This is a genomic window from Pseudomonas sp. TE3786 (assembly GCF_054057335.1).
Genome location: NZ_JBSRZF010000024.1, coordinates 1 through 55639 on the forward strand (window position 1 = coordinate 1; position 55639 = coordinate 55639).

57 protein-coding genes (1 of these 57 cut by a window edge) are annotated in these 55639 nt (G+C 62.0%); 26 read left to right on the top strand and 31 right to left on the bottom strand.

Annotated elements, in window-relative coordinates:
* Positions 1–828: 828 nt before the first annotated feature.
* From ACVW0Y_RS20905 to ACVW0Y_RS20940, 8 genes are all read right to left on the bottom strand, one after another.
* Positions 829–1149, bottom strand: a complete 321-nt coding sequence (locus ACVW0Y_RS20905; protein ID WP_457441023.1) for a hypothetical protein — start codon at positions 1147–1149, stop codon at positions 829–831.
* 9 nt (positions 1150–1158) lie between these two features.
* Positions 1159–1821, bottom strand: coding sequence for a class I SAM-dependent methyltransferase (locus ACVW0Y_RS20910; protein WP_457441024.1), 663 nt, complete (start codon positions 1819–1821; stop codon positions 1159–1161).
* Between the two features lie 48 nt (positions 1822–1869).
* A complete protein-coding gene (locus tag ACVW0Y_RS20915) occupies positions 1870–2394 on the bottom strand; it encodes a C40 family peptidase (RefSeq protein WP_457441025.1) in 525 nt (174 codons plus the stop codon).
* Positions 2395–2620: 226 nt separating this feature from the next.
* Positions 2621–3244, bottom strand: a complete 624-nt coding sequence (locus tag ACVW0Y_RS20920) for a C40 family peptidase (protein ID WP_457441026.1) — start codon at positions 3242–3244, stop codon at positions 2621–2623.
* Positions 3245–3311: 67 nt separating this feature from the next.
* Positions 3312–4085: an NAD-dependent deacylase gene (locus ACVW0Y_RS20925; RefSeq protein ID WP_457441027.1), complete on the bottom strand. Its 774-nt coding sequence runs from the start codon at positions 4083–4085 to the stop codon at positions 3312–3314.
* Positions 4086–4171: 86 nt separating this feature from the next.
* Positions 4172–4843: a DNA-3-methyladenine glycosylase I gene (locus ACVW0Y_RS20930; RefSeq protein ID WP_457441028.1), complete on the bottom strand. Its 672-nt coding sequence runs from the start codon at positions 4841–4843 to the stop codon at positions 4172–4174.
* A gap of 70 nt (positions 4844–4913) precedes the next feature.
* The gene (ttcA, locus tag ACVW0Y_RS20935; protein ID WP_457441029.1) at positions 4914–5738 is read right to left on the bottom strand and encodes a tRNA 2-thiocytidine(32) synthetase TtcA; all 825 of its coding nucleotides are present in this window, start codon (positions 5736–5738) and stop codon (positions 4914–4916) included.
* Positions 5739–5937: 199 nt separating this feature from the next.
* Complete coding sequence (locus ACVW0Y_RS20940; protein ID WP_457441030.1) at positions 5938–6762, bottom strand: DUF547 domain-containing protein; 825 nt, start codon at positions 6760–6762, stop codon at positions 5938–5940.
* A gap of 112 nt (positions 6763–6874) precedes the next feature.
* Between ACVW0Y_RS20940 and ACVW0Y_RS20945 the strand changes: the two genes are divergently transcribed.
* The 3 genes from ACVW0Y_RS20945 (at position 6875) to ACVW0Y_RS20955 (ending at position 8880) form a co-directional block, all read left to right on the top strand.
* Positions 6875–7495, top strand: a complete 621-nt coding sequence (locus ACVW0Y_RS20945) for a DNA-J related domain-containing protein (RefSeq protein WP_457441031.1) — start codon at positions 6875–6877, stop codon at positions 7493–7495.
* 167 nt (positions 7496–7662) lie between these two features.
* Positions 7663–8262, top strand: coding sequence for a Yip1 family protein (locus tag ACVW0Y_RS20950; protein ID WP_457441032.1), 600 nt, complete (start codon positions 7663–7665; stop codon positions 8260–8262).
* 123 nt (positions 8263–8385) lie between these two features.
* Positions 8386–8880 carry a SprT family zinc-dependent metalloprotease gene (locus ACVW0Y_RS20955; protein WP_457441033.1) on the top strand — a complete coding sequence of 165 codons (495 nt, stop codon included), beginning with the start codon at positions 8386–8388 and terminating at the stop codon, positions 8878–8880.
* A gap of 146 nt (positions 8881–9026) precedes the next feature.
* Here the strand turns inward: ACVW0Y_RS20955 and ACVW0Y_RS20960 are convergent, their stop codons facing one another.
* From ACVW0Y_RS20960 to ACVW0Y_RS20975, 4 genes are all read right to left on the bottom strand, one after another.
* On the bottom strand, positions 9027–9332 hold the full coding sequence (locus ACVW0Y_RS20960; protein WP_457441034.1) for an NIPSNAP family protein: 306 nt from the start codon (positions 9330–9332) through the stop codon (positions 9027–9029).
* Positions 9333–9425: 93 nt separating this feature from the next.
* Positions 9426–10607 (bottom strand): CaiB/BaiF CoA transferase family protein, encoded by a 1182-nt coding sequence (locus tag ACVW0Y_RS20965; protein ID WP_457441035.1) that lies wholly within the window; start codon positions 10605–10607, stop codon positions 9426–9428.
* A 51-nt stretch (positions 10608–10658) separates the two neighbouring features.
* On the bottom strand, positions 10659–11798 hold the full coding sequence (locus tag ACVW0Y_RS20970; RefSeq protein WP_457441036.1) for an acyl-CoA dehydrogenase family protein: 1140 nt from the start codon (positions 11796–11798) through the stop codon (positions 10659–10661).
* A 167-nt stretch (positions 11799–11965) separates the two neighbouring features.
* Complete coding sequence (locus ACVW0Y_RS20975) at positions 11966–12340, bottom strand: class I SAM-dependent methyltransferase (protein WP_457441037.1); 375 nt, start codon at positions 12338–12340, stop codon at positions 11966–11968.
* A 537-nt stretch (positions 12341–12877) separates the two neighbouring features.
* On the opposite strand from ACVW0Y_RS20975, the gene ACVW0Y_RS20980 reads away from it, so the two are divergent.
* Together ACVW0Y_RS20980 and ACVW0Y_RS20985 are read left to right on the top strand one after the other, a co-directional pair.
* Entirely contained in the window at positions 12878–13822 is a 945-nt protein-coding gene (locus ACVW0Y_RS20980) for an alpha/beta fold hydrolase (protein ID WP_457441038.1), read from the top strand.
* Between the two features lie 68 nt (positions 13823–13890).
* Positions 13891–14913, top strand: a complete 1023-nt coding sequence (locus ACVW0Y_RS20985; protein ID WP_457441039.1) for a lipase secretion chaperone — start codon at positions 13891–13893, stop codon at positions 14911–14913.
* 64 nt (positions 14914–14977) lie between these two features.
* Here ACVW0Y_RS20985 and ACVW0Y_RS20990 read toward each other — a convergent pair whose 3' ends face one another.
* Both ACVW0Y_RS20990 and ACVW0Y_RS20995 read right to left on the bottom strand, forming a co-directional pair.
* Entirely contained in the window at positions 14978–15412 is a 435-nt protein-coding gene (locus ACVW0Y_RS20990) for a DoxX family protein (RefSeq protein WP_108097586.1), read from the bottom strand.
* A 122-nt stretch (positions 15413–15534) separates the two neighbouring features.
* Complete coding sequence (locus ACVW0Y_RS20995) at positions 15535–16953, bottom strand: transglycosylase SLT domain-containing protein (RefSeq protein WP_457441040.1); 1419 nt, start codon at positions 16951–16953, stop codon at positions 15535–15537.
* A gap of 245 nt (positions 16954–17198) precedes the next feature.
* Here ACVW0Y_RS20995 and ACVW0Y_RS21000 point away from each other — a divergent pair, with 245 nt between their 5' ends.
* A complete protein-coding gene (locus ACVW0Y_RS21000) occupies positions 17199–18014 on the top strand; it encodes a TatD family hydrolase (RefSeq protein WP_457441041.1) in 816 nt (271 codons plus the stop codon).
* On the opposite strand, the gene ACVW0Y_RS21005 is transcribed toward ACVW0Y_RS21000, so the two are convergent.
* Positions 18011–19111: a sigma-54 interaction domain-containing protein gene (locus ACVW0Y_RS21005; protein WP_457441042.1), complete on the bottom strand. Its 1101-nt coding sequence runs from the start codon at positions 19109–19111 to the stop codon at positions 18011–18013. The two genes, ACVW0Y_RS21000 and ACVW0Y_RS21005, sit on opposite strands and share 4 nt — an antisense overlap.
* 38 nt (positions 19112–19149) lie before the next feature.
* Between ACVW0Y_RS21005 and ACVW0Y_RS21010 the strand changes: the two genes are divergently transcribed.
* The 4 genes from ACVW0Y_RS21010 (at position 19150) to ACVW0Y_RS21025 (ending at position 22849) form a co-directional block, all read left to right on the top strand.
* Complete coding sequence (locus ACVW0Y_RS21010) at positions 19150–19428, top strand: hypothetical protein (RefSeq protein ID WP_457441043.1); 279 nt, start codon at positions 19150–19152, stop codon at positions 19426–19428.
* Positions 19409–20482 (top strand): ABC transporter substrate-binding protein, encoded by a 1074-nt coding sequence (locus tag ACVW0Y_RS21015; RefSeq protein WP_457441044.1) that lies wholly within the window; start codon positions 19409–19411, stop codon positions 20480–20482. Before ACVW0Y_RS21010 ends, ACVW0Y_RS21015 begins: the two co-directional genes overlap by 20 nt.
* Before the next feature lie 74 nt (positions 20483–20556).
* Positions 20557–21756 (top strand): LLM class flavin-dependent oxidoreductase, encoded by a 1200-nt coding sequence (locus tag ACVW0Y_RS21020; protein ID WP_457441045.1) that lies wholly within the window; start codon positions 20557–20559, stop codon positions 21754–21756.
* A 10-nt stretch (positions 21757–21766) separates the two neighbouring features.
* Positions 21767–22849 carry an LLM class flavin-dependent oxidoreductase gene (locus ACVW0Y_RS21025; protein ID WP_457441046.1) on the top strand — a complete coding sequence of 361 codons (1083 nt, stop codon included), beginning with the start codon at positions 21767–21769 and terminating at the stop codon, positions 22847–22849.
* Between the two features lie 159 nt (positions 22850–23008).
* Here the strand turns inward: ACVW0Y_RS21025 and ACVW0Y_RS21030 are convergent, their stop codons facing one another.
* Positions 23009–23530 (bottom strand): sigma-70 family RNA polymerase sigma factor, encoded by a 522-nt coding sequence (locus ACVW0Y_RS21030; RefSeq protein ID WP_457441047.1) that lies wholly within the window; start codon positions 23528–23530, stop codon positions 23009–23011.
* A gap of 131 nt (positions 23531–23661) precedes the next feature.
* Between ACVW0Y_RS21030 and ACVW0Y_RS21035 the strand changes: the two genes are divergently transcribed.
* The gene (locus ACVW0Y_RS21035; protein ID WP_457441048.1) at positions 23662–24675 is read left to right on the top strand and encodes a FecR family protein; all 1014 of its coding nucleotides are present in this window, start codon (positions 23662–23664) and stop codon (positions 24673–24675) included.
* Positions 24676–24850: 175 nt separating this feature from the next.
* On the opposite strand, the gene ACVW0Y_RS21040 is transcribed toward ACVW0Y_RS21035, so the two are convergent.
* From ACVW0Y_RS21040 to ACVW0Y_RS21080, 9 genes are all read right to left on the bottom strand, one after another.
* Positions 24851–25585: a peptidase gene (locus tag ACVW0Y_RS21040; protein WP_457441049.1), complete on the bottom strand. Its 735-nt coding sequence runs from the start codon at positions 25583–25585 to the stop codon at positions 24851–24853.
* Positions 25586–25677: 92 nt separating this feature from the next.
* Complete coding sequence (locus ACVW0Y_RS21045) at positions 25678–26478, bottom strand: transglutaminase family protein (protein WP_457441050.1); 801 nt, start codon at positions 26476–26478, stop codon at positions 25678–25680.
* Positions 26475–27425, bottom strand: a complete 951-nt coding sequence (locus ACVW0Y_RS21050; protein ID WP_457441051.1) for an alpha-E domain-containing protein — start codon at positions 27423–27425, stop codon at positions 26475–26477. The genes ACVW0Y_RS21045 and ACVW0Y_RS21050 overlap by 4 nt, the downstream gene beginning before the upstream one ends.
* 2 nt (positions 27426–27427) lie before the next feature.
* Positions 27428–28837, bottom strand: a complete 1410-nt coding sequence (locus tag ACVW0Y_RS21055; protein WP_457441052.1) for a circularly permuted type 2 ATP-grasp protein — start codon at positions 28835–28837, stop codon at positions 27428–27430.
* A 487-nt stretch (positions 28838–29324) separates the two neighbouring features.
* Positions 29325–30032, bottom strand: a complete 708-nt coding sequence (locus tag ACVW0Y_RS21060; RefSeq protein ID WP_457441053.1) for a type 1 glutamine amidotransferase — start codon at positions 30030–30032, stop codon at positions 29325–29327.
* 142 nt (positions 30033–30174) lie between these two features.
* On the bottom strand, positions 30175–30516 hold the full coding sequence (locus ACVW0Y_RS21065; RefSeq protein WP_457441054.1) for a ribonuclease E inhibitor RraB: 342 nt from the start codon (positions 30514–30516) through the stop codon (positions 30175–30177).
* A gap of 372 nt (positions 30517–30888) precedes the next feature.
* Entirely contained in the window at positions 30889–31650 is a 762-nt protein-coding gene (locus ACVW0Y_RS21070) for an SDR family oxidoreductase (RefSeq protein WP_457441055.1), read from the bottom strand.
* Between the two features lie 10 nt (positions 31651–31660).
* Positions 31661–32602: an alpha/beta hydrolase gene (locus tag ACVW0Y_RS21075; RefSeq protein ID WP_457441056.1), complete on the bottom strand. Its 942-nt coding sequence runs from the start codon at positions 32600–32602 to the stop codon at positions 31661–31663.
* Complete coding sequence (locus ACVW0Y_RS21080; protein WP_457441057.1) at positions 32586–34055, bottom strand: flavin-containing monooxygenase; 1470 nt, start codon at positions 34053–34055, stop codon at positions 32586–32588. The genes ACVW0Y_RS21075 and ACVW0Y_RS21080 overlap by 17 nt, the downstream gene beginning before the upstream one ends.
* 112 nt (positions 34056–34167) lie before the next feature.
* Between ACVW0Y_RS21080 and ACVW0Y_RS21085 the strand changes: the two genes are divergently transcribed.
* Together ACVW0Y_RS21085 and ACVW0Y_RS21090 are read left to right on the top strand one after the other, a co-directional pair.
* Positions 34168–35184 (top strand): AraC family transcriptional regulator, encoded by a 1017-nt coding sequence (locus ACVW0Y_RS21085; protein WP_457441058.1) that lies wholly within the window; start codon positions 34168–34170, stop codon positions 35182–35184.
* Positions 35185–35365: 181 nt separating this feature from the next.
* Positions 35366–35881, top strand: coding sequence for a DUF1993 domain-containing protein (locus tag ACVW0Y_RS21090; RefSeq protein ID WP_457441059.1), 516 nt, complete (start codon positions 35366–35368; stop codon positions 35879–35881).
* A gap of 72 nt (positions 35882–35953) precedes the next feature.
* Here ACVW0Y_RS21090 and ACVW0Y_RS21095 read toward each other — a convergent pair whose 3' ends face one another.
* The 6 genes from ACVW0Y_RS21095 to ACVW0Y_RS21120 form a co-directional block, all read right to left on the bottom strand.
* Positions 35954–36277: a helix-turn-helix domain-containing transcriptional regulator gene (locus ACVW0Y_RS21095; protein ID WP_457441060.1), complete on the bottom strand. Its 324-nt coding sequence runs from the start codon at positions 36275–36277 to the stop codon at positions 35954–35956.
* Positions 36268–36633 (bottom strand): type II toxin-antitoxin system RelE/ParE family toxin, encoded by a 366-nt coding sequence (locus ACVW0Y_RS21100; protein ID WP_457441061.1) that lies wholly within the window; start codon positions 36631–36633, stop codon positions 36268–36270. Before ACVW0Y_RS21100 ends, ACVW0Y_RS21095 begins: the two co-directional genes overlap by 10 nt.
* A 234-nt stretch (positions 36634–36867) precedes the next feature.
* The gene (locus ACVW0Y_RS21105) at positions 36868–37275 is read right to left on the bottom strand and encodes a hypothetical protein (protein ID WP_457441062.1); all 408 of its coding nucleotides are present in this window, start codon (positions 37273–37275) and stop codon (positions 36868–36870) included.
* 123 nt (positions 37276–37398) lie between these two features.
* The gene (locus ACVW0Y_RS21110; RefSeq protein WP_457441063.1) at positions 37399–37710 is read right to left on the bottom strand and encodes a YgaP family membrane protein; all 312 of its coding nucleotides are present in this window, start codon (positions 37708–37710) and stop codon (positions 37399–37401) included.
* Positions 37711–37804: 94 nt separating this feature from the next.
* Positions 37805–38005, bottom strand: coding sequence for a hypothetical protein (locus tag ACVW0Y_RS21115; RefSeq protein ID WP_457441064.1), 201 nt, complete (start codon positions 38003–38005; stop codon positions 37805–37807).
* A 20-nt stretch (positions 38006–38025) separates the two neighbouring features.
* Positions 38026–38352 (bottom strand): hypothetical protein, encoded by a 327-nt coding sequence (locus tag ACVW0Y_RS21120; protein WP_457441065.1) that lies wholly within the window; start codon positions 38350–38352, stop codon positions 38026–38028.
* 237 nt (positions 38353–38589) lie between these two features.
* Here ACVW0Y_RS21120 and ACVW0Y_RS21125 point away from each other — a divergent pair, with 237 nt between their 5' ends.
* From ACVW0Y_RS21125 to ACVW0Y_RS21185, 13 genes are all read left to right on the top strand, one after another.
* A complete protein-coding gene (locus ACVW0Y_RS21125) occupies positions 38590–39714 on the top strand; it encodes a mechanosensitive ion channel family protein (protein ID WP_457441066.1) in 1125 nt (374 codons plus the stop codon).
* Positions 39715–39962: 248 nt separating this feature from the next.
* Positions 39963–41516: a glycogen synthase GlgA gene (gene glgA / locus ACVW0Y_RS21130; protein WP_457441067.1), complete on the top strand. Its 1554-nt coding sequence runs from the start codon at positions 39963–39965 to the stop codon at positions 41514–41516.
* Positions 41516–43288: a malto-oligosyltrehalose trehalohydrolase gene (gene treZ, locus ACVW0Y_RS21135; protein WP_457441068.1), complete on the top strand. Its 1773-nt coding sequence runs from the start codon at positions 41516–41518 to the stop codon at positions 43286–43288. Before glgA ends, treZ begins: the two co-directional genes overlap by 1 nt.
* Entirely contained in the window at positions 43285–45381 is a 2097-nt protein-coding gene (gene malQ, locus ACVW0Y_RS21140; protein WP_457441069.1) for a 4-alpha-glucanotransferase, read from the top strand. Before treZ ends, malQ begins: the two co-directional genes overlap by 4 nt.
* A 4-nt stretch (positions 45382–45385) precedes the next feature.
* Complete coding sequence (locus ACVW0Y_RS21145; RefSeq protein WP_457441094.1) at positions 45386–48214, top strand: malto-oligosyltrehalose synthase; 2829 nt, start codon at positions 45386–45388, stop codon at positions 48212–48214.
* On the top strand, positions 48211–48699 hold the full coding sequence (locus ACVW0Y_RS21150; protein ID WP_457441070.1) for a DUF2934 domain-containing protein: 489 nt from the start codon (positions 48211–48213) through the stop codon (positions 48697–48699). Before ACVW0Y_RS21145 ends, ACVW0Y_RS21150 begins: the two co-directional genes overlap by 4 nt.
* Positions 48700–48722: 23 nt before the next feature.
* A complete protein-coding gene (glgX, locus tag ACVW0Y_RS21155) occupies positions 48723–50888 on the top strand; it encodes a glycogen debranching protein GlgX (protein WP_457441071.1) in 2166 nt (721 codons plus the stop codon).
* A 15-nt stretch (positions 50889–50903) separates the two neighbouring features.
* A complete protein-coding gene (locus tag ACVW0Y_RS21160; protein WP_457441072.1) occupies positions 50904–51926 on the top strand; it encodes an acyl-CoA dehydrogenase in 1023 nt (340 codons plus the stop codon).
* Positions 51923–52687 (top strand): PIG-L deacetylase family protein, encoded by a 765-nt coding sequence (locus ACVW0Y_RS21165; RefSeq protein WP_457441073.1) that lies wholly within the window; start codon positions 51923–51925, stop codon positions 52685–52687. Before ACVW0Y_RS21160 ends, ACVW0Y_RS21165 begins: the two co-directional genes overlap by 4 nt.
* Positions 52688–52697: 10 nt before the next feature.
* Positions 52698–53309 (top strand): class I SAM-dependent DNA methyltransferase, encoded by a 612-nt coding sequence (locus ACVW0Y_RS21170; protein ID WP_457441074.1) that lies wholly within the window; start codon positions 52698–52700, stop codon positions 53307–53309.
* Positions 53306–53974, top strand: coding sequence for a glycosyltransferase (locus ACVW0Y_RS21175; protein ID WP_457441075.1), 669 nt, complete (start codon positions 53306–53308; stop codon positions 53972–53974). The genes ACVW0Y_RS21170 and ACVW0Y_RS21175 overlap by 4 nt, the downstream gene beginning before the upstream one ends.
* Before the next feature lie 303 nt (positions 53975–54277).
* On the top strand, positions 54278–55198 hold the full coding sequence (locus ACVW0Y_RS21180) for a DUF72 domain-containing protein (RefSeq protein ID WP_457441076.1): 921 nt from the start codon (positions 54278–54280) through the stop codon (positions 55196–55198).
* Positions 55195–55639, top strand: partial view of an endonuclease/exonuclease/phosphatase family protein gene (locus tag ACVW0Y_RS21185; RefSeq protein WP_457441077.1) — the 5' portion only. The gene runs 344 nt beyond the window's last position; the window shows 445 of its 789 coding nt (coding positions 1–445); its start codon is at positions 55195–55197; its stop codon lies off the right edge, out of view. The genes ACVW0Y_RS21180 and ACVW0Y_RS21185 overlap by 4 nt, the downstream gene beginning before the upstream one ends.

The following is a 55639-nucleotide window of genomic DNA, read 5'->3' on the forward strand; positions in this document are numbered from 1 at the left end:
CAGGCTGGCTCAGGGAAATACGCATAACGCCGCATTCTGGGTCCCAGCCTTCGCTGGGACGACGGGTGATGGGGTTAATGACGGGGGTTAAAGCCTGGCGGTTTCATGGCCAACCACTGCGCAGACGCTAGCGCGCTCCACACCACCGTCCCCCTGCAAGCACCGTCATCCCAGCGCAGGCTGGGATCCAGGCTGGCTCAGGGAAATGCGCACGACGCAGCATTCTGGGTCCCAGCCTTCGCTGGGACGACGGATGATGGGGTTAATGACGGGGACTAAAGACTGGCGGCTTCATGGCCAACCACTCCTCAGACGCTGGCGCGCGCAACACCACCAGCATCCCAGCAAGCATCGTCATCCCAGCGCAGGCTGGGATCCAGGCTGGCTCAGGGAAATACGCACGACGCAGCATTCTGGGTCCCAGCCTTCGCTGGGACGACGGATGATGGGGTTAATGACGGGGACTAAAGCCCGACGGCTTCATGACCAACCACTCCTCAGACGCTGGCGCGCTCAACACCACCAGCATCCCAGCAAGCACCGTCATCCCAGCGCAGGCTGGGATCCAGGCTGGCTCAGGGAAATACGCATAACGCCGCATTCTGGGTCCCAGCCTTCGCTGGGACGACGGGTGATGGGGTTAATGACGGGGGTTAAAGCCCGACGGCTTCATGGCCAACCAATGCGCAGACGCTGGCGCGCGCAACACCACCAGCATCCCCGCAAGCACCGTCATCCCAGCGCAGGCTGGGATCCAGCTGGCTCAGGGAAATACGCATAACGCCGCATTCTGGGTCCCAGCCTTCGCTGGGACGACGGATGATGGGGTTAATGACGGGGGTTAAAGCCTGGCGGTTTCATGGCCAACCACTCCACAAACGTCTGCATCCGCTCATCCGCCAACAACACCTCGCGGCTGTTGTAGGTCAGCGCCAGTTCCTTCTCGCTGAACAAGCGATGAATCTGGTTATGGCAGGCCCGACACACCCACAGGGTGGCGGTGATGCGTGCGCTTTTGCCGAACCGTTTCTGCACATAGGGCTTGTTGTGCAGGGCCTTGGGGATCAGGTGATGGCGGGTCAGCGGCACAGGTCGCCGGCACAGTTCGCACTGGTCCGGTTGCGGCGGCAGGCGTATCGGCTCAGGCATGGTGGCCAGTTAGCGTTTGCGGCACAGCGTCAGGCCGTCACCGAGGGGCAGCAACGACAGGTCGACGCGCTGATCGGTTTTCAGCCGTCGGTTGAGGTTCTGGATGGCACGGGTATCGGCGCTGTCCGGTGCCTGTTCGAGCACGCGGCCGCTCCACAGGGTGTTATCGAACAAAATCACCCCGCCTTTGCGCACCAGAGCCAGGGCGTGCTCCAGATAAATCGGGTAGTTGGCTTTGTCGGCGTCGATAAAGATCAGGTCGAAGCTTTCGCCGCGCCCTTCCCGCTCCAGCTGCCCCAAGGTTTCCAGCGCCGGTGCCAGGCGCAGTTCGATGCGCTCTTGCACTGCGGCTTGGAACCAGTAGCGGCGCGCAATGTGGTTGTAGTCGCCGGGCAGATCGCAGCACAGCAGGTGACCGTCTTCAGGCAAGGCGCTAGCCATGCACAGGGCGCTGTAGCCGGTAAAGGTGCCGATTTCCAGCAGACGCTTGGCACCGGTCAATTTCACCAGCAAGGCAAGAAACTGGCCCTGCTCCGGTGCCACTTGCCAGCGCGCCATGGGCAAGGCCTGGGTTTCTTCGCGCAGGCATTTGAGCAAAGGGGTTTCACGCAGGGAAACATCGAGCAGATAGCTGTACAGCGCATCATCGAGCGCAAGGGTTCGAGCGGTCATGGGGTCCATCCTGGGCAGTGAAACGGCACAGCTGTTATTGCCGGTGGGTCACGGCGTCCGTGCCAACCGGTCTGGCCCCAGAACGCGCTTGGCGTCGAGGTAACTTTTCATCCAATAAGCGGTAGAGAGACTGTCCAGGCGCACGGTGCCGCCGCTGGACGGCGCGTGGACAAAACGCCCTTCACCGACATAGATGCCGGCATGGCTGACCTTGCCGCCACCGGCCGTGGCGAAGAACACCAGATCACCGGCCTGCAGCGCCTCACGTTTGATGCTCGGCGCGCGCAGGCTGATCAGCTCGGAGGTGGAGCGCGGCAGCGAGATGCCGGCCGCGTCGCGGTACACATAGCCGATCAGGCCGCTGCAGTCGAAGCCGCTGTCCGGAGTGTTGCCGCCGTAGCGGTATGGCGTGCCCACCAGACCGAGGGCGCGAAACAGCACATCGCCCGCCGCATCGCTTTGTTCAACGCTGGGCGGGGCATAGACGATGGGTTTTGAAGGGGTTGGCGAGCTGGCGCAGGCAGAAAGCAGCGCAGCGAGTAACGCAAGAATGACGCGGGCCGGAGCGGGCATAAGCGAGGCGGCTCAGAGGTGGTTCGGCGTACTCTGCCCTTGAGACGCGCGGGGTGCAAGAGCTGGTTGGGCAACCATCCACTTCGCCGGAGCGGTTTTAGCCGCGAATCCTGCCAACAAAGAAACCAAAATCATCGCGGCTGAAGCCGCTCCTACAAGCACATGGGGGAAGCCAAAAACACAAAACCCCCGATTAACGGGGGTTTTGTTGTCGGGCGAAACGCACTTACGGATGCAGTGGGTTACGGCTGACTTGAGCAGTGTTCACCGAGGCCAGTGCCAGTGCACGTTTGGCTTCGATAAAGGTACGGCTCCAGTATTTGTCGTCCAGGCTGTCTACCCGCACGCCGCCGCTCTTGCTGCTGCTGGAGTGGATGAACTGGTCATCGCCCAGGTAGATACCGGCGTGGCTGACGCGGCCACGGCCACGGGTGCTGAAGAACAACAGGTCGCCCGGTTGCAGATCATCACGCGCCACCAGCGGGGCATCGAGGTTGATCATTTCGCGGGTGGAACGCGGCAGGCTCATGCCCGCCTCTTCCTTGAACAGATAACCGATAAAGCCGCTGCAGTCGAAGCCGGTGTTGGCCGAGGTACCACCGAAGCGGTAACGGGTGCCCACCAGCGACAGGCCATGGGCCAGGATGCTGTCCGCGAAAGACGGGAGTTGGTACGGTTGGTCCTGAGCAAAATCCGGCAACGGGTCAAGGCCGTCGTCCTCTTCAGCCATCTGCTGGCTGACGTTTTGCTTTGGAGCTTCAGCTACTTGCGGGGCCGGCTGATAGCTGGCGCAGGCCACAAGAAACACTGAAAGTGCTAGGGGCACGAGGGGTGCAGAGCGTTTTAGCATGGGCACGACCGTGGACGAAAAGTTTATGAAGGCGCGAATATGCCTTCCATAACGGTTATATGCAAATTTAATTGGCCGGAGTGTGACTCAGTAGTATCGGCAAAACATCTAACGCTTTTCCGCGAATATGGACGTCCACAAATGGGCTCAAAGCCCCGTCCTGCGGGTTGATCTCCAGGGTAAAGCCCCCTGCCTGACGGGTGCGCAGCACCGGCTCGGCGATATACGGAAAGCTCGCGGTGGTACCCACGGCGATAACCAGGTCAAAACCCTTGCGAAGCTCGTGGTAGAGCGTTTCGATGGCTTTCTCGGGGAGCATTTCTTCGAACAGAACGACCGGCGGTCGGAGAATCCCCGCACATTGTTCGCACCTCGGTGGCAAGGGGCGGTCCAAGTGGCCCGCCAATTCCTCGCTCACCGCCCCACAGGATTGACAGTACAGCGGTGCCAGCTCGCCGTGGATCTCGATCAATCGCTCGGGGTCGCAACCCGCCTGACGGTGATAGCCGTCGATATTCTGCGTCAGCACCCAGCACCCGGGTTTGCGCCGCTGCATTTCGGCAATGGCGTAATGGCCAGCGTTGGGTTTGGCGTTCAGGCAGGCGCGACCAAGCTCGGCCAGGTACTTCCAGCACAGCGCCGGATCGCGCTGCAGCATCGGTCCGGACAGCGCCGCCTCGATGGGGATGCCTTCCGCCGTTTCGCCGTTATACAGGCCGCCAAGGCCGCGATAGGTCGGCAAGCCCGAGTCGGCAGACAACCCCGCGCCGGTGATGATCAACATGCGCTCGGCGCGCTGCAGGGCTTCAACTAGACGTGGGTCGGTCACCAAACACCTCATCTTGTGGGAGCGGCTTTAGCCGCGATGCTTGTGATGTTTGCGTTTGCAGGAGCCGCGGCTGACGCCCTGCCACAAAAACCGATGACTCAATGATTGACCGTATGCGCCAACATCCACGACAGCTGCGCCAAGCACCGGCCACTCTGCTCGTGCCAGGTATTGAACGCGGCCTGAACGGCGGCCAGGTCCTTGAGACTGGTGGGTGCCTTGTCGATGATGTCCTGGGCTTTGAGGGCGGCGACCATATCGTCGGTCGGGATAAAGGTGTCCTTGCCAGCCATACGCAGAAAGCGCGGTGCCGACAGCCCGCCCAGCTGACTGCCGTGTTTGGCCAGGTATTTCCACAGGCCGACGATATCGGTCACCGGCCAATCAGCGATCAGCGCGCCGAAACTGCCCTGTTCTTTTGCCACATCCAGCACGAACTGCGCATTACGCGGCACGCTCTTGAGCTTGCCCAGGTGGCGGATGATGCGGGTGTCCTGCATCAGCCGTTCAAGGTGGTCAGCGCCCATCAGCACGACCTTTTCCGGGTCGAAAGCGAAGAACACTTGCTCGAACGCCGGCCATTTGGCGTCGACCAGGCTGTGCTTGAGGCCGGCACGAAAAACCCTTAACGCAATCAAGGACAAATAACGGTCGTCGGTGATTTTGCGCAGCTGCGCTGGGGTTTTGACACTGGGCAGCTGGGCGTCGAGCTTGGCCTGTGAGCCAAAGCGGTTAAGGCAGTATTCGTTCAGCCATTTGTAGTCGCGCATGCCGCTTCCTTATATGGCCGTGGGACGCAGCTGCGTGCACATGGCCTTCTATATATAGGTGCCTGTCGGATTACAGGTTCATCACGTCGAGAAACCGCGACGGTGCGCTTTCGTCGATGCGCAGATTCTCGAAGTCGAACAGCTTGCGATCAGCCAGTTGCGAGGGCATTACGTTCTGCAGGGCGCGGAACATGATCTCGGTACGACCCGGGGTTTTGCGCTCCCACTCCAGGAGCATTTCCTTGACCACCTTGCGCTGCAGGTTTTCCTGCGAGCCACAGAGGTTGCACGGAATGATCGGGAAGCCTTGCAGGTCGGAGTAGGCCTCGATGTCCTTCTCGCTGCAGTAGGCCAGCGGACGGATCACCACGTTGCGGCCGTCATCGGCACGCAACTTGGGCGGCATGGCCTTGAGGGTGCCGCCGTAGAACATATTGAGGAAGAAGGTTTCCAGGATGTCGTCGCGGTGGTGCCCCAGGGCCATCTTGGTCGCGCCGATCTCGTCGGCGAAGGTGTACAGGGTGCCGCGGCGCAGGCGCGAGCACAGCGAACAGGTGGTCTTGCCTTCCGGCACCTTGTCCATGACCACCGAGTAGGTGTCCTTTTCCACGATGTGGTACGGCACACCAATGCTTTCCAGGTACTGCGGCAACACGTGTTCAGGGAAGCCGGGCTGCTTCTGGTCCATGTTCACAGCAACGATTTCGAACTGGATCGGTGCCACTTTCTGCAGGTGGAGCAACACGTCGAGCATGGTGTAACTGTCTTTCCCGCCCGACAGGCAGACCATCACCTTGTCGCCGTCTTCGATCATGTTGAAGTCGGTAACAGCCTCGCCAGCCTGACGGCGCAGGCGTTTCTGCAGTTTGCTTTGATTAACCGAAAGGGTGCCCATGGTGCGATGCGGTCCGGAAGGTACGAAAAGATGCGGCATTTTACGCAGAAAGGTAGAAATGCCCTACCCCACTGCGCGTTAAAAACGCTCGACCACCTCCGCCCCCCGTAGGAGCGGCTTCAGCCGCGATGCTGTTGATCTTCGATGGAGCGACCAACTCCGCTCCCAGCGGCTAAAGCCGCTCCTACGGGTCACACGCCTATTTGGCGGCGTTCAGATCCCAGTCAAAGCGATAGCGGATCTTGCCCTCGAAAGCCTTGAGCTTCAGCGCCAGGGCCGGCTCGGCGTATTTGAGCAGGTGCTCGCGCACACCGTTTTCGCCACCGAAGTCATCGGCGTACCAGTCATAAATCCGCGACAGCACCAGCTTCTTGTCCTCGAAGGCGACGCCACGCGGGTCATTGATATAGGCGCGGGCACCGTCATTCAGCTGCTGCTCGGTGTTTTTCGTGCTGAGGGTAAAGGCCGGCAGGTTTGGGCAACCCAGGCTGGCGCAGTTGAGGACGTAGAACACCCGGGGATCTTTCCACAACGGGCGCAGGATGCGGTGTTGGATATCGTTGAGGCTGAGCTTCTGGCCAGCCACTTCGGTGACCTTCTTGTCCCACGGGCCGAACTGGTACCAGGCACCCAGGCTGGTGATCGAGTCCACCGGGTATTTCTTCAGCACCAGCTGGGTGACCAGGGCGTTGTACAGGTTCACCCAGTAGGCGAACTGTTCGGCACGGGTGAACTGGCGTGGATCAAGGTCGCTGAGCTGCTCGATATAGACGTCCAGCAAACGCCGGTGCACCGAGTCGACATGGGCATAGTCGAAGCGCGCGATGCCGTCTTCGGGGCTGGTTTTCAGGTAACGGGTCAGCAGTTCCTGCCAGGCGCTATGGTCGATATGGGCGGCGCGACTTTCATCGCTGGCGTTCCAGATATCCCACGGATCGGCAGACGGAGCGGCCCACACAGCATTGGAAAGTAGGCCAGCAAACAGCAAAGAGGCGATAACGAACAGGGTGCGCAACCGGCGCATACGATGATTCTCCATGACGGCTACACGGGCCGTAGTCTGCTGGGTGGGACAGGTCTGAACCTTGCGAGTTCCACCACACAAGCCGTTGCGGTGGCTGTGCTAGGCTGCGGCCATGACTGCCAACCCCGCCTCCCCCCCCTCTGCCGACCTGGACAACAGCCTGGACTTGACCGAACAGGTGCTGCAATTGCTGCGTGAATCGCCCGACGGCTGCAGTGAATACCAGCTGATTCAGCAGCTGAAAAAACGCCACTCCACCCACATTCCGAACCTCGGGCTGGCCGACAAACTGGTGCTGTTCCGCACCCACTTCCTGTTGTTCAACGCCCTCTACCGGCTGCGCGACCGCCTCTGGCAGGAAGAAAGTGCGCACCTGGCGATCAATCCGTTAAGCCTGCAATTGCTGCCTTATGTCGCGGGCCAGGCGGCGCTTAGTGAAGCGGATCCGCTGCGCACCTACTACCTAGATACCAGCCATTTGCACGACACCAACGAAGGTGATGTGGAGAAACTTCTCACCAGCTTCTGGAAACGTATGCAAGGTGGTGACGAAAAGCGTGCAGCGCTGGAACTGTTCGAGCTCGACAACAGTACCCAGACGCTCAATCTCGCCACTATCAAACAGCGTTACCGGCAACTGGTCAGCCAGCACCATCCGGACCGCGGCGGTAGCACTTCCAGGTTGCAGTCGATCAATCTGGCGATGGAAATTCTTACCCGCTATTACCGCTGAACTTTAGAGACTGATTTGCTCTAAAACCACGTCCCACGCGGCCTCCAGCCCCTGCCTATACTGCGACATACGGTCGCATTGGTTCGGCCCTGCACCCAGTAACGCTAATCACGCGTGCCGGGCGCTACGCTGGGGGGCGACCGTTATAACAAGAGGAGGTGTCTCGTATGATCCATCACGTTTGGGGGCTCTTCGCGCATCCAGATCAAGAGTGGCAAGAGATCCGCGGCGAAGAAGAAAGCATCAGCCATATGTATCTCACCCATGTGCTGATCCTCGCTGCGATTCCCGCAGTTTCTGCCTATATAGGAACAACCCAGGTGGGCTGGACGGTGGGCAATGGCTCGCCGGTCATGCTCACCGAAGCCAGTGCCCTGTGGATGACGGTCATGACCTACCTGGCGATGCTCGGTGGGGTGGCGGTCATGGGGGCGTTTATCAACTGGATGGCGCGCACCTACGATGCCAGCCCCGATATGGGCCGCTGTATCGTCTTTGCTGCGTATACCGCAACACCGCTGTTTATCGGCGGCCTGGCGGCGCTCTATCCGAACCTGTGGCTGGCCATGTTCGTCGGTACGGCGGCCATCTGCTACACGGTGTACCTGCTGTACGTAGGCATACCGACCTTTATGAACATTCATCAGGACGAAGGCTTTCTGTTCTCCAGCTCGGTGCTGGCGGTGGGCCTGGTGGTGCTGGTGGCGATGATCGCGATGTCGGTGATCTTCTGGGAAATGGGCGTAGGCCCGGTCTATACCAGCTGAACATCAGCAACTGACACGCCCATGAACAGGACAACAAAACCGCCGTTTGGCGGTTTCGTTGTTTTAGGCAAGTGGCCCGCGATGCGCTTGGGCATAATCGCCTCCGTTATCCGGAGGAACTCGATGCCCGAACTGCTTAATGCTCGTGTCGAGGCTTGTTACCAGCAAGCCGAAGCGTTTTTCAGACGCCGCTTTACCCGCCCCGAAGTCAGCCTCAAGTTACGTGGGCAAAAAGCCGGGGTGGCCCACCTCGATGAAAACCTGCTGCGCTTCAACCCCCAGCTGTACCGCGAAAACCAGGAACACTTCCTCAAACAGACCGTGGCCCACGAGGTCGCGCATATGATTGCCCGCGAAATGTTCGGCCGGCATATCCAGCCCCATGGTGAGGAATGGCAACTGATCATGCAGGGCGTTTACGAACTGCCGGCGGATCGCTGTCACAGCTATGAGATCCAGCGTCGCAGCGTGACCCGCTATGTCTACAGCTGCGCCTGCCCCGACCGCGACTTCCCCTTCTCCGCCCAACGCCACACCCTGGTGCGCAAAGGCCGGCGCTACTACTGCCGCAGCTGCAAAGCGACCTTGGTGTTTAGCGGTGAGCAGCGGGAAGAATAGAGCGTTGTCGGGATAGGTATCGCTGCCCCCTCGCCCGTCATCCCAGCGCAGGCTGGGATCCAGATTCCTTCAGGAAACGCCGTTCACTGCAAAACTCTGGGCCCCAGCCTGCGCTGGGCCGGCGGACGTTTTAACGCGAGTTAAACCTACTCAAACACCGGCCGAAAAAAGCTGCGCTCGTAACTGAGAACGCACTGGGTGTCCTTCGCGTACTTAAACGCCGCCAGGCATTCGGCATCCTGCATGGAGTCGATTCGGTACTGTTCGTAGGTTGCCAGGCTGGGAAAGGTAAACAGCGCCAAGGCAATATTGTTGGCACCTTCGGACGGCAGAAAATAACCGTGGTGCTGGCCGCCGAAGCGCTCCACCAGAGGAATCCACAATTTGCCGTAGTGTTCGAATTCGGTGAGTTTGTTGGGGTCGAGCACGTAGCGTAGGTAGCAGGTGACCATCGGGTAGATCTCGATAACGGTGTTTGCAGGAATCGCGGCTGAAGCCGCTCCTACGGAGTGTGCTCTCGGCAGGGGCGGTTTTAGCCGCGATGTTCAGGCAATCACCTTACCAGCCCGCAACGAAGCAATCTGCTCTGCGGTGTATCCCAGCTCTGCCAATACCTGCGCGGTGTGTGCGCCCACAGGCGCACCGATATGCCGAGGCACCGGCAAGCCGCTGGAGAACTTGATCGGGCACGCCATCTGCCGCTGCGGCGTGCTGCCTTCGCGCGGCACTTCCACCACCAATCCACGAGCCTGCAGTTGCGGGTGTTCAACGGCTTCCGCCAGGCTCAACATCGGTTCGACACAGGCATCCAACCCGGCGAAAACTTCGCTCCATTCAGCGAAGTCGCGCTTTTCGAACTCCAGCTGGATTTGCTGCTTGAGCGCCTGCTGCTGTTCTGGCTTGGGCGACAGACCATGGGCCGCCAATTCCGGCCGACCGATGGCGGCGCAAAACTGCTGCATAAACTGGGGTTCCAGACTGCCCACGGAAAACCAGCGGCCATCGCGGGTACGGTAGTAGTCATAAAAGCTGCCGCCATTCAGCGCCTGACTTTGCATCTTCGGCTCTTCGCCACAGGCCAGGTAACCCGCTCCGGCCATGGCGTGCAGGCTGAAGATGCAGTCCGTCATGCTGATATCGATGTACTGCCCCTCGCCCGTCACCTGGCGCTGGATCACGGCTGCCAACAAGCCCATCACACCGTGCAGCGATCCGCCGGCAATGTCTGCGGCCTGGATACCCAACGGCAACGGGCCGCTGTCGATGCGCCCGGTTTGGTCGGCGATGCCGGACAGCGCGAGGTAATTGATGTCGTGGCCGGCGCGGTTTTTGTACGGGCCGGTCTGGCCGTAGCCGGTGATCGACACATAAATCAGCTTGGGATTGATGGCTTTCAGCGCTTCATAGCCCACGCCGAGTTTGTCCATCACGCCGGGGCGGAACTGTTCAAGCACGATGTCGTAGTCCTGCACCAACTGCTTGACCACCTCCACCGCTGCGGCCTGTTTCAGGTCCAGGGCGATGCCGCGTTTATTGCGGTTGAGGTAGGCATGGCTGGCGGACACGCCTTGATCGTGGGGTGGCAACACGCGCACCAGGTCCATGCGGCTGGGCGACTCCACCCGCAGCACATCGGCACCCATATCGGCCAGCAGCAACGAGGCAAAGGGGCCCGGCAACAGGGTGGAGAAATCCAGAATTTTCAGCGACGACAGCGGGCCTTTCATGGCGCTTTCCTTTTTTATTGTCAGCCTGGCTGGTGGTGAGCGAGGGTGGAGTCAGAGCTTCATACCGCGGCTGATGATCTCTTTCATGATTTCCGAGGTGCCGGCGAAGATCCGCTGGATACGCGCATTCGCGTACATCTTGCAGATCGGGTATTCCCACATATAACCCCAGCCGCCATGCAGCTGCACGCCTTCGTCGACCACCTTGCCAAGCAGTTCAGTGGTAAAGAGTTTGGCCTCGGCCGCCACTTCCGGGGTAAGTTTTTTCTGGTTGTGGTCCATCACGCAGCGATCGACAAACACCTGCGCGACGTCCACCTGGGTGCGCATTTCGGCGAGTTTGAAGCGGGTGTTCTGGAAGTGCGAAATCGGCCGATCGAAGGCCTTGCGCTCTTTGACGTAGTCGATGGTCACCTGCAACGCCGCCTCCGCGCCGCCAACTGCGCCGCAAGCGTTGGTCAGGCGTTCCTGGGCGAGCATATTCATCAAATAGAAGAAGCCGCCCTTGGCGTCGCCCAGCAGGTTTTCCTTGGGCACTTTGACGTTATTGAAGAACAGCTCGGCGGTGTCCTGGCTCTTCATGCCGAGCTTTTTCAGGTTGCGCCCGCGCTCGAAACCTTCCATGCCGCGCTCCACCAGAAACAGGCCCATGGCATGTTTATTGGCTGGATCGGTCTTGGCCGCGACAATCACCAGATCGGCCAGCAGGCCGTTGGAGATAAACACTTTGGAGCCGTTGAGTTCGTAGTGATCGCCCTTGTCGACCGCGGTGGTTCGCATGCCCGCCAGGTCAGAGCCGGCGCTGGGTTCGGTCATGGCCACGGCGAGGATGCACTCGCCACGAATGATGCCCGGCAGAAACCGCGCTTTCTGTTCGGCATTGCCGTAATCGGCGATATAGGGACCGCACAGCGCCGAGTGCAGCGGCAGCATAAAACCGGCCTCGTTAATATTGGCCAGTTCCTCGCACATGATCTGCTCGTAGCGGAAATCCTTCAGGCCACTGCCACCGTATTCCTCGTCGGCCCAGGGCAGCAGAAAACCCATTTCGCCGGCCTTCAGCCACACTTCCCGGCTGACCACCCCGGCCTCTTCCCAGGCATCCTGATGGGGCACCACTTCCTTCTGCAAAAAGGCGCGAAACGCCTCGCGAAACAGGTTGTGTTCGGTCTCGAAATGAATGCGTTGCATCGGGTGGCTCCCTGCGAATTTATTGTTCCGCAGGGTAGGCACCGCTCAGCGCAGGGCTCAATGACGCAAGTGCTCAAGGGCGGTTGACGTATTCGGTCAGGGAGAGCGCCCCTTTGCGCGGGGATCGCGGCTGAAGCCGCTCCTACGGATTTTTAGCCGCGATGCTGTCAGCGGCGAGTAATCAGGCCCTGGCGCGCCACGCGCACCAACTCCCTCACACAGCTTTCGAGGTTTGCGGCGCTCGGTGCCTGCACCACCGCCAGGTCGAAACTGTCGCGGGCAAAGCGCTGCAGCGATTCATTGTCGCCGACGAACTGGATCTGCAAGGTACGCGGCCCGCCCCAACGCTTGGGCCAGCCTTCGAGGTAGCGCAGCAGAGTCGGTTGATGGTGACCGCCGAGGAGGATTTTCGGGTTGCGCAAGGCCAGGCCGCTGGTGATGGGGGCCAGGCGCAGCAAAGGACGAAGATTCAACGGAGCAACAGCAGGTGTTGGCGCAAGGGCCAGGGAGTTGGGGGCATTGAGTACTGTAGGGGCATTCATGTACGGGTCTCTCGCCTCAAAAGCTTCGCAGGAAGCGGTGAGAGGCGGCACCGAACCAGCGCTTTAGCGGTATTTCGAAGCAGGCCCCTGTTCAGGTGCAGCTGTCTTCGCTGAGCGCCCCGCAAGTAGCTGTTTAAATCGGCGCTGGCGGCAATCCTAGGGAAGCCGGCGCCAGGCTGTCAACCCTGGGGCTTGCCCGCTATGGCTGAGGGTGCCAACCCATCCTTAGGTTAGGTCCGGTACGTTATCTGGAAATATCCCGGCTGCCCTGGTGCCAGCAAGGCACCCTTTATGCCAGGCAAAAGTGGCCATCCGCAGCAGGGGTCGTTTCAGCCAGTAACAGGGGAAACAGGGAAAATTGTCGGACAAAAACCGCGCGCATGCAGAAAAACACCGACCTAGAGCTACCCCCGGCGTTGCGCTTGTAGTGGCATGAATCCTGTACTACCGCTCTGGCTGATGTACGCGCCCTGGATGGGCGTGGGGGCTTGCCCTGGATGGCGACAACTGCCTTATTCATCCCTTGCGAGAGCGCATATGAACAACAATAAAACTCTGCTCGCCCTCTGCCTTGCCTCCGGTTTGCTGATTTCCAATCAGGCGGATGCTGGCTTGTTCGGTTCCACCGGCTACACCCAGACCAAATACCCGGTGGTACTGGCCCACGGCATGCTTGGCTTCGACAGCATTCTTGGCGTGGATTACTGGTATGGCATTCCCTCGGCACTGCGTAGCGACGGTGCCAAGGTGTACATCACCGAAGTCAGCCAGCTCGACACCTCGGAAAAACGCGGTGAGCAATTGCTGGCCCAGGTGGAAGAAATCGTCGCCATCAGCGGCAAACCCAAGGTCAATCTGATTGGCCACAGCCATGGCGGCCCGACCATCCGTTATGTGGCTGCCGTACGCCCCGATCTGGTTGCTTCGGCCACCAGCGTGGGCGCGCCGCACAAGGGCTCGGCCACTGCCGACTTCCTGCGCCAGATCCCGCCGGGTTCGGCGGGTGAAAGCATCGTTGCCGGCATCGTCAACGGCCTGGGCGCATTGATCAATTTCCTCTCCGCCAGCTCCAGCACCACGCCGCAGAACGCCCTGGGCGCACTGCAGTCGCTGAACACGGCGGGCGCGGCGGTGTTCAACGCCAAGTACCCACAAGGCATTCCCACCAGTGCCTGCGGAGAAGGTGCCTACAGTGTCAACGGCGTGCGTTACTACTCCTGGGGTGGCACCAGCCCGCTGACCAACGCCCTGGACCCGAGCGACCTGCTGCTCGGTGCCTCGTCCCTGACCTTTGGCAGCACCGCCAACGACGGCCTGGTGGGCAAATGCAGCTCCCACCTCGGCCAGGTAATTCGCGATGACTACCGGATGAATCACCTTGATGAGGTCAACCAGACCTTTGGCCTCACCAGCCTGTTCGAGACCGACCCTGTCACCGTGTATCGCCAGCAAGCCAACCGCTTGAAAAACGTCGGCCTGTAATTCCCTTGGCAACGGCCGGGCCCGCTCTGGGCCCGGTCACCTGGCCCTCTGGCTGGAGCGCACATCCGATGAAAAAACTGCTGCTGTTGCTGCCCGTTTCCTTTGCCGTCTGCGTGGCGGTGATGCTCTACCTGCAACCGCTGGACAATAACGCCGAGCGCCCGCTGGCCAGTGCGCCGAAATCTGCCACGCCGGTCGCTGCCAGCAAGCCGGCGACAGACCTGGTCAATCCCCAGATCGCCGCCCTGCCCGCCACCCTCGCGCCACTGCCGCCCTCCTTCAAAGGCACCCAAGTGGATGGCAGCTTTCAGGTGGACGGTGCGGGCAACCTGCTGATCACCCCGGACATTCGCCATATCTTCGATTACTTCCTCAGCTCCTACGGTGAGGAGTCACTGAAAGACAGCGTCAAACGCCTGCGCGCCTACATTGCCAGCCAACTGCCGCAACCGGCCCAGGAACAGGCACAAGGTCTGCTGAACCAATACCTCGAGTACAAGCGCGACCTGGTGCAGCTGGAGCGCGACTTGCCGCAAATGGCCGACCTCGACGCCCTGCGCCAACGCGAAAGCGCCGTGCAAGCGCTGCGCGCCCGGCTGTTCAGCGCCGAGGCACACCAAGCCTTCTTTGCCGGCGAAGAGGCTTACAACCAATTCACCCTGCAGCGTCTGGCCATCCAGCACGACAACAAGCTGGACGCCGCCGCCAAGGGCGCAGCCATGGACCAACTGCGCGCCAGCCTGCCGGAAGAACTGCAGGAAGCGGTGCTGCCGCAATTGCAGAACGAACTGCACACGCAAACCGAACAGTTGCGTGCCCAAGGTGCCAGCGCCGAACAGGTGCGCGCCCTGCGTCAGCAACTGGTCGGTGGCGAAGCCACCAGCCGCCTGGAAGCCTTGGACCAGCAGCGTGCTGGCTGGAAACAACGGATCGCCACCTTCGCCGCCGGCAAAGCGCAGATCGAAAGCCAGAAAGGCCTGAGCGACAGCGATAAACAAGCCGCCATCCAGCAGCTGGCCAACGAGCAATTCAACGAAAACGAACGGCTGCGGCTGGATGCGGCGGTGCCGTTGTCTGCCAGCAACCCTTAACGTCGGTATTACCGCACGCACAAAAAAGCCCCGCACTAGGCGGGGCTTGTTCATTGCCGTTCGATCAACCAGCGATCTTGCGATCCAGGGAGAACTTGCCGGCACCTTCAACCAGCAGCGCGGCGCTGATGGTGGCCAGGATCAGGGCGTATTCAAAGCCGTTGGTGGCCATAAAGAAGCCGTTGCCGATATGCACGGCGAAGATCGCCACCAGCATGGCCACGATCAGCGACGCCGCAGCCGGGCGCACCAGCAGGCCGATCACCAGGGCCAGACCGCCAAAGAATTCGGCGCTGCCGGCCAGCAGGGCCATCAGGTAGCCAGGGGTGATGCCGATGCTGGCCATCCATTGACCGGTGCCTTCGAGGCCGTAGCCGCCAAACAGGCCGAAGAGTTTTTGCGAGCCGTGGGAGGCGAAGGTCAGACCGGTGATCACGCGCAGAATGGTGATGCCGAAGCCGGCGCGGGTAGCGAGTACGGTGTTGATCAGCTTGTTCATGGTGCGTTCCTTGTGTGGAGGCTTGATAGGTGTTGGTGGGCGTAGTTTAAATAATCAATTCGATACTAAAAGCGGCATTTTCGGCTAATACATATCGATTTATTAGATCACTAACGACCCCATCACTTCTTGGAACTGGCTACGTTGTTCTTCGGCACCAACTGCGCACGCTCCCGGTCGTAGGCCAGGTAGTACTTGTTCACCGCATTAACGTAGCTGACGACGCCCATTCCCACCTGTTCCATGGCGATACGTTCGACCTGAAAGAACCATTGGTTGGGATTCAGGCCACGCCGCCGCGCTTCGGCGCGAAAGCCCTGCACCCGTTGCGGGCCCAGGTTATAGGCGGCCAGGACAAAAGCCATGCGCTCGCGCTCGTTGATTTGCGCGCTATTGAAGAAGTTGCGGCGGATCCGGGCCAGGTACTTGGCGCTGGCCTGCACATTGCCTTCCAGGCCTTTTACATCGCTGACTCCGACGCTGCGGGCGGCGGCCGGAGTGATCTGCATCAGGCCGGTGGCACCACCGCTACCGCGGGCCGCCGGATTGAGGGTGGACTCTTTGAACGCCAGGGCGGCCAACGCCAGCCAGTCGATATGCTGTTCGTCGCCATAGCGCTGCAGCACCGGACGGACTTTTTCCAGGCGCTGCCGATCACCCCGGGCCAGCGGGTAATGCACTTTGTACAGGCGCCGGTAGATGCGCTGGAACGCCACGTCCTGGTCGGTGGGGCTGCTGTAGCCGGTTAGAAAGCGGTCGATGGCGGCGCGCAGCATTGGCGCATCGGGGCGCACGAACCAGTTGATATCGCCCTGCTCGCTCAGCACCAGTTGCCGCTCGATGCGCAGATTGGGCATGACCTTGCTCCAACGCTCGGCAATCGGCAGTTCCACCGCGGTATAGGGAAAGATGCCGGCCTCGACCATTTCCAGCACGTCTTCCACGGCCAGCGTCGGGTCGACCCACTCGATGCTGATGGGCGGCAGCTTGCGCAGAGCCAGATGCTGGTTGATCTCTTCCAGGGCCTCCGCCGCGGCGCTGCCCGCCGGCAAGGCCAGGCTACGGCCAGCCAGCTGTTCGATGCGCTGGTAGCGCTTATTGCCCTGGCGGCCAACCAGCACCAGCGGCACATGGGCGCGAATGGCCATGCTGGGGCTGACATCCTGGCCACTGCGGGCATTGAGCAGCTCACCGGGCACCACCAGATCGCCCTCGCCGCGCTGCAGGGCGGCGAGCAATTGGTCTTTGGCTTTAGGGATGATCTTCAGGGTCAGCGGACGACCATCATGGGCGTTGCGATTGAGGTATTGCTCGAAGGCTTTGAGGCGGTGGTATTCGAGGCCAATGGCCTGGCCTTTGACTTCTCCCGAGCTGTTGCGGCTCTGGTTGACCAATACCCGCAGCACCCCGCTGCTGCGGATCTTGCCGAGGTCGCGCACCTCGCTCGGGTGCTGCCAGCCTTCCTGCGGCCCGGCCAGACGCGCAGCCGCCGGCAACGGCAGCAACACCAGGCAGAGTAGAAGCAGCAAGGCTCGCGTCATTCAATCTCCAGGCGCCGGGCCAGAGGCGCTGGGCGGTCGCCGTAAAATTCTGATCGCCTCAAAGTGGCGGGCTCAGGGACTAGTTCCCCGGCAAAAAGGGCGCGGAGGGTCGCACAGCTGGCAGCGGGATGCCAGACAAAGTGTGCAACCGCTTTAACAACACCGCATAACCAGCTGTATTTTATGACTTTATAGATATGCCGACGCAGATGCTAAGCTGCACCGCTTCGCAGTGAGGTAGCACCATGCAACTCATCGACATTGGCGTCAATCTGACCCACGACAGCTTCGCCCAGAACTATGAAGCAGTGCTCGCTCGCGCCTATGAGGCCGGCGTCTGCCAACTGCTACTGACCGGCACCAGCCTGGCAGGCAGCGAAAAAGCTCTGGCGTTGTGTCGGCAAACCGATGAGTACGGCAATCGCCTGTTCAGTACCGCCGGCGTTCACCCGCACGATGCCAGCAGTTGGAACAGTAGCAGCGCCACACAATTGCGCGGGTTATTGCAGGAGGCACAGGTGCGTGCCGTAGGGGAATGCGGGCTGGACTTCAACCGCGATTTCTCGCCGCGCCCGCAGCAGGAGAAAGCCCTGGAGGAACAGTTGGCCCTGGCGGTGGAACTGCAGATGCCGGTGTTTCTTCATGAGCGCGACGCCAACCAGCGCCTGCTGGAGATACTGCGCGACTACCGCGACCGTTTGCCGGCCGCCGTGGTGCATTGCTTCACTGGAGAAAAACGCGCGCTATTCAGTTATCTGGATCAGGACCTGCACATCGGCATCACTGGCTGGATCTGCGATGAGCGCCGCGGCACCCACCTGCATCCGCTGGTGAAGGAAATCCCGCCGGGCCGGCTGATGCTGGAAAGCGATGCGCCCTACCTGCTGCCACGTACCTTGCGGCCCAAGCCGAAGAATGGGCGCAATGAGCCGGCGTATCTGCTGGAAGTGCTCAACGAAGTGGCCAAGCACCGCGAGGAAAGCGCCGAACAGCTGGCCGCCCACACCACCGCATGCGCGCGGGCATTCTTCGGCCTGCCGGAGCTTGAGCCCGAGGCTTAGCCCAGGCTGCCGACCCGCGGTGCCGAGGGGGCGATCTCGCCGATCTTTTCCAGGCGCGCGCGGACGATATTGCGGCTGATATTCAGCAACCGACCGGTCTGCAGCTGGTTGCCGTGGCAGAAGCGGTAGGCGGTGCGAAATACCGTTTCCTCGATGTGCTCGTACAGGTCCGGCAGATTCTGTTCGAACAGCGCGGTCAACGCAGCCTCCAGGTCTGCCGGGCCAGCCACCGCAGGCACCGGGCTGTGGCTAATGGCGTGAGTCGCTGGTGCCTCGTGGCGCACACCGGTCGCACGCATATCCACCAGGTGCAGATCGTTGGGCTGCACCCGCTCGTTGCGGCACACCAGCAAGGCGTGGTGAATGGCGTTTTCCAGTTCGCGGATATTGCCCGGCCAGCTGTGGTTTAGCAGTTTGTGTTCGGCCTCGACGCTCAGGCTGGCGCGTTTGTAGCCTAGGCGCTGGCAGTGTTCTTCCATAAAAAATTCGGCCAGCGGCATGATGTCGCCCGGGCGCTCGCGCAGCGGCGGCAGGCGGATGGTGGCGACGTGCAGACGGTAGAACAGGTCTTCACGGAAATGTCCGGCCACCACGGCATCCGCCAGGTTGACGTTGGTCGCCGCCACCAGACGCACATTGATCGGAATCGGCGTGCGTGAACCCAGGCGCACCACTTCGCGCTCCTGCAGCACGCGCAGCAACTTCACCTGCATATTCAGCGGCAGATCGCCGATTTCATCGAGAAACAGGGTGCCGCCCTTTGCCGCTTCGAACCAGCCGGCCTTGCTGCTGGTGGCACCGGTAAACGCGCCTTTTTCATGGCCAAACAGCTCGCTCTCCACCAGGGTCTCGGCGAAGGCGCCGCAGTTCACCGCAACAAAGGGTTCCTTGCTGCGATTGCTGAGGTTATGGATATGCCGCGCCACCAACTCCTTGCCCGTACCGGTCTCGCCAATGATCAGCGCATTGGCTTCGCTGGGGGCCAGACGTTCGATACGACTCAGCAGTTCTTGTGAGCGGGGGTCTTTGAAAACCAACACGGTGGCACGCACCGACTTGGTCAGTTCACGGGCATTGGGATGGGTGAGCAACGACATAGTGCATACCTGGCAGGCAAGGGGCGCTGGCAGCCATCATGCACGAAGGCAGCATAGATAAAAAAATTATTAATTCATCTTTATATATTCGATTTACATCTATGAGCGATGCATTGCTGCTGGAGCAGCAATGGGTCAGCAGTGGTTGCGCTGGCAACAGCATCAACCCATGGGCCGCCACTGGCCAAAACCACCGCATAACCACGGCAAAGCCAGGCAATACGGGGCTTTCAACGCCTGGCATGCATTCTGCTCTCTGCCTGACAAACGCGGATGTTCCGCCTCAAGGAGAGCGAGATGAACAGATTGTGGCGTAACACCCTGGCAGCGCTGGCGACCCTGGCCGTCAGCCTGGGGGTGCCGGCAGCAGAAAAACCCAGCTCGGTGAAGATTGCCATCGTGGCTTTTACCCAGGGTGGCAAACCTACCTTCGGCGGCATTGCCGGCCGAGTGATTGAAGAAGGCTGGTTGCAGCAGGAACTGGCCAAGCAAGGCGTGCAACTCGAGTGGATCGCCCTGCCCCACGCCGGTGCCGGTCCGCAGATCAACGAAGGCTTTACCAATAACAGCATCGACTTTGCCGTGCGTGGCGACCTGCCCTCGGTTATCGGCGGCGCGGGCGGCGTACCGGGCAAACTGATCGTGCCGGGTGGCAGCGGCAACAATGTCTACCTGGTGGTGCCCGCAGGCTCCACGGCAACAAGCATCGAAGACCTCAAAGGCAAGCGCGTGGCCTTGCACCGCGGCCGGCCTTGGGAGTTTGCCTTCACCAACTTTCTCGCCAGCAAGAACCTCAACCTGAGCGACTTCAAAATCGCCAACCTCAACCCGCAAGTGGGTGCCGCTGCCGTGTCGGCCGGCAAGGTGGATGCCGCCGTGCTGCTGAACGAAGCCTATGCCCTGGAAGACAAAGGCGTCGGCAAGATCATCTGGTCGACCAAACAGGGTGACAACTCCTGGCGCCTGGTTTCAGACCTGTGGGGCACCGACGACTTTATCCAGCGTTACCCGGATATCACCCAGTTGCTCGCCACCGCCTGGGTCAAGGCCGCCTGGTGGATTTCCCAGGAACAGAATCGCGACGCCTACTACCTGCTGTCCTCCAAAGCCGGCACCGCCGAAAGCGTGTTGCGCCGCGATGACGAGGGTGACCCGGTGAGCTGGAAAGAACGCTGGGCACCGAAAAGCAATGATCGGCTCAAAGCCCATTACCAGGCCCTGTCGCACTATGCCTACGAGAACAAGCTGATTCGCGAAGAAGTGGACCTCAGCCAATCCTTCGCCACCCGCTTTACCAACCAGGCACTGATCGATCTGCATCTGGAAGACTACTGGCCAAGCCTCAAAGGCCAGGTCAGCGCCAACCCTTGAGCCGGGTGAAAGCCCTGTGATTTCGACGGGTGCGCACAGCGCACCCCGCTGCATCCTTTGTTGAGGTCTGCCCCATGAGCATCGAATTTTTCACCCGCCTGCCGCTGCATGGCGAAACCCAGTTCCTCCCTGGCGACCCGCGCAACCGCGGTGACTGGTCGAACAACCCCAATAGCACCGGCGCCGTGTCGACCTTCGACGCGGAAGACGACTTCACCTATATCGACTACCTGGCGCAGATTGCCCGTGCCGCCGAGATCAACCGCTTTGGCGGAGTGTTGATGGTCAACGCGCCGGGCGGCGAAGAGCCGTGGACGGTGTGTTCGCTGCTGGTCCGCGAAACCCGCAAGCTGAAATTCGTCACCGCCTTTCAGCCCTTTCACTTCTCGCCTTTCGCCGCCGCACAAATGGCCGCCACCTACCAGCGCGCCTCCCGCAATCGCCTGGTGTGGAACATCATCAACGGCGGTTCGGAAGTGATCCAGCGTCAGGTCGGCGACTTCACCGAACACGACGACCGCTACCTGCGCGCCAGCGAATTCCTCGACGTGGTGAAAGGTTACTGGCACAACGAAAACTTCCACTACCACGGCAAGTACTACCAAGCCGAAGGTGGTGGTCTGCGGGGGCCGCAGAAGAAAGCCGAGCTGCCGTTGATTTGCACCGCAGGCTCATCGGAAGCCGCACGCGAGCTGGCGGCCAAACATGCCGATTACTACCTGATGCGTGCCGAGCGCCCGGAAGATATCCGCGCCTTGATCGACGACGTGCGCGCCCGCGCACAGAAGTACGGCAACCACAGCATTCGCTTCGGCTTGTCTATTGACGTGATCACCCGCCCCACCGAGGAAGAAGCCCGCGCCGAGGCCAAACGCTTCTTCGACGAAGGCCTGGCCAAGGGCGTGGTCAAGGCCCTGGCCGCCCACGCCGGACTGCGTTCGGCGCGCAAGCTGAGCTTCGAACACGAGTACGCGGAAAAAGGCGAAACCCAGGCCTACGACGACTTTTTTATCTACCCCAATGTCTGGTCCGGCTTCGGCTATATCGGCCTGCCGCCCGGCGTGGCGCTGGTGGGCAGCTATGACAACGTGGTGGCGCGGATCCGCGAGTACAACGCAGTGGGCATCGACCTGTTCTTCCTCGCCGGTTACCCGCACCTGGAAGAAACCTACCGCCTGGGCGAGCACATCCTGCCGCACTTTCGCAGCGAACGTGCCGCGCTGAGCCGTGGTGCCAACCCGCCAGTGGCGTTGCATTCGGTCAACGGTGCCTGAGGAGTTTTTTATGTCCATTGAATTTGTCGGCATGGTGTTTCCCAGCCAATGGTCCGAGAGCAAAGGGCCGCGTAGCGCCAGCTTCGATCTCGACTACCTGCGCCACCACGCCCGCGCCCATGAACAGGCCGGCTTCGACCGCGTTCTGATCGCCAGCGGCCCAGGCGGTGCCGACAGCCTGCAGATCGCCGCCTTCGCCGCCGCGCAAACCGAACGCCTGGGCTTTATGGTCGCCCACCGCCCGGCGTTGACCTCACCCACCGTCGCCGCCCGCGCCTTCGCCACCCTGGACCACACCACCGGCGGCGGGCGCATTCGCTTGCACGCTATTACCGGGATTACCGCAGAGCCTGGCGAAGGTGATTTTCTGCTGGATAAAACCGAGCGCTACAAACGTACCGACGAATACCTGGAAATCGTTCGCCGCACCTGGGCCGAGGAACAGCCGTTTGATTTCGACGGTAAGTATTTCCAGATCAAGGGCGCGTTTTCGCCGGTAAAGCCGGCTGGGCCGATTCCAATTTCCTTTGGTGGTTCTTCCGATATCGCTTATGAGATCGCGGTAAAACACGCGGATTTGTATGCGCTGTGGGGCGAACCCTTGACCGGTGTCGCTGAACAGATCGCCAAGTTGCGGGCGGCCGCGCAGGCCGCTGGGGTGACGTCGCCACGGGTGAGTCTGTCGGTGCGGCTGATTCTCGGCGCCACCGAAGAGCTGGCCTGGGAACGGGCCTATCAGATCCTCGCGCAGATCAAACAGAACCCGCAGTTCGCCGAAGGCAGTCCATGGTCCAAACGCCTCAAAGGCACCGGCTCCGAACGCCTGCTGGCAGCCGCCGCAGCCGGCGATCGACATGACCGTGCGCTATGGATGCCGACGGCCACCGCAGTGGGTGCCTATGGCGATACCACGGCGTTGGTCGGCACCCCGGAAACGGTGGCCGAGGCCTTGCTGGATTATGTCGATCTGGGGGTGACCACCTTTCTCAACCGTGGCTACGACCCGCTGTATGACACGGTCGACTACGGCCGCTGGATTATTCCGGCGGTACGTGAAGAAGCACGCCGCCGGCAACTGGCCCGCGCTTCCTGAACCCGCTTCAGCGGGCGCTGACCAACAGTGGCGGCCGTGGTGGAACAGCCGGGCATAGGCCGCCCACCTCTGCCACGCAGATAGACGATTGTGCTGGGAGAGGTGGGCGGCATGCCAATTCAGCCTCGATTGGCCAGACCTGAAAACGCTGACGGAAGCTTACTCGGCATCCCATTCGCGCATGCGCAGGCGGCAATGCTTCATGGCGTTGACGATATGTTTTTCCACCAGGCTCTGGGAAATGCTCAGGCGCGCGGCGATTTCGTCGTGACGCAGGCCTTCGAGTTTGCGCAGCAAAAAGGCATCGCGGCACAGCGTCGGCAGTTCATCGAGGGCGCGCTGCAGCAATTGCAGGCGTTGCGCCTGGGCCAGGGAGCGGTGTGGCGAGGGAGAGAAAAACTGTTCGTCCTGGTCCAGCACGTCGAGGTTTTCGCTGCGACGCAGGTTGTTGCGGCGGTGCTCGTCGACCACCAGATTAAGTGCCGTGCGGTACAGAAAGGCGCGGGGCGAATCGATCTGCGCTTGACTGGCTCGTTCCATGACGCGCAAATACGCGTCGTGGGCGACATCCGCTGCCACCTGTCGGTCCCCCAGCTTGGCGCTTAGAAAGCGCACCAGCTCCCGATAGTAAATCTCCAAAACAACCCCCAGCCCCAGACGTGACGGCGAACACTGCGACATGGTTTTGGGCCCAGGCCGCCATACTGGCAGTAGGAAATTATTCATTTTATAATCGCCATTATCAAGATTTATTCTCAATTGAAAGCCACGTAGTCTCCCGCGCTTCAGTACCAGGTAACCGGTATTCCCTGATGAACAACGCCCCTTCCCCTGCCAACGACGAGCCCCTGGCTGAGGTGGCCGCACACTGGTGCATGCGCATGCATGCGGCAGACTGCAGCGAGGAAGAGCGCGCGCAATTTATCCTGTGGCTGGCGGAACACCCCCGCCACGCCGCCGAATACGACGCCATGCTGGAGATCTGGGAGCTCAGCGAACACCTGCCGAGCAGCGCCACGCCGTCACGTCCGCCGCTGCGCCAGGCACCCCTACCCCCTGTTCTACCCGTGCGCCAGCGCCGCCGCAGCTGGCGGCCACAAGCCCGAGCCATCGCCCTGACCCTTCTGGCCCTGCCCCTGGCCGCCTATACCGGCTGGATGCTGGGCTGGCTGCCCAACTCTTACGAACATTTCGAAACCGCTCACAACATCAGCCGCATCACCCTGGGTGACGGCAGCGAAGTCGAGCTGAACAGCAACAGCGATATCAGCTTCAGCAACTACCGCGATCAACGCAGCGTCAGCCTGAATACCGGCGAAGCCTACTTCCATGTCAGCCACGACAGCGCCCATCCCTTTGTGGTCAGCGCCGGCGACGGCTCGATCACCGTGACCGGCACCCGCTTCAATGTGTGGAAATACCAGGACAACGTGGTGGTCACCGTCACCGAAGGCTCGGTGCGGGTGCAGAGCGAACGCCAGGGCAACGACAGCACCCTGACGCCGAATATGCAGGCCAGCTTCAAGTCCGGCGACCTAAAGCCCAAGGTGGTGTCGGTGGACACGCAAACCGCCCTGGCCTGGCGTGAAGGCAAGCTGATCCTCAACAACATCACCCTCGGCGAAGCGGTACCGATGCTCAACCGCTACCTTGACGAGCCGCTGCTGCTCGCCGACCAGAACACCGCCGATATCCGCATCGGGGGCATCTACAGCACCCGTGACATCGCCAACCTGGTCAAGGCGCTGCCCAAGGTGCTGCCGATCAGGCTCGAACCGCAAGGCGACGGCACCACCTTGATCCGCAGCCACAACGCCCGGCTTTAAGTCGCCGGCAAGCGGGTAAAGTTTCCAACGCCGTCGTCGCATATAGGGCAGCCCCTTCGGTGCCCCCCATCTACGAGGGTGTGGTTTTTCTTAACAAATGCCTTTGCCGGAATCGAGGCCGAAGCCTCCCACAGGGAGGGCTAAAATTTTTGATATCCGCAAGCGGATATTTGCCCTAAGCCGAATACTCCGCCGGCAACACCGGCAACTCATCCAACAACTGACTCAGCCCCACCGACCACTGCTGCCGTACCCCCTCAAAGTACGGATCATTCTCCAGCACCCGAAACCCCGCCGGCACCTGCAAACTATTGGCCTTATACACCACCACATCCAACGGAAACCCCACCGACAAATTACTGCGGATAGTCGAATCAAACGACACCAACGCACAGCGCAATGCCTTGTCCAGATCAGTGTGGTAATTCAGCGCCCGATCCAGAATCGGCTTGCCGTACTTGCTTTCACCAATCTGGAAATACGGCGTGTCATCCGTGGCCGCAATGAAGTTACCCAGCGGGTAGATGTTGTACAGCTCCGGCTCCTGCCCGGCGATCTGCCCACCCACCAGAAACGAACAACTCAGATCCACCCCCGCCGCCATCGGCGAGTTGGCATCGCGGGCCATCACTTCGCGCATGGTGTCGCCCACCAAGGTGGTCGCGTTGTACAGATTGACCACGTTATTCAAGTGCACACCGTCATGGCTCAAGCGCGTGCGCAACAGGTTGATCACCGCCTGCGAGGTGGCCAGGTTGCCGGCGGTTTGCAGCACGATCAGGCGCTCGCCAGGCACGGCAAACACATGCAGTTTGCGAAAGGTGGCGATATGGTCGACCCCGGCATTGGTCCGCGAGTCAGAGACAAACACCAGGCCGTCGGCCAGGTTCAGTGCTACGCAATAAGTCATGTTGGCATCCAATCCACAGAGACAAGGACGCCCGAACCAGCGCAGGCCGGTTCGGGCGTTAGGGTGTTGACCATGTTAACCACGGTTTGGTTTTACTGTTGTTGCACCTGAACACGGGTGGGCGAGACTTCTACATGCGCGTGCATCTGCTCTACCCCACCACCACGGCGCATGCCGCGCACCGGGCAGGCGTCCAGGTAGTCCAGGCCGACCGCCAGCTTCAGATGACGCTCGGCGCGGGTCAGGCAGTTGGTCACATCAAAGCTGTACCAGGCACCGTCCAGCCAGGCTTCGGCCCAGGCGTGACTGGCCAGGTGATCGCTGCTGTCGGTGTACAGGTAGCCCGACACATAACGCGCCGGCACACCAAGGCTGCGCGCGCAGGCGATAAAGGCGTGAGTCTGGTCCTGGCACACGCCCTTGCCACTGGCGAAGGCTTCGGCGGCGCTGGTCTTCACGTCGGTGACGTCGGGTTGATAGCGAATATGGGCGTTGAGACGGTTCATCAAATCGATCATGCACGAGCGATCACGGCGGCTGGCGCATTCGCTTTGCGCGAACTCACGCAGCGCCTGGTCGGCCTCGGTCAAACGGGTGGTGCGCAGGAACGGCAGCGGCGACTGGTCTTCGTGCTCGCACTCGCGTTGCTCGTCGATTTCCACCTGACCACGGGCACCGAGAATGATGCTTTCGTGTGGCTCGTCCAACGTCAGCACATGCAGGATATTGCCGTACGGATCGACCTGGGCGCGCACCGGGCGAGGCAGGTTGAGCTCCCAACTGATCACCTGCTGACGCTCGCTGTCGTGCGGGGTCATGCGCAGGTACTGGATGCTGTTACGCACCTGATCTTCGTAGTGATAGGTGGTGTCATGGCTGATTGAGAGTCTCATGCGACCTCCAGGTAAGACGTTTGAATGGCTTGGCCTAGCTGGCGTACCAGCAGGATGAAATCGGTGAGCCAGCCATGCAGGCCCTCATCGAGTACTTCATTGATACTGGTATAGCGCAGGCGCGCTTCCAGCTCGGCAGCCAGGCGCTGGGCCGGACGACCGTTATCACCCGGCAGGCTGGAGAGCATCAGGTTCAGTTCGTCCATGCACGAGCGCAGCGAGCGCGGCACTTCAGCGCGCAGCAACAACAGTTCAGCCACCTTGCGGGTGTTGGGCGAGCCACGGTAGATCTCGGCAAAGGCCTCGAATGACGACAGCGCCCGCAGCAAGGCGGTCCACTGGTAATAACTGCGCGCCGGGCGACCATCGTTTTCGTCGATGTCTTCGCCGAGCATTTCGTAGCGGGCGTCGAGCAGGCGCAGGGTGTTGTCCGCCCGTTCGATAAAGGTACCCAGGCGAATAAAGCGGTACGGGTCGCCACGCATGATGGTGCCGAAGGTGGCGCCGCGGAACAGGTGGTTGCGCTCCTTGGCCCATTCGCAGAAACGGCTGATGCCATAGCGGCCCAGGCCCTGCTCGGCGATACCGCGGATCTCCAGCCAGGTGGCGTTGATGTTTTCCCACATGTCGGCGGTGATCCGCCCGCGCACCGCATGGGCGTTGGTGCGCGCCGCCTGCAGGCAGCAATAGATGCTCGCCGGGTTTTCCGCATCCAGGGCAAAAAAGTGCAGCATGCGCTCGGCGTGCAGCGGGCCGTGGCGCTCCAGGTATTCATCCAGGGTGCCGGTGATCAACAGCGGCAACGCCAGTTCTTCCAGGCCATTGCCACGGCCGTCCTGGGGCATCAGCGACAGCGAATAACTCACTTCCAGCATGCGCGCCAGGTTCTCGGCGCGCTCCAGGTAACGGGACATCCAGTACAGGTCAGAGGCAGTGCGGCTCAGCATAATTAGTCCTCCACTACCCAGGTGTCTTTGGTGCCGCCGCCTTGCGACGAGTTCACCACCAGCGACCCTTCTCGCAGCGCCACGCGGGTCAAGCCGCCTGGCACCACTCGGGTGTCTTTGCCGGAGAGCACGAAGGGGCGCAAATCGATATGACGCGGGGCGATGCCGTTTTCCACGAAGGTCGGACAGGTCGACAGGCACAGGGTCGGTTGCGCGATATAGGCCTCGGGCCGGGCGATCAGGCGAGCCCGGAAGGTTTCGATTTCCGCCTTGCTCGCCGCCGGCCCCACCAGCATGCCGTAGCCGCCGGAGCCCTGGGTTTCCTTGACCACCAGGTGTTCCAGGTTGGCCAGCACATGCTGCAATTCCACCGATTTGCGGCACTGGAAGGTCGGCACGTTTTTCAGGATCGGCTCTTCATCGAGGTAGAAGCGGATCATCTCGCCGACATAGGGGTAGATCGACTTGTCGTCCGCCACCCCGGTGCCCACGGCGTTGGCCAGCACCACATTGCCGCTGCGGTAGGTGGAGAGCAGGCCCGGCACGCCGAGCATGGAATCGGGATTGAACGCCAGGGGATCGAGGAAGGCATCGTCGAGGCGGCGATAGATCACATCCACCGGCTTGGCACCGGCGGTGGTGCGCATAAACACTTTGTCGTCGCGCACGAACAGGTCGGCGCCCTCTACCAGTTCCACCCCCATCTCCCGCGCCAGAAAGGCGTGTTCGAAATAGGCGCTGTTGTAACGCCCGGGCGTGAGCACCACCACCGTCGGGTTATCCAGGGGGCTGGAACTTTTCAGGGTGTCGAGCAGCAGGCTCGGGTAGTGGTCGATGGGCAATACGCGCTGGGCGGCAAACAGCTCCGGGAACAGGCGCATCATCATCTTGCGGTCTTCGAGCATATAGCTCACGCCGCTCGGGGTACGCAGGTTGTCTTCCAGCACGTAGTAGCTGCCATCGCCATCACGCACCAGGTCAACCCCGGAGATATGCGCATAGAGATCGCGGTGCAGGTTCAGGCCCTGCATCGCCAGTTGGTAGCCCTCGTTGGCCAGCACCTGTTCGGCCGGAATGATGCCGGCCTTGATGATGCGCTGGTCGTGATAGAGGTCGGCGAGAAACATGTTCAATGCCTGCACCCGCTGGATGCAGCCACGCTCGACAATCCGCCACTCACTGGCCGGGATGCTGCGCGGGATGATATCGAAGGGAATAAGGCGCTCGGTGCCCTGGTCGTCGCCGTACAGGGTGAAGGTGATACCGGCCCGGTGAAACAGCAGGTCGGCTTCGCGGCGGCGCTGGGCCAGTAATTCATCCGGGGTATCCGCCAGCCAACGGGCGAATTCCCGGTAATGCGGGCGGCATTCGCCGTTCGCCAGGTACATCTCGTCATAAAAGGTGCGGGTCATGCCGTACTCCTTGTCACCCGGACGTGCATAGCCACTGCAAAGCCCGAGCCATCCGTCTTATTCGTTATTTATCAATAGGTTACAAATAAGACTCAACTATTGCGCACCAATATCGCGCATTCCCTGAGCCGCGCTTCGCGGCAGCGCCCCGTTGTACGGCAAGTGGCTGGCAGGGCCGGGCCAGGGGCCCGTAGTGCATGTTTGTCTATGACCAGCATAGTCAGGCTTGATTTCAACAAAATGCTTGTGCCCCAGATAATCGCGCCCATCAGGTTGCCGGCGATCTTCCCGCAATCCTCGCCACAACGCTGTAGCTCACGGCCCACAAGGCCTGCGATGTTGCTCCTTTCCTTGGCCGACAGCCCTTACGGCCACCCGCTCCCGACCGCCCACAAGGCGGTCTTTTTTTGCCAGCGGTTAACGCACCGCGGCTAAAGCCTCCTACGGATTGTGCAATCCGTAGGAGCGGCTTTAGCCGCGATCAGCTTCACGCAAAAGCCAACTGCAACCACCGCCGATAAAACCCCTCCGCCACTTCATTGAGCGCTGCCACCTTGCTGGGCAGGTCATCAAGCATCTTGCTCTTGGCTTGCTGGCTCGGTTGGGTTTCATCCAGCAGATGGGCCCAGTCGGTCAGCCACAGGCGTACCAGCTCTTCAGTCATTTCTGGATGCCCTTGCAGGCCGAGCACTTTGTCGCCCCAGGAAAACGCCTGGTTCGGGCACCAGGGACTGGATAACAGGCGTTGTGCGCCGGGGGGGATATCGAAGGTATCGCCGTGCCATTGGTAGATGGGGAATTCATCTGGCAGGTGCTCAAGCCACGGATTGCCTTCGGCCTGGCTGGCGTGCCAGAGCGGCTGCCAGCCGATTTCCCGGTACGGCATGCGATGCACCGCCGCGCCAAGGGCCTTGGCCAGCAGCTGGCCGCCCAGGCAATGGCCCAGCAGGGGAATATCGCGCTCGATGAAATACCGCAACGCGTCGATCTCCGCCCCAATCCAGGGCAAGGGGTCGTTGACGCTCATGGGTCCGCCCATGATGGCCACGGCCTTGGGCTGGTCGAGGTCATAACCTTCGAGTTCGCCAAGGTCGACACGCAAGACGGTGAAATCCACTTGTCGCTCGTCCAGCACACGGGCCAGATGCCCGGCTGGGCAATAGTCGACATGGGTGAGTATCAGAATATCGCTCATTACTGAACCGCCTCTTTTTTGCACCTCATGAGGCAAACGCCGTGCCGAGGATGGGGCAGCTCGTTGGAAAAACATTACGGAGCGCCGGCGGGCCTTAAGGCCAGCCGGCGCGTCCGAGGTTTGGCACCAGATTTATACCGGGTCAGACCCGCAACCCTTTGAGTTCCTGCGTAACACCCCAGCCATCGAGAACGCCACCCAAAGGCGCAACCATGGACTCCAGATCGTGCTCGAACGCACCAATACCGTCGTAGGTGGCGTACATCACCTTGCTGATCAACACATGCCAGGCACCGTCATCACGCACGCTCACCTGGGCATTCAATACTTCGCTGCGGAATTTTTTCGCCACCTCACGGGCCCGCTCCTCGTCGGGAAAAATGGCGTAGAACTCGATGGGGTGGATACGGGCGAAATCGAAGCCGCCCTCTTTCATCCGGCGTAGAACGTTACTGCTGATGTCGTTTGCGCTTGCTGTGCTCATGATGCGACCCCCTCACATGCGATGGATGGATTGACCGCTTTCCCATTGCTGCTGCCAGCTGACTGCGCTGACGTCACGATGATCCCGAAGGCCCACCGCCCGAGGCTTGATGCATTTGCTTGCTGCGACATAGAGCGTTTGCTGACGGGAGCCCGGAACAGGCACCCTTGATGAGCGTAGTGCCATTACGGCGATTGTGCAGGTTGGCTTACAGAGATTTTGACCGGAGGTTTTAAATTCGGCCTTGGTCGAGCGTGCCGCGACATGCGAAATTCTGGATTCCAGCCGGCGCTGGAATGACGGAGTTTTTTCCTGCTATCACCGTCGTCCCAGCGCAGGCTGGGACGCAGAATCTTGCGCCAGCCAAACCCCTCACGGCCGGCTGATAACCCCCATCAGCCAGCGCGTGACAAACCCCGGTGACACCTGCCCCAGCCAATACAGCAGCTTGAATTGCAGGCTGATCGGCCGATGTACCGCCGCGCCATGGGCTTGTTGCCAGCAGGCTTGAGCCACGTCTTCAGCCTGCAGATTCACCCCCAGACGGCGCAACGCCGGCGGCTCGAAAACTTGGCTGGACACCATCGGCGTGCGCACAAACGGCGGCATCAGATCGCCCACCCGGATGCCATGATCGCGCCACTCCAGCTCCAGCGCCTCGGTCAAACCGCGCACCGCCAGCTTGGATGCCGAGTAACTGGCCATATGCGGGGTGCCATACAGCCCCGAAGCCGAGCCCATATTGATCACCTGAGCACTCGGGGTGGCCTTGAGATAGGGAAAGGCCGCATAGGTCATATTCAGCAAACCCAGCACATTGATAGTGAGGATCGCCGCGTGTTCGGCCTGGCTGATCTGCTCGAACAAGCCAAAGCGCAGAATCCCCGCGCAGTTGAACAGCAAGCGCAATTGCCCGCCATGCAGGGCGCAGAACTCACCGAGCACACGCTGCACAGCGTCGACGTCGGTGACATCCAGGCGCGCATACCAGGCGCCATTCAACTCGGCCGCCAACTGCGCCAAGGCCTGCTCATTCACATCCAGCAAGCCCACCTTCCAACCCTTGGTGTGAAACAGCCGGGCCGTGGCGGCACCGATGCCCGACGCCGCCCCGGTAATCAGAATATTGTCCATCGCCGCCTCGTTAGGGTGTTGCTGCCGACCTGGGGAACTGCTCTTGAATAAATACCGCCACCCGCGCCATCGCCAGATCGGCGATATCCAGCAACCCGGCATGGGCCTGGAACACATGCCAGCAGCCTGGGTATCGCTGCAGCTGCACCGCCACCCCGGCCGCCTTGGCGCGCTCGGCCAGGCGCAGGCTGTCGTTAAGCAGCACTTCGTCTTCGCCCACTTGAATCAGCAGCGGCGGCAAGCCGCCAAGATCGGCATACACCGGCGACAAAAACGGATCACGACGATCGATATGGGCCGGGCAGAACAACGAACCGGCCTGCTCGATCCACGCCAGGCTCAGCAACGGATCGCCAGCAGGCGGCTTATGCAACTGGCTGAGACTGGCATCGCTCAGCGGTGAAAAACATACCAGCGCCGCCGGCATCGGCAGCCCGGCCTGCTTCACACGCAGGGCCAGACCCAGGGCCAGATTGCCGCCCGCCGAATCACCCCCCAGGATGATCTGCTCGCCCCCATAACCCTGGGCCAACAGCGCTTCATAGGCCGCCACCCCATCCTCCAAACCCGCTGGAAACGGATGCTCCGGTGCCAGTCGATAATCCAGCGCACAGACCGCCAGCTTGCCGCGTTTGGCCAGATTGCTGGTGATCGCCCGGTGGGTAGCCGGCGAGCCGATCAGGTAAGCACCGCCATGCAGATAGAGCATCACTCGCTCGCTGTTTTCGGCCGGGCGCTGCCATTCACAGGCAATCCCGGCCAGGCTGCCTTCCTCCCGTTGTACGCCACGGGGTACCAGGGTCGAAGCGGTCAAGGCACGGAGAATCCAGCGTTGCCCGGCAATCGGCATGGGCGGGCGGATCAGCCCGCGAAACAACAGCTTCAGACTGCTGCGCAATACCGCAGCCAATATCCGCTGGCCCAGGCGTGGTGGTTCAACGAATGCAGTCATAGTGGGCAAGCTCCGGGCGGCGGGTGTAATGACGATAGGTAAAGGTAAAGCCCGGCCAGTTGACGGTGTTTTTGCCGCTGGCGGTCTTGTACCAACTGGTGCAGCCCTGCTGCCAGATCGACTGGTCGATGGTCTTTTGCAACTTCTGATTGAACTGCGTCTGCACCTGGGCTTTCAGGTTTATGTAACGCAGGCCCTGCAGGTGTTTTATGCAGCCCAGCACATAGGCAAACTGGCTTTCCAGCATGTAGATGATCGAGTTATGGCCCAGGTTGGTGTTGGGCCCGTAGAGGATAAACAGGTTGGGAAAACCGCTGACGCTGATACCTAGATATGCCTCGGCACCCTCCTTCCAGGCCGCGTTCAGATCGCGCCCGCCGAGGCCGGTGATGTGCATCGGCGAAAGGAATTCGGTGGCGGCGAATCCGGTGCCGTAGATGATCGCGTCCACCTCCCGTTCACGGCCATCGGCAGTACGCACACCGGTCTCGGTGACGGCCTGGATTTCGCTGTCCACTACCTCGACATTGTCCCGCGCCAGCGCCGGGTAGTAGTCGTTGGAAATCAGGATGCGCTTGCAGCCCATCGGGTAGTCCGGCACCAGACGCTGGCGGAACGCTTCGTCCTTGATGCTGCGCTTAAGGTGCAGGCGAAACATCAGCTGCATGCTCAGCATCAGTTTCGGCACCACGGTAAAGGCCAGCACCCGCGCCTCGTGTTGCACGTATTTGAGGCCGCGGTCGATTTTCTGCAGCCATGGCAGGCGGCGCATCACGGCAATTTCCCAGGGCCGATAGGGGCGATCCGGCTTGCCGATTACATAGGCCGCCGAACGCTGGAACACATGCAACTGCGCCACCTGCGGGGCGATCTGCGGGATAAATTGAATGGCGCTGGCACCCGTGCCGATCACCGCCACGCGCTTGCCGCGCAGGTCGTAGTCGGCGTTCCAGTGCGCCGAATGAAAGGCTTCCCCCTGAAAACGCTCCAGCCCTTCGACCCGCGGCATCGCCGGGCGATTCAGCTGACCGCAGGCACTCACCAGCGCCTGGGCACTGAACTGTTCGCCATCGGTGCACGTCACCTGCCACAGGCCGGCCTCGGCATCGAACACGGCAGTGGCCACTTCCCGATTGAAACGAATGCGTCGACGCAAATCGTATTTGTCGGCGCAGTGCTGCTGGTAGGCAAAGATTTCGGCCTGGGGCGCGAACTTGCGCGTCCAGTCGGACTTGGGTTCAAAGGAAAACGAGTAGAGGTGCGAAGGCACATCGCAGGCCGCGCCGGGGTAGCGGTTATCGCGCCAGGTGCCGCCGAGGTCGCCGGCTTTTTCCAGCAGCAGAAAGTCGCTGATACCAGCGCGCTGCAACTGGATGGCCAGGCCCATACCGGCAAAACCGGAGCCGATGATCAGCACGCGCAAGGGCGCGGCCGGTGGGGACGTTTTATTCATTGTTGTTATCCCTGATGGTCGCGTGGACGTTGCCACGGCGCTAAGACTAGAACGCCACGCCGGCAAGGGTTATGGCATAGTCGGCCATCAACCTGTGATTTTCGGACAAAACATGCCGAACACCCCCACCTGGCCACCCCGGCGCAGCGCCATCAGCGCACAACTGCTGACCCAGTTTGGCCTCGACCAAGGCCTGAGCCTGGATACCTGCCTGGCCGACACCGGCCTGGACCTGGGCGTGCTGGCCGACCCCGCGGCGGAAATCGACGCCGCCCAGGAGCTGGAGCTGCTGGCCAACCTGGTGCGCGCCCTCGGCCACATTCCCGGCATCGGCTTCAAATGCGGCTCGCGCTACCAGCTCAACACTTACGGCATCTGGGGTTTTGCCATGCTCAGCAGCGCCACCTTTCGCGGTGCTGCGCAGCTGGGCCTGCGCTACCTCGACCTGACCTACGCCTTCCACGGCATGCGCCTGGAAGAGCATGGCGAGGATGCCCACTTCCTCCTCGACCCCGGCCAGCTGCCGCCAACGCTGAGTAGCTTTGTGCTCGAACGCGACCTGGCCGGCGTGCTGAATATCCAGCGTGACCTGACCGCCGTGCCCATGCCCCTGAAAGCCGTCAGCCTGGCACTGCCGGAACCGGCGGACCTCAGCCTGTATATCGAAATGCTTGGCGTGCGCCCGCAGTTCAACGCCACGGAAAACCGCCTGGTGTTCGACCGCGCCCTGCTCGACCGCCCCCTGCCCGGTGCCAACCCGCAGGTGATGCAACATTGCGAGCAGCAATGCCAGGCGCTATTGGCCAAACGACGGGTGCGCGGTGGGCTCAGTGGACTCATCCGCGACCGCCTGCTGGCCCGGCCCGGGCGGTTGCCGGATATGGAGCAGATCGCCAGTGAACTGCATATGACCAGCCGGACCCTGCGCCGGCGGTTGCTGGCGGAAAACAGCAGCTACCGGCAGCTGCTTGAAGAGGTGCGTCAGGCGCTGGCTGAGGAATTACTGGGCACTGGGGGGCTGACGCTGGAAGAGATTGCCGAGCGCTTGGGGTATGGGGATATGTCCAATTTTATGCATGCGTTTAAGCGCTGGAAGGGGATGACGCCGGGGCAGTACCGGCGGAGGTGATTGCTTGCCGTTGGAGATCGAAGTGCCAGTTTTTGCTTTGCTACTACTGGGGTCTTCGTTACCGCCGGTGCTGAACGTTTTGTTTCGCGCCTTGCGCGCGAGTCGCTGCGCAACGGGTTGAGCAGCGCACTCAGCGGGCAAAGCGCGGGTATACTCCCGCCACTTTCAACCGGAGACTGCCATGACCATTTCTCTGTACGCCGCGTCCGTTCCTGTTTTCAAACAAATGCTCAACAGCCTGAGTGCTGTGCTGAAAAAGGCTGAAGACCACGCCAGCGCCAAGAACATCGACCCCAACGCCCTGCTGCAGGCCCGTCTGTTTCCCGATATGTTTCCGCTGATCCGCCAGGTGCAGATCGCCTGCGACTTCGCCCGTGGCGTGCCGTCGCGTCTGGCTGGCACCGATGTGCCCAAGCACGACGACGTGGAAACCAGCTTCGAACAGCTGCAAGCGCTGCTCAAGGAAACCCTGGACTATCTGGCCACCTTCACCCCGGCTCAGGTCGACGGCAACGAAGAGCGGGAAATCATCACCCGTCCGGGCACGCCGAAAGAGCGCAAGTTCACCGGCCAGTCGTATCTGCTGACCTACGGCCTGCAGCACTTCTTCTTCCACGTCACCACCACCTATGCCCTGCTGCGCCACAATGGTGTGGAAGTGGGCAAGATGGATTACGTCGGCACTGCGCAAAACTAAGCCCAGCGGCCTATGGCGGCGAATGCATATGCCCATCGCCGCCACCGCTTTGCCCGTACGGCAACCGGGGAATTAAACCAGCCGCACGGTGCGCACTTCGATCTGCAGCCCCAGGCTGGTACGCAGCGCGTTGAAGATGGCCGCCAGGTTGTCCATGTTCGGGTTGCCGCTGGGTGACAGCATGCGATGCAGGCTTTTGCTCGGCTTATGGGTATCGGCCGCCAGTTGCTCGAAGCCAATGGTGGCGTTGACCAGATCCCGCAGGATCAGTCGTGCCACGTCGGGTTCGCCGTTGAGAAACAGCGAGGCGGCTTCATCGAGCAGGGATTTGGCGAACTCCGGTTCGCGTTCAACCCGTTCGCCGATGGTTAGTTTGAAATCACGGGTCAGCGCCATGGCAGTGTCTCCTCAGAACCAGCCGAATGGTTAATCAGCTCGGCCTTGCGTACTTTGTATTCGGCGAATAACGCCTGAGCCCTGCGGATATCGGCTGACTGACTGGCCTTGGTGCCGCCGCCGAACAGGATGATCAGCGTCTCGCCCTCTTTGGCCAGGTAGATGCGATAACCCGGCCCCCAATCAATTCGATACTCGCCTATGCCAGCGAACCACTGGATGTTCGAGGTATTGCCCAACTCCATCCGCAGCTGCGCGGTGGCGACCTTGGTGGCGGCCTGGATAGGCAAGCCGTCAAACCATCGTTTGTAGGGGCTGGATTGATCCTGGCGTATGTACTCAACAACTCTAGGCATGCCGATAGTAACCTATACGTTACCAATATGGAAGCCGGTAATCCATTTACCGACCCACTCAGCTTGCCGCGTTCGACAGGGTTTACCCGCCAGCTGGGGTGCAGGGGAATTTCGAAAGGGTCTGGTTTTTGCCTCAACCTTTAGTCGCTAAAGGTGTGCCGGGAGACGGATCGCACGTTCAACTTCCTTGCGCTCACCTGGCGCTGAGATTCCTGGCAAATTTTGCCCCCCCGCCTACCACCCTCCATTGATCTGCTCCGTCAACGGCAACGGCTCGGCCAGTTGAAAGTTGCGCACGCCAATGCTGGCTTTCTGTGGGCAGTAGAGGGAACGGCAGAAGTCGCCGAGGTCTTCGGCCACCAGGCGATCAGCCTGGGCGAAGATGCGCAGCACGCATTGGCTGCTCTGTTCCTGATAGCGGTATACGCCGGGGCTCTGTTTCTGCGCTACGCCTTGCACGCGGCAGGCCAGTTGGTCGCGGCTGACCGCCCAGAGGGCAAACTTGAGGGTGCCGTCGAGCAGATTGATCACTTCGATGCTGTCCTGGCCATTCACCCGTCGGCCGTCCGGAATCTCCAGCCAATCGGCGTGAGCGGGGATTACCAGCACCAGTAGCAACGTAGCAATGTACTTGAAGGACATGGCGAAGATTCCTGGACCCAGGCCATCAGCCTAGCAGTGCGTGACATACGCGCCCGCCCAATGCAAAACGCCGACGCCACTCTTGCAGTGACGCCGGCGTTTTCGCCTGGCGATTCAAACTGTTTATTTGCTCTTTTTCGTCCCTGCTTCATGCAACGCAGCCAGTTGCTCGGCGGCCGCCTGAAGCTTGGCCTTGACCAGCAGCAGCTCATCCTGGCGTTCGGCGATCACGCGCTTGGCCGGGCAACGGCCGGTAAGCCCGCGCAGCAGCACCACGCTGCCCAAGGTGGCACGCAAGGTGCCGAGCAAGCCGCCATGACGCAGGCCGGTACCGACCATCGCCACACCGCTGGTGATGCAGATCGCGCGCTCCCAGCCATGCACATTCTGCGGATGAGCTTCGAGCTCACGGGCCAATGCTTCGAAAGCAACCATCACGTTCTCCTTGTTTGCTTGGGGTGTACACAACCGACCTTCGGTAGCGACCGGCGTTCAGTGTTTTGCCGCAATCGCTCGGGTCACCAGCGCCTTAAAACGCATCCTGCGGCTGCGGTAACTCGGGATCTTCGGTGGGCTCGCCGCGCGGTAGCTCCGGCGGTACGTCATCAGGAATCTCCGGCGGGCTTTCATCCGGCACCTGGGCATACAGCTCAGGCAAGCACACTACAAACTCTTCGCCGGCCAGACGGTCGCTGAAGAAGCTTTCCAACACTTTAGTCGATGCGTTCATGGTCGCCTCCAGGACTTGGCTTACAGCGCGATTTTGCGGCGGTTGAACAGGCTCTGCATGGCCCGCAGGCTGAGTTCCTGGCCGCTGTAGGTGGGCAGCTTGTGTGCGGTGCAGTGCACGCTGGAGCCACTCAGGGCGTTATCGCGGATTAGCACTTCGCGCTTCAGGTTGAGGATCTCGTCATTGGCTGCCGCCTGGCTGTACACCGTTTTGCCGGCGATCACTTTGATCAGCGCCTGTTTGTCGGCACCTTTCAGCGCCAGCACAAAGGTGCCGTCCGGGCGCGGTTGCAGCGATACGTCATGGCCAGGGAAGGCGGAAATATAAAGATCGGTAAGTGGTTGCATGGTCTGCTCCTGAGGCTGTCTGCGTTGCACAGGGCTGAAATTGCAAGATGACTGCCAAGCCAGAGAAAATATTTTTCCATTAACTTTCATACACTTACAAAATCAACTGATCTCACCCCGATGGCAATCTGCACGAAGCGCCCTAAACGCCATCATGCAAAATGCATCGTGCTTTGCCTGAACCCCCTCGCCCTGCCCCGGTCACTAAACCAGGTTTGAAAAATCGGGGTACCGCCAATGTTCGAAGACTTCCAGCGCCAGCTTCCTGTTGCAGAACTGAAAACGCTGCTCGCCGCCGCCATTACCGTGCTGGTGCTGATGATCGCTTCCAGGGTGCTGACCACCGTGCTGCAGCGCCTGGCCAAACCCTTGCCGTTTCTACGCGAACTGGTGGCCCAACTGCGCCAGCCGGTGTGCCTGCTCTTGCCGCTGCTGGGCCTGCAAACGGTGTGGACCGCTGCCGATGACTCGCTGATGCTGATCAACGCCCTGCGCCACGTCACCACCCTGGCGATCATCGCGGCCTTTACCTGGCTGGGGCTGCGGGCTGTGGCAGCGGTACAGGAGATGATCCTGATCCATCACCCGGTGGACGTCGCCGACAATCTGCGCGCCCGCCGCATCCAGACGCAAACCCGGGTACTGGTGCGCACCTTGAGCTGCTTCGTGTTGCTGTTCGGTCTGGCCACCATGTTGATGACCTTCCCCAGCGCCCGCCAATTTGGCGGCAGCCTGCTCGCTTCCGCCGGGCTGGCCGGGCTGGCCGTGGGCTTTGCCGCCAAGCCGGTGCTGGGCAATCTGATCGCCGGCCTGCAGATCGCCATTACCCAACCCATTCGGCTCGACGATGTGGTGATAGTCGAAAACGAATGGGGGCGCGTCGAGGAGATCACCGGCACCTACGTGGTGGTGCGGATCTGGGATGACCGCCGGCTGATCGTGCCGCTGCAGTGGTTTATCGAAAACCCGTTCCAGAACTGGACTCGCGTGACCTCTTCGCTGATTGGCGCGGTGACCTTCTGGGTCGATTACTCGGTGCCCCTGGAACCCCTGCGCAAAGAACTCGATCGCCTGCTGCAGGAAGTACCGCAGCTCTGGGACGGGCGCGTCAGCGTGCTGCAAGTGGTGGACACCAGCGACCGAGCCATTCAGCTGCGCGTGCTGGTCAGCTCCCGCGACTCCTCCAGCGGCTGGGATCTGCGCTGTTATATCCGGGAAAACCTGATCAGCTTTATCAGCCACAAACACCCGCAATGCCTGCCGCAACTGCGCGCTGCCTTCCAGACCAGTCCGACCACCGAAGTGGTCAACCCACACCGCCAGGAACCCATCGCCGAACCGGAACGTCAGCCGCCGGTTTGATTGGCTTCACGAGCCCAAGCGGGCCTTGTGCCACCTGCACTGGCCGCCTCGGTGGCGGGAAAAAAAGTAGAAACTTTTCCGCCGGCCGGCAAGTCAGCACTTAGGTAGGGGCAACGACCTGTTTCTGACCAGGCCAATCCACTCCACACCGCAGATGTCGTATTGGCCCAGCCAATGCGGGGAGACATTTCAGCGACCAAGCAAGCGAATCGAGCGCCCTACCAGTGGTGGCGCCATGGGAGGAAAGTATGGGAACTGCTATAGCGATGGACCGGCTGGACGATTTCGCTGCGATTGTCGCCCCAAAGGCTCAACCACCCGTGGATAGCCACAAGCCGCAGACGCTGTACCCCAGCAAAAAGAAAATCCTCTTTGTCACCTCCGAGCTGGCCGACCTGATCAAGGTCGGCGGCTTGGGCGATGTCTCGGCGGCATTGCCGCGCGCCCTCGCCGGCCAACACGATATCCGCGTGTTGATCCCCGGCTATCCGCAGGTACTGGAAAGCGGTAATCCGCTGCGGGTGATCGGCCATATCAAAGGCCACGCTGCGCTGCCGCCTTGCCAAGTCGGGCGCATGGAACTGCCTGACGGGCTGATCGTATATGTGCTGATCAGCCCGGAACTCTATGAGCGCGAAGGCACCCCCTACGGCGACGAAAACAGCCGCGACTGGCCGGACAACCATATCCGCTTCGCCCGCCTCGGCCTGGCTGCCGCCGATATCGCCGCCGGCGCGGCTGGCATGAGCTGGATTCCCGACCTGGTGCATGCCAACGACTGGCCGACCGCCCTGACCCCGGCCTATATGAAGTGGCAGAAGCAGGCCACGCCCTGCGTCTTCACCATTCACAACCTGGCCTACCAGGGCATGATCGATGTGCAGTGCAGCCCCGAACTCGGCCTGCCTCCCGAGGCCACAGGCCAGGACGGCATGGAGTTCTACGGCCAGCTGTCGCTGCTCAAAGCCGGCATCACCTATGCCGACCACATCACCACTGTCAGCCACACCTACGCCGAGGAAATCACCACCGAGGCCTTTGGCTGCGGCATGCAAGGAATGCTGCAGGCAAAAACCCACGAGGGCCATCTCAGCGGCATCACCAATGGCATCGACGAAAGCTGGGACCCGCGCACCGATCCGCACCTGGTGGCGAAATTCAGCCTGCACAACATGGACGGCAAACGCGCCAACGCTGCGTATGTAGAGCAACTGTTCGGTCTGGATGCCGATGACGGCCCGTTGTTCGCCGTGGTCTCGCGCCTGGTGCAGCAAAAAGGCATCGACCTGACCCTGGAAATAGTCGACACCATCGTCAACGGCGGCGGCCGCCTGGCCATCATCGGCCGTGGCGAACCGGAGCTGGAACAGGCGGTGGTGGAAATGGCCAAACGTTATCCCGGCCGCGTCGGGGTGCGCATCGGCTTTAACGAAACCGACGCCCGGCGCATGTTTGCCGGCAGCGACTTCCTGTTGATGCCGTCGCGCTTCGAACCCTGCGGCCTGAGCCAGATGTATGCCCAGCGCTTCGGCTCCCTGCCGATTGCGCGCAAAACCGGCGGCCTGGCCGACACCATCGAAGATGGCGTCACTGGCTTCCTGTTCCGCCGCGCCACCCACGACAGCTACGTGGACGCCGTGCAACGGGCCCTCAACGTATTCCAGTACCCCGAGCTGCTGCACGCCATGCGCTGCCGGGCCATGGCCTCGCCGCTGTACTGGAAGCAGTCGGTGGAGCCCTACGACCGTCTGTACAAAGACCTGCTGCAACATCAGGTCGGCCGCGCGCGAGGTCACTACTGATGCCGACGCCGACCTCAGGGCCGGCACATGGTGCCCTCTACCTCGACGAGGGCAATACCCGCTTTGCCCTCTGGGCCCCCAGTGCAAAAAGCGTCGAGCTGGTGTTCGCCGGCGGCTCCACCCAGGCGTTGCACAAGCAAGCGGATGGCTGGTTTCGCCGCGACCTGCCCTGCCCGCTGGGCAGTGCCTATGCCTTTCGCATCGACGGCGAACAGCAAGTGCCCGATCCCGCTTCGCGTGCCCAGCAGGATTCTGTGCATGGCTTCAGCCTGTTGCAGGATGCCAGCCGCTATTCCTGGCAGAACCCGCAGTGGCAAGGCCGACCCTGGCACGAAACGGTGCTCTACGAAGTGCATGTCGGCCTGTTCGGTGGCTATGCCGGGGTGGAGCAACAACTGGCCGATTGGCGCGAACTGGGCATCACCGCCATTGAGCTGATGCCCCTGGGCCAGTTTCCCGGCACGCGCAATTGGGGTTATGACGGCGTACTGCCCTTCGCCCCACAAAACAGCTACGGCAGCCCCGACCAGTTGCGTCAGCTGATCGACAGCGCCCACGGCCTGGGCCTGATGGTGTTTATCGATGTGGTGTACAACCACTTCGGCCCCGACGGTAACTACCTCGGCCTGTACGCCAAGGATTTCTTTCGCGACGACATCAGCACCCCCTGGGGGCCGGCCATCGATTTTCGCCGCCCGCCGGTGCGTGACTTTTTTATTGAAAACGCCCTGATGTGGGTCCAGGACTACCGCGTCGACGGCCTGCGTTTCGACGCCGTGCACGCCATCAGCGAAAAGGATTTTCTTGTCGAGATGGCCCAGCGCCTGCGTGCCGCCGTCCCGCTCGAACGCCATCTGCACCTGGTGCTGGAAAACGAAGACAACAGCGCCGAACTGCTGCAAGCCGGCTTTGATGCCCAGTGGAACGACGACGGCCACAACGCCCTGCACGTTCTGCTGACTGGAGAGCACGAAGGCTACTACCGCGACTACGCTCAACAGCCCACGGAAAAACTCGCGCGCTGCCTGCAACAGGGTTTTGTCTACCAAGGCCAGACCAATCGCCATGGCCATGCCCGTGGCGAGCCCAGCGGGCATTTGCCGCCCACCGCCTTTGTGCTGTTTCTGCAGAACCACGACCAGGTTGGCAATCGCGCCTTCGGGGAACGCCTGAGCTGCCTGGCCGACCCCGACGCGCTGAAAGCCGCCACCGTGTTGCTGCTGCTGTCACCGATGATTCCCCTGTTGTTCATGGGCGAAGAATGGGGCTCGCGCCAGGCCTTTCTGTTTTTCACCGACCACCATGACGAGCTGGGCATAGCGGTGCGCGACGGGCGTCGCAATGAGTTTGGCGAGTTCGCCGTGTTCCAGGACAGCGCGATCCGCGACAGCATTCCCGACCCCAACAAGCTCGGCACCTTCAATAGCTCGCTGCCCGACTACGCCCCGGATATCGAGCCCAGCCACCAGGCCTGGCGCATCTACTACCGCAAGCTGCTGGAGCTGCGTCAGCAGTTGATCGTGCCGCGCCTGCCCGGTAGCCATGCCGGGTATGTGCAGGTGCTCGGCGACAAAGCCCTAAGCGCCAACTGGACCCTGGCCGATGGCAGCAAGCTGCGCATCGACCTCAACCTCAGCGACCAAGCCGTAACCGCCCCGCCCCTGGGCTCGGCGGCACGGGTGGTGTTTGGTAACCGGATCGACCTGCACGCCGCGCAACAGGGCCTGCGCGGCCCTTTCAGTGCCCTGGCATCTATCGAGGAAAGCGCATGAGCGACGAGCAACTGGCCAGCCTGTCCACCGCCGCTGGCCTCAGTGTCGACTGGCTGGACGCCAATGGCCGGCCACAACGGGTAAGCGTCGAAGCCCAGCGCGCGCTGGTCGAGGGCCTCGGCTTTGCCGCCCAAAGCCCGCAACAGATCGCCGCCAGCCTCGCCCACCTGGAGCAGCAACAACACGCCCGCGAATTGCCGCCGCTGCTCACCCACGAGCTGCACCGGCCGTTGTCCCTGGCCAGCGAATTCAGCAGCGACACCAGCTACCAGCTGGAACTGGAAGATGGTCGGCGTATTGAAGGCCGTCTGGACGGCAATGCCTGCCTGCCGGCGCTCGACCAGTGCGGCTACCACCAGTTGCAGATCGGCCAGCGCCAGCTGACCGTGGCCGTGGCTCCCCACGCCTGCCTCAGCGTGGAAGAACTCACCGACGGCCAGCGCCGGCATATCTGGGGCCTGACCGCCCAGCTGTACTCCTTGCGCCGCCCCGGCGATGGTGGCCTTGGCGATATGCGGGCGCTCGCCGACCTGGCCCGCAGTGCCGCGCATCACGGTGCCGACGCCCTGGCCATCAGCCCGGTGCACGCCATGTTCAGCGCCTGGCCGGGACAATACAGCCCCTACTCGCCGTCCAGCCGCCTGCTGTTCAACACCCTGCATGCGGCCCCGGATGTATTGCTCGGCGATGCGGCAGTGCAGGACGCCATCAGCCTCTGTGGTCTGCAGGATCGCCTGCACCAGCTGGAAAGCCTCGATCTGGTGGACTGGCCCGGCGTTACCGACAGCCGCCAGCGCCTGTTGCGTCAGCTGTACCGCGCCTTTCGCGACCAGCACAACGCCCTGACCCCGGACTTCGACAAGTTCCTCCTCAAGGGCGGCGATGCCCTGCTGCTGCACTGCCGCTTCGAAGCCCTGCAAGGCTTTATGGTGCGTCACGAGATGGCAGGCGACTGGCGCGCCTGGCCGGAACACTACCGCAACCCCAATCATCCCAACGTCGAACTGTTCGCCAGCGACCACGCCCTGGAGGTGGGCTACCACGCCTTCTGCCAATGGCTGATCGCCCGTGGTCTGGATCGCGCCCAAGCGGCTGCGCTGGGCTCGGGGATGAAGATCGGCCTGATCGCCGACCTCGCTGTCGGTGCCGACGGCGCTGGCAGCCAGGCCTGGGCGCGGCAGGACGAACTGCTGCAAAGCCTTACCGTCGGCGCGCCGCCGGATATCCTCAATCGCCAGGGCCAGAGCTGGGGCATCTCGGCGTTTTCCCCCGATGGCCTGCGCCGTCATGGCTACCGCGCCTTTATCGAAATGCTCCAGGCCAATCTGGCCCATGTCGGCGGGGTGCGCATCGACCATGTGATGGGCCTCAAACGCCTCTGGGTGATTCCTCAGGGTGCTCCCGCACAAGCCGGTGCCTACCTCAACTATCCACTGCAGGATCTGCTGCGCCTGGTGGCGCTGGAGTCCTGGCGCAACCGCGCCCTGGTGATCGGCGAAGACCTCGGCACCGTCCCCGAAGGCCTGCGCGAAGAGCTGGCGCAGCGCCGGCTGCTGGGCATGCGCGTGCTGCTGTTCGAGCAAAAGGACGACGGCTTTATTCCAGCGCCGTTCTGGCCCGACGACGCCCTGGCGACCACCACCACCCACGACCTGCCGACCCTGCACGGCTGGATGCAAGGCCGCGATATCGAATGGCGCGAACAGGCCGGGCACAGCACCCACGAGCACAGCATCGACGATCACAAGCATCGCCAGTGGGAAAAACACTGCCTGCAAAAAGCCCTGCAAGACTGCGCGCTGCTGCCGATCCGCGACAACAGCATCACCGAACAACTGGATGCCAGCGTGTCGTTCCTCGGCAGTACGCCGGCACCGCTGGTGCTGTTGCCGCTGGAAGATGCCCTGGGCGAATTCGAGCAACCGAACCTGCCCGGCCCCGGCGATATCCACCCCAACTGGCGGCGGCGTTGGTCAACCCATGCCAGCGAGCTGCTCGACGGCCCCGAACCCAGCCAGCGTTTGCAACGCCTCGACCAGGCCCGCCGCGCCCGCGACCACCTGGCACCGGCGGTGAGGGCACGTCATGAGTAAGCCACTGCGCCCGCTGACGGCCACCGTCCGCCTGCAATTTCATCAAGACTTCACCCTCAACCACGCCGTGCCGCTGGTGAGCTACTTCGCCGCCCTGGGCATCAGCCATATCTACGCCTCGCCGATTCTCAAAGCGCGGCCCGGCTCCACCCATGGTTACGACGTGGTCGACCCGACCTGCATCAACCCCGAGCTGGGCGGCGAAGAAGCCCTGCTGCGTCTGGTGGCCGAGCTGCGCGTCCATGGTATGGGCCTGATTCTGGATATCGTCTCCAACCATATGGCCGTCGGTGGCGACGCCAATCCCTGGTGGCTGGACGTACTGGAATGGGGCCCCACCAGCCCCTACGCCAACTTCTTCGATATCCAGTGGCGCTCCCATGACCCGCTGATGGTCGGCCAATTGCTGGTGCCCTTTCTGCGCAGCGACTACGGCGAAGTACTCGGTGCTGGCGAAATCCAGCTCAACTTCGATGCCGACACTGGCAACCTCTATGCCCAGCACTACGAACACCGTTTTCCCCTCACCCCTCCCACTTATGCCGATGTGCTGAAACTCAGCGACGACCCCACCCTGCAAGCCTTTGCCGCGCGCTTTGAAGGTCTGGACGTCGACCCGCTGGCCTGGCACAGCGCCCGACAGATTCGCACCGAGCTGGCTGAAGTGGCGCAGGTGCCGGAAGTCGGCCAGGCCCTGGCCGATGCCCTTAGCCATTTTGAAGTGGTGACCGGCGTCACCGACGGCGAAGACGGCAAACCGGCATTCAACAACCTGCACCAGTTGCTCGAACGCCAGCACTACCGCCTGGCCAGCTGGCGCACCGCAGCCGACGACATCAACTGGCGGCGTTTTTTCGATATCAACGAACTGGGCGGCCTGCGGGTAGAGCGCAACCGGGTATTCGAAGCCACCCACGGCAAGATTTTCCAACTGATTCAGCAAGGCCTGGTGGATGGCTTGCGCATCGACCATGTCGACGGCCTGGCCAACCCCGGTGCCTACTGCCGCAAGCTGCGCCGCCGGGTTAACGGTCTGCTGAGCAAACGCCCGCAGGCGCTGGCCAATCAGCCCTTCCCCATCTATGTGGAAAAAATCCTCGGTGCCGGCGAAACGCTGCCCGGCAACTGGGCGGTGGACGGCACCACCGGCTATGAATTTATGAACGAGGTGTCGCAGCTGCAGCACGACCCGATTGGCCAACTGCAGCTGGCGGCGCTGTGGGAACAACGCAGCGGGCGCACCGCCAACTTTATGGACGAGGTGCGTGAAGCCCGGCAACTGGTGCTCAACGGCACCCTGGCCGGCGACCTCGAAGCCTTGGCCCAGGGTCTGTTGCTGGTGGCCCGTGACGACATTGCCAGCCGTGACCTGACCCTCGGCTCGATTCGCCGCGCCCTGCTGGAGCTGATCGTGCACTTTCCGGTGTACCGCACCTATGCCGGTGGCCACGGTCGCTCGGCGCAGGATCAGCTGTTTTTCCAGCAGGCCCTGCACGCCGCCCATGGCAGCCTGGGCGAAGCCGACTGGCCGCTGCTCGGCTACCTCGACCGCTGGCTCGGTGGCCAGGCGCTGCGCCAACTGCCGCCGGGACCGGCGCGCAAACAGCGGCAGAAACTGCTGACGCGCTTCCAGCAACTGACCTCACCGGCCGCCGCCAAGGCCGTGGAAGACACCGCCTGCTACCGCAGCGCGGTACTGCTGTCGCGCAACGACGTGGGTTTTGATCCGCAGCATTTCAGCCTGCCCGTGAGCGAACTGCAGGCCAGCTGGCAACGCCGTGGCAAACAGTTCCCCGACAACCTGCTGACCACCGCCACCCACGACCACAAACGCGGTGAAGACACCCGCGCCCGCCTGGCCGTACTCAGCGAACGCTCCACCTGGCTGGTGGAACGCATCGACCGCTGGTGGCCGATGGCGGCGGCGCTGCGCGAAGAATTGCCCGATGGCATCGCCCCCAGCCCGGGCGATGAGCTGATGCTCTACCAGACCCTGCTCGGCAGTTGGCCCCTGGGCCTGACCGGCACCGACCAGCCACGCCTGGATGCCTACCTGCAACGCCTGCTCGGCTGGCAGCAAAAAGCCCTGCGCGAAGCCAAACTGCGCAGCAGCTGGAATGCCAATAACGACGTCTATGAGGGTGCCTGCCGGCGCTTTCTCGAAGGCCTGCTGCAACGTAGCGATGCCGTGGAACTGCGCAGCGAAATCGCCGCCGCCGCTGAGTCGCTGGCACCCAGCGCTGCCCTCAACGGGCTGGCTCAGGCGTTGCTGCGCATGACCACGCCGGGGGTGCCCGACCTGTACCAAGGCAACGAGTTCTGGGACTTCAGCCTGGTCGATCCGGACAACCGCCGCCCGGTGGACTACGCCCTGCGCCGCTCGGCCCTGGAGCATCCGCGGCCACTGAGCGAATTGATCCATCAATGGCGTGGCGGTCAGCTCAAACAATGGTTGGTGCAACGCACCCTCAACCTGCGCGCCGAGCATCACGCGGTGTTTGCCCGTGGCCAGTATCTGCCCTTGCCGGTGGAAGGCAGCCAGGCCACGCGCTTGCTGGCCTTTGCCCGCCATCTGGACGATGAGCGCTTTGTCATTGTGCTGCTGCCGCGCCTCGCCGCCGGCTTGCTGGATGGCCAAAACGCGCCGCTGATTGCCGACAGCGCCTGGGGCGATACCCAGTTGCTGCTGCCGGAGCACCTCAGCCACCACTCACTGAAAAGCGCCTTTACCACCAGCAGCTACACCCCGGTGGCGGGACGCCTCGACATTGCCCACCTACTGCGGGACTTCCCGGTCAATCTGCTACATCCCTTTCAGGAGCCTCGGCCATGAGCATCGATGAAAAACGCGTACGTGAATTCGCTTTCCAGATCTGGGAATCCGAAGGTAAACCCGAAGGCCAGGCCGAGCGCCATTGGCAAATGGCGATCAAGCTCGCCGCGTCCGAAGCCCGGGTTCCGGCGGCGCAAAAGAGCGTAAAAGGCAAAACCCTGCCGGCCGCCAATCCGGCCATTCCAGCGGCAAAAAAACCGACTAAGGCCAAGGCGGAAAAACCGGCGCTGCTGCAACCCAAAGCAAAAAAAACTCCGACCGAAAAGCCCGCCGCGTCATCCAAACCTCAAGCGGATAAACCTGTGGCCCCGAAAGCCCCCACAGCGAAATCGCCGAGCGCCAAATCTGACACACCGAAACCGCCTGCCAAGCCATCGGCTGCGCCCAAACCCACTGCCGGCAAGCCGTCGCTGCCGGGCAAAAAAGCCCCGGCCGATAGCCAGCCAGCAGCCAGGAAGCCGGCCGCCAAAGCGCCAAAAGCCTGAACTACTTGTGAGGAAAAGACGCAATGACCAAGCCGCATAAATCGCCGAATTCGGCACCGCAAGTCGTGCGGCAATCGCGCATCTCCGAAGGCCACCCGTTTCCCCTGGGCGCCACCTGGGATGGTCTGGGGGTCAACTTCGCGCTGTTTTCCGCCCACGCCACCAAGGTTGAGTTGTGCCTGTTCGACAGCACCGGCGAAACCGAGCTGGAACGCATCGTGCTGCCCGAATACACCGACGAGATCTGGCACGGCTATCTACCCGACGCCCATCCCGGGCAGATCTACGGCTACCGCGTATACGGGCCCTACGAGCCCTCGGCCGGGCATCGTTTCAACCCCAATAAACTGTTGATCGACCCCTACGCCAAGCAACTGGTGGGCAAGCTCAAATGGTCGGAATCGCTGTTTGGCTACACCATCGGCCACAAGGATGCCGACCTCAGTTTCGATAAACGCGACAGCGCCAAGTTCGTGCCGAAAAGCAAGGTCATCGACCCCGCCTTCACCTGGGGCGAACGGCCCAGCATACGGGTGCCCTGGGACAGCACCATCATCTACGAAGCCCACGTGCGCGGCACCAGCATGCGCCACCCGGCCGTGGCGGATAACCTGCGCGGCACCTATGCCGGGCTGATGAACCCGGACCTGCTGCAACACATCAAAAAACTTGGCATCTCCACCATCGAACTGCTGCCCGTGCACGGTTTTGTCGACGACAAACACCTGCTGGAAAAAGGCATGAACAACTATTGGGGCTACAACAGCATCGCCTTCTTCGCCCCCCACGCCGGCTACTCCGCCAGCGGCCATATCAACGAATTCAAGGAAATGGTCGCCCACCTGCACGATGCCGGCCTGGAGCTGATTCTCGACGTGGTCTACAACCACACCGCCGAGGGCAACGAACTGGGCCCGACCCTGAGCATGCGCGGCATCGACAACGCCAGTTACTACCGCCTGCTGCCCAGCGACAAACGCCATTACATCAACGACTCCGGCACCGGCAACACCCTGGACCTGAGCCACCCCTGCGTGCTGCAGATGGTCACCGACTCGCTGCGCTACTGGGCTACCGAGATGCGCGTGGATGGCTTTCGCTTCGACCTGGCTACCATCCTCGGCCGCTACGCCGACGGCTTCGATGAACGCCACAGCTTCCTCGTCGCCTGCCGCCAGGACCCGGTGCTGAGCAAGACCAAACTGATTGCCGAACCCTGGGACTGCGGCCCCGGCGGCTACCAGGTCGGCGGCTTTCCGCCCGGCTGGGTGGAATGGAACGACCGCTTCCGCGACAACGTGCGCGCCTTCTGGCGCGGTGATGAAGGCCAGGTGGCCGAACTGGCCAGCCGCCTGACCGCCTCCGGCGACCTGTTCAACCAGCGTGGCCGCCGGCCCTTTGCCTCGGTGAATTTCATCACCGCCCATGACGGCTTCACCCTGCGTGATGTGGTGTCCTACGACCACAAACACAACGAAGCCAATGGCGAAGACAACCGCGACGGCAACGACAACAACATTTCCTGGAACCACGGCGCCGAAGGCCCCAGCGACGACCCGGAAATCCGCAGCCTGCGCTTGCGCCAGATGCGCAATATGCTCGCCACCCTGTTGCTGTCCCAAGGCACGCCGATGCTGGTGGCCGGTGACGAATTCAGTCGCACCCAGAACGGCAACAACAATGTGTACTGCCAGGACAACGAACTGGGCTGGGTCGACTGGAACCTGGATGAAGAAGGCAAAAGCCTGCTGGAATTCACCCGCCGGGTGATCAGCCTGCGCAAAGCCTTTCCGATCCTGCGCCGTGGACGTTTCCTGGTCGGCCAGTACAACGAGGAGCTGGGCGTCAAGGATGTCACCTGGCTGTCGCCGTGCGGCAACGAGATGACCCCGGAGCAATGGGAAGACCCCCACGCCCGCTGCCTGGGCATGCTGATGGACGGCCGCGCACAGCCCACCGGCATTCGCCGCAAGGGTGCCGACGCGACCCTGCTGCTGATCCTCAACGCGCACCACGACGTGGTCAATTTCACCCTGCCGGAAGTGGCCGGCGGCACCGGCTGGAGCTGCCTGCTGGACAGCAACCGGCCGGATGAGCGCAGCCACGAGGCGTTCGAATTCAACCATGAATTCACCGTCACCAGCCGCTCGCTGCTGCTGTTCGAGCTGCAACGCGATAGCAGCACATGAACAGGAGATTCGAGCATGGAACGCCATTTCAGCGACGCCGATCTGCACGCGCTGCTCGCCGCCCTGCCCACCCCGGTGCGCCAGCCCGGGGCGGCACTGCAGCGTCTGGTTGACGAAGGCCTCGACCGCCTGCCCCACCCCGCCAGCGGCTCCACCCTGCAGCGCTGGCGCGGGCTGGCAGCGGTGGCGGCCAGCGACCTCAGCCTGTGCAAACTCTACGAAGGCCACACCGACGCCCTGGCGATCATTGCCGAGGTGCAAGGCGACTACAGCCTGCCCAGCGACAGCACCTGGGGCATGTGGGCCGCCGAACCGCCGCAGGCCAAGGTGCAGATCAACGCCCGCACCTCGGCCAAGGACGTGCGCCTGGACGGCCTCAAAGCCTGGTGCTCGGGGGCCAAGGAACTCAGCCATGCGCTGCTGACCTGCTGGGATGAAGAAGGTCAGCAACAGCTGGTGGCCGTGGCCTTGCAGCAGCCCGGCATCAATGTCACCGACCAGGGCTGGCATGCAGTCGGGATGGCCGCCACTGCCAGCGTGGAAGTGCGCTTCGACCAGGCCCGCGGCCACCTGATCGGCCCACCGGGTGCCTACCTCGACCGCCCGGGGTTCTGGCACGGCGGTGCCGGCATTGGCGTCTGCTGGTTCGGTGCCGCCCAGGCGTTGGCCGAAGCACTCCGCAGCCACTGCCGCAAACGCCCGGAGCCGCACGCCTTGGCGCACCTGGGCGCGCTGGACAGCGCCCTGGGGGCCGCCGCCGACAGCCTGCGCGCCGGTGCCGCCTGGATTGACCAGCAGCCCTACGCCAACGCCGAACGCCTGGTACGCCGCCTGCGCAGCCAGTGCGAATACGCCGCTGCGCAAGCCATCGAACACGTTGGTCGGGCCCTCGGCGCAGGGCCTTACTGCCGCGATGAAAAATTTGCCCAACTGCTGGCAGACCTCCCGGTCTATGTAAGACAGAGCCATGCAGAACGCGACCTGGCCGCTCAAGGTGAGCGGGTTGCCGATGAACCAGAAGGAAGCTGGATGTTATGAAACCGAACCTGATCAATAGCCAACTCATCGGCACCCCGCTGCAGGCCTGGAACCAATCCCGGCGCCTGAGCGATGTGCAGCCCATCGACCTGGCCGAGCTGCTGCCGGCTGGCGCGCGCGCCGTGATCGTTGCGCCGCACCCGGACGACGAAGTGCTCGGCTGTGGCGGGTTGCTGCAGATGCTCGGCCAGCAGAACATCCCCATGCTGCTGATCTCGGTGACCGCCGGTACCGCCAGCAATCTTGGCTCGCACTACTGGACCCCGCGCCGCCTGAGCATCGCCCGCCCCCTGGAAAGCGCCCAGGCCCTGCGGCGCCTGGGCCTGGATCAGAGCCAATACAAATGGCTGCACGGCGGTTACCCCGATACTCAGGTACACCTGTGCGAAGAGGAACTGACCCAGTTTCTGCTCAGCTACCTGCTGCCCAACGACGTGCTGTTCACCACCTGGCGCAGCGATGGGCACAGCGACCACGAGGCCACCGCCAGGGCCTGCCTGGCCGCTGCCGCACAGGCGCAGATTCCGCTGAAGGAAGTACCGATCTGGGCCTGGCACTGGGCCGACCCGGAAGACCCGCGCATCCCCTGGGAGCGCGCCCGCAAACTGCCACTCGACACCTGGACCCAAGCGCGTAAACGTCACGCCATCCAGGCCTTCGCCAGCCAGATTCATCCCGACCCGCAAGCCGATCTGCCGGCGGTGCTGCCCGCCTGCGCCCTCGAGCGTTTGCAGCAACCGTTTGAACTGATGTTTGTCTGAGGGCGCAGCCATGAGCGTGGCCGATAGCTACTTCGAAGGGATGTTCCGCGCTGATGCCGACCCCTGGGCGATGCGCACCCGCTGGTATGAACGGCGCAAACGCTACCTGACCCTGTCCAGCCTGCCCCAGCGCCGCTACGCCAACGTGCTGGAACTGGGCTGCGCCAACGGCGAACTGAGCGCCCGCCTGGCCGCGCGCAGCGACCACTTGCTGTGCTGCGACACCTCAGCCACCGCCCTCGACCTGGCCCGCAGCCGCCTGCAACAACGGACCCATGTGCAGTTCTGGCAAGGCCGGCTGCCGAGGGAATGGCCGGCGGGGAAATTCGACCTGATCGTATTCAGCGAGCTGGGCTACTACCTCGACAGCGGCGACCTCAGCCAACTGATCTTCAGCATGCGCTACGCCCTCAACCCCGGCGGCACGGTGCTCGCCTGTCACTGGCGGCCGCCCATCGACGGCTGTCCGCATACCGGCGACCAGGTGCACGAGGAACTTCACCAGCTGCTACGCATGCCACGCCTGGTCTGGCACCAGGAAGCCGATTTACTACTGGAAGTGTGGTGCGAAAACCCCACCTCCGTCGCCGAACACGAAGGCCTGGTCAGGAGAGCAACATGATTGGAGTGATCATCCCGGTACATAACGAAGAAGCCCTGCTCAGCGATTGTCTAGTGGCCCTGCAACGGGCGGCCGCCCACCCGCAACTGGAGGGCGAGACCGTGCATATTCTGGTGGTACTCGACAGCTGCACCGACGCCTCGGCGCAGATCGCCCTGGCCCATGGCGTGGCGACTATTGCGGTGGATGCGCGCAATGTCGGCGAGGCTCGCGCCCAGGGGGTGCGTCTGTTGGTCGACCAGGGCGCGCGTTGGCTGGCATGCACTGACGCCGACAGCCAGGTGGCTGAGGACTGGCTGGTGGCGCAGTTGCAACAGGGCACCGAGGTGGTTTGCGGCACGGTAAAGATCAGCGATTGGGGCGATATACCGGATGAGGTTCAGGCCGAGTACCAGGGTCGCTACCACGATGGCGATGGGCATCGGCATATCCATGGTGCCAACCTTGGTTTCAGCGCCCAGGCTTACCTGCGTGCGGGGGGCTTTCAGCCGTTGGCGGTGGATGAGGATGTGCAGTTGGTCAGCCGCTTCCAGCAGAGCGGTGCGAGCATTGCCTGGACGGCGTTGCCGCAGGTCACGACCAGCGCACGGTTGGATGTGCGGATGGTAGGCGGGTTTGCGGATTACTTGCGGACGTTGACGGGGGCGCAGCAGGTACCGGTTTAGGGAGCAAGATCACCAGCCAGATCAAGAGCGGCCCTTCGTTCGTTTTTTTATCCTCGCGCCTGGATCCCAGCCTGCGCTGGGATGACGGAGTTTTTTTCCCGAACACCGTCATCCCAGCGCAGGCTGGGATCCCCCAAGGGCCACCACCGGCCCATCAGCAAAAAACCCTGAACCGCCCCCCCTACCCCCCAGTCGGAACTAGTACTGGGGGCCTACCGCGCGCCCACCACTTACCCGTCGGGAGGACCACGTATGACCGTCGCACTGGTTGACTCCACCCAGCGCTGCAAGCCGACCTAAACCATGGCTGACATCCGCATCGGCATATCCGGCTGGCGCTACGGCCCATGGCGCGGCGAGTTCTACCCCAAGGGTCTGGTCCAGCGTAACGAGCTGAAGTTCGCCTCACGGGCAGTCAACAGCATCGAAATCAACGGCTCGTTTTATGCCCTGCAAACCCCCGAACGCTATCGCGGCTGGGCCGCCGATACCCCGGACGATTTCGTCTTCAGTATCAAGGCGCCACGCCTGATCACCCATATCAAGCGCCTGCACGATATCGAACAACCCATGGCCAATTTCTTCGCTTCCGGGCTCGGTCAGTTGGATAAACGCTTGGGCCCGATTCTCTGGCAGTTCCCCCCCAGCTTTAAGTTCGACGCGCCGCTGATCGAGGCGTTTTTCCAGCAGTTGCCGGCCACCCGCCGCGCGGCGAAAGCCTTGGCCAGCCACAGTGACGAACGTCGCCACCTGGAAGGCTATCTCGACTGGCCGGGCAAGCAGCCGCTGCGCCATGCCATGGAGATCCGCCATGGAAGCTTTGTCGACGAAGCCTTTGTAGCGCTGCTGCGCCAGTACAAGGTGGCCTTGGTGGTGGCTGACAGCGCGAAAAAATGGCCGTACGCCGAAGACCTCACCAGCGACTTCGTCTATATGCGCCTGCATGGCGACAAGAAGCTCTACAGCAGCGGCTACTCAAGGTCAGCGCTGCAGCGCTGGCATCAGCGCATCGACGCCTGGAGCCACGGCAAGCAACCCGCCGACGCCCAGCTGATCGCCCCAGGCAGCAAGCCCGGGCAGACCGCCCGCGATGTGTATTGCTACTTCGATAACGACATCAAAGTGCGCGCACCTTTCGATGCCCGCCAGCTGTTGCAGTCGTTCGACCTCACCGCCGCACTGGCCACCTGCCCCGGTGTTTTACCGCAAGGAATCGACTTATGAGTACCGTCACCTCCGTGCCCCTGCCCGTCAACCAGCTGCGCCCTGCGGTGCATAGCCTGCGCATTCTCACGGTGAACATGCACAAGGGTTTTACCGTATTCAACCGGCGTTTCATCCTGCCAGAGTTGCGCGATGCAGTACGCACTATGGAGGCCGACCTGGTGTTTCTGCAGGAGGTGCACGGTACCCATCAGACCCATGCCAAGCGCTACAGCAACTGGCCGCCAACCCCGCAGTACGAGTTCCTGGCCGACAGCATGTGGCCGCAGTTCGCCTATGGCCGCAATGCGGTGTATCCGGATGGCGACCATGGCAATGCGCTGCTGTCGAAATTCCCCATCCTGCGCCATGACAACCTCGATGTGTCGATCGGGGTGCACGAGCAGCGTGGCCTGTTGCACAGTGTGCTGGATGTGCCGGGGCACCGCGAAGTGCATGCCA

Coding starts and splice junctions, on each gene's coding strand:
- ACVW0Y_RS20985 (WP_457441039.1), top strand. CDS start 13,891: ATGAAAAAACTGCTGCTGTTGCTGCCCGTTTCCTTTGCCGTCTGCGTG.
- ACVW0Y_RS20920 (WP_457441026.1), bottom strand. CDS start 3,244: ATGCTAAAACGCTCTGCACCCCTCGTGCCCCTAGCACTTTCAGTGTTT.
- ACVW0Y_RS21025 (WP_457441046.1), top strand. CDS start 21,767: ATGTCCATTGAATTTGTCGGCATGGTGTTTCCCAGCCAATGGTCCGAG.
- ACVW0Y_RS21160 (WP_457441072.1), top strand. CDS start 50,904: ATGGAACGCCATTTCAGCGACGCCGATCTGCACGCGCTGCTCGCCGCC.
- ACVW0Y_RS21060 (WP_457441053.1), bottom strand. CDS start 30,032: ATGAGCGATATTCTGATACTCACCCATGTCGACTATTGCCCAGCCGGG.
- ACVW0Y_RS21070 (WP_457441055.1), bottom strand. CDS start 31,650: ATGGACAATATTCTGATTACCGGGGCGGCGTCGGGCATCGGTGCCGCC.
- ACVW0Y_RS21125 (WP_457441066.1), top strand. CDS start 38,590: ATGTTCGAAGACTTCCAGCGCCAGCTTCCTGTTGCAGAACTGAAAACG.
- ACVW0Y_RS21040 (WP_457441049.1), bottom strand. CDS start 25,585: ATGACTTATTGCGTAGCACTGAACCTGGCCGACGGCCTGGTGTTTGTC.
- ACVW0Y_RS20910 (WP_457441024.1), bottom strand. CDS start 1,821: ATGACCGCTCGAACCCTTGCGCTCGATGATGCGCTGTACAGCTATCTG.
- ACVW0Y_RS21090 (WP_457441059.1), top strand. CDS start 35,366: ATGACCATTTCTCTGTACGCCGCGTCCGTTCCTGTTTTCAAACAAATG.
- ACVW0Y_RS21150 (WP_457441070.1), top strand. CDS start 48,211: ATGAGCATCGATGAAAAACGCGTACGTGAATTCGCTTTCCAGATCTGG.
- ACVW0Y_RS21015 (WP_457441044.1), top strand. CDS start 19,409: ATGAACAGATTGTGGCGTAACACCCTGGCAGCGCTGGCGACCCTGGCC.
- ACVW0Y_RS20940 (WP_457441030.1), bottom strand. CDS start 6,762: ATGCGCCGGTTGCGCACCCTGTTCGTTATCGCCTCTTTGCTGTTTGCT.
- ACVW0Y_RS20950 (WP_457441032.1), top strand. CDS start 7,663: ATGATCCATCACGTTTGGGGGCTCTTCGCGCATCCAGATCAAGAGTGG.
- glgA (WP_457441067.1), top strand. CDS start 39,963: ATGGGAACTGCTATAGCGATGGACCGGCTGGACGATTTCGCTGCGATT.
- ACVW0Y_RS21095 (WP_457441060.1), bottom strand. CDS start 36,277: ATGGCGCTGACCCGTGATTTCAAACTAACCATCGGCGAACGGGTTGAA.
- ACVW0Y_RS21180 (WP_457441076.1), top strand. CDS start 54,278: ATGGCTGACATCCGCATCGGCATATCCGGCTGGCGCTACGGCCCATGG.
- ACVW0Y_RS21105 (WP_457441062.1), bottom strand. CDS start 37,275: ATGTCCTTCAAGTACATTGCTACGTTGCTACTGGTGCTGGTAATCCCC.
- ACVW0Y_RS20960 (WP_457441034.1), bottom strand. CDS start 9,332: ATGGTCACCTGCTACCTACGCTACGTGCTCGACCCCAACAAACTCACC.
- ACVW0Y_RS20995 (WP_457441040.1), bottom strand. CDS start 16,953: ATGACGCGAGCCTTGCTGCTTCTACTCTGCCTGGTGTTGCTGCCGTTG.
- ACVW0Y_RS20945 (WP_457441031.1), top strand. CDS start 6,875: ATGACTGCCAACCCCGCCTCCCCCCCCTCTGCCGACCTGGACAACAGC.
- ACVW0Y_RS20975 (WP_457441037.1), bottom strand. CDS start 12,340: ATGAATGCCCCTACAGTACTCAATGCCCCCAACTCCCTGGCCCTTGCG.
- ACVW0Y_RS20930 (WP_457441028.1), bottom strand. CDS start 4,843: ATGCGCGACTACAAATGGCTGAACGAATACTGCCTTAACCGCTTTGGC.
- ACVW0Y_RS21045 (WP_457441050.1), bottom strand. CDS start 26,478: ATGAGACTCTCAATCAGCCATGACACCACCTATCACTACGAAGATCAG.
- ACVW0Y_RS21005 (WP_457441042.1), bottom strand. CDS start 19,111: ATGTCGTTGCTCACCCATCCCAATGCCCGTGAACTGACCAAGTCGGTG.
- ACVW0Y_RS21030 (WP_457441047.1), bottom strand. CDS start 23,530: ATGTCGCAGTGTTCGCCGTCACGTCTGGGGCTGGGGGTTGTTTTGGAG.
- malQ (WP_457441069.1), top strand. CDS start 43,285: ATGAGCGACGAGCAACTGGCCAGCCTGTCCACCGCCGCTGGCCTCAGT.
- ACVW0Y_RS21010 (WP_457441043.1), top strand. CDS start 19,150: ATGCACGAAGGCAGCATAGATAAAAAAATTATTAATTCATCTTTATAT.
- ACVW0Y_RS21085 (WP_457441058.1), top strand. CDS start 34,168: ATGCCGAACACCCCCACCTGGCCACCCCGGCGCAGCGCCATCAGCGCA.
- ACVW0Y_RS21065 (WP_457441054.1), bottom strand. CDS start 30,516: ATGAGCACAGCAAGCGCAAACGACATCAGCAGTAACGTTCTACGCCGG.
- ACVW0Y_RS20980 (WP_457441038.1), top strand. CDS start 12,878: ATGAACAACAATAAAACTCTGCTCGCCCTCTGCCTTGCCTCCGGTTTG.
- glgX (WP_457441071.1), top strand. CDS start 48,723: ATGACCAAGCCGCATAAATCGCCGAATTCGGCACCGCAAGTCGTGCGG.
- ACVW0Y_RS21120 (WP_457441065.1), bottom strand. CDS start 38,352: ATGCAACCACTTACCGATCTTTATATTTCCGCCTTCCCTGGCCATGAC.
- ACVW0Y_RS20955 (WP_457441033.1), top strand. CDS start 8,386: ATGCCCGAACTGCTTAATGCTCGTGTCGAGGCTTGTTACCAGCAAGCC.
- ACVW0Y_RS21075 (WP_457441056.1), bottom strand. CDS start 32,602: ATGACTGCATTCGTTGAACCACCACGCCTGGGCCAGCGGATATTGGCT.
- ACVW0Y_RS21000 (WP_457441041.1), top strand. CDS start 17,199: ATGCAACTCATCGACATTGGCGTCAATCTGACCCACGACAGCTTCGCC.
- ACVW0Y_RS20990 (WP_108097586.1), bottom strand. CDS start 15,412: ATGAACAAGCTGATCAACACCGTACTCGCTACCCGCGCCGGCTTCGGC.
- ACVW0Y_RS21080 (WP_457441057.1), bottom strand. CDS start 34,055: ATGAATAAAACGTCCCCACCGGCCGCGCCCTTGCGCGTGCTGATCATC.
- ACVW0Y_RS21020 (WP_457441045.1), top strand. CDS start 20,557: ATGAGCATCGAATTTTTCACCCGCCTGCCGCTGCATGGCGAAACCCAG.
- ACVW0Y_RS20925 (WP_457441027.1), bottom strand. CDS start 4,085: ATGAGGTGTTTGGTGACCGACCCACGTCTAGTTGAAGCCCTGCAGCGC.
- ACVW0Y_RS21110 (WP_457441063.1), bottom strand. CDS start 37,710: ATGGTTGCTTTCGAAGCATTGGCCCGTGAGCTCGAAGCTCATCCGCAG.
- ACVW0Y_RS21050 (WP_457441051.1), bottom strand. CDS start 27,425: ATGCTGAGCCGCACTGCCTCTGACCTGTACTGGATGTCCCGTTACCTG.
- ACVW0Y_RS21170 (WP_457441074.1), top strand. CDS start 52,698: ATGAGCGTGGCCGATAGCTACTTCGAAGGGATGTTCCGCGCTGATGCC.
- ACVW0Y_RS20905 (WP_457441023.1), bottom strand. CDS start 1,149: ATGCCTGAGCCGATACGCCTGCCGCCGCAACCGGACCAGTGCGAACTG.
- ACVW0Y_RS21035 (WP_457441048.1), top strand. CDS start 23,662: ATGAACAACGCCCCTTCCCCTGCCAACGACGAGCCCCTGGCTGAGGTG.
- ACVW0Y_RS21115 (WP_457441064.1), bottom strand. CDS start 38,005: ATGAACGCATCGACTAAAGTGTTGGAAAGCTTCTTCAGCGACCGTCTG.
- ttcA (WP_457441029.1), bottom strand. CDS start 5,738: ATGGGCACCCTTTCGGTTAATCAAAGCAAACTGCAGAAACGCCTGCGC.
- ACVW0Y_RS21165 (WP_457441073.1), top strand. CDS start 51,923: ATGAAACCGAACCTGATCAATAGCCAACTCATCGGCACCCCGCTGCAG.
- ACVW0Y_RS21100 (WP_457441061.1), bottom strand. CDS start 36,633: ATGCCTAGAGTTGTTGAGTACATACGCCAGGATCAATCCAGCCCCTAC.
- ACVW0Y_RS21175 (WP_457441075.1), top strand. CDS start 53,306: ATGATTGGAGTGATCATCCCGGTACATAACGAAGAAGCCCTGCTCAGC.
- ACVW0Y_RS20965 (WP_457441035.1), bottom strand. CDS start 10,607: ATGAAAGGCCCGCTGTCGTCGCTGAAAATTCTGGATTTCTCCACCCTG.
- ACVW0Y_RS20970 (WP_457441036.1), bottom strand. CDS start 11,798: ATGCAACGCATTCATTTCGAGACCGAACACAACCTGTTTCGCGAGGCG.
- treZ (WP_457441068.1), top strand. CDS start 41,516: ATGCCGACGCCGACCTCAGGGCCGGCACATGGTGCCCTCTACCTCGAC.
- ACVW0Y_RS21055 (WP_457441052.1), bottom strand. CDS start 28,837: ATGACCCGCACCTTTTATGACGAGATGTACCTGGCGAACGGCGAATGC.
- ACVW0Y_RS20915 (WP_457441025.1), bottom strand. CDS start 2,394: ATGCCCGCTCCGGCCCGCGTCATTCTTGCGTTACTCGCTGCGCTGCTT.